The organism is Streptomyces sp. NPDC102462, from assembly GCF_044765425.1.
GTDB lineage: Bacteria > Actinomycetota > Actinomycetes > Streptomycetales > Streptomycetaceae > Streptomyces.
This window is the reverse complement of record NZ_JBIWKB010000016.1, coordinates 55774-109916: the sequence shown is the minus strand read 5'-3', so window position 1 is coordinate 109916 and position 54143 is coordinate 55774. Positions and strand designations below refer to the sequence as shown.

General features: G+C 73.1%; 56 protein-coding genes and 2 pseudogenes (2 of these 58 only partly in view). 21 read left to right on the top strand and 37 right to left on the bottom strand.

Annotation, left to right across the window (positions count from 1 at the left end):
• From ACIRFL_RS16515 to ACIRFL_RS16500, 4 genes are all read right to left on the bottom strand, one after another.
• Positions 1-736 carry the 5' portion of a carbohydrate ABC transporter permease gene (locus ACIRFL_RS16515; RefSeq protein ID WP_404028912.1) on the bottom strand. It extends 203 nt beyond the left edge of the window, so only the first 736 of its 939 coding nucleotides appear in the window; the start codon lies at positions 734-736; the stop codon falls past the left edge of the window.
• A gap of 1 nt (position 737) precedes the next feature.
• A complete protein-coding gene (locus tag ACIRFL_RS16510) occupies positions 738-1643 on the bottom strand; it encodes a carbohydrate ABC transporter permease (RefSeq protein ID WP_404028910.1) in 906 nt (301 codons plus the stop codon).
• 33 nt (positions 1644-1676) lie between these two features.
• A complete protein-coding gene (locus tag ACIRFL_RS16505; protein WP_404028909.1) occupies positions 1677-3020 on the bottom strand; it encodes an ABC transporter substrate-binding protein in 1344 nt (447 codons plus the stop codon).
• 137 nt (positions 3021-3157) lie between these two features.
• Positions 3158-4981 carry a glycoside hydrolase family 2 protein gene (locus ACIRFL_RS16500; RefSeq protein ID WP_404028907.1) on the bottom strand — a complete coding sequence of 608 codons (1824 nt, stop codon included), beginning with the start codon at positions 4979-4981 and terminating at the stop codon, positions 3158-3160.
• Positions 4982-5129: 148 nt separating this feature from the next.
• On the opposite strand from ACIRFL_RS16500, the gene ACIRFL_RS16495 reads away from it, so the two are divergent.
• The 3 genes from ACIRFL_RS16495 to ACIRFL_RS16485 all read left to right on the top strand — a co-directional run bounded on the left by ACIRFL_RS16495 (position 5130) and on the right by ACIRFL_RS16485 (position 8027).
• Positions 5130-6143, top strand: a complete 1014-nt coding sequence (locus tag ACIRFL_RS16495; protein ID WP_404028906.1) for a LacI family DNA-binding transcriptional regulator — start codon at positions 5130-5132, stop codon at positions 6141-6143.
• 128 nt (positions 6144-6271) lie between these two features.
• A complete protein-coding gene (locus ACIRFL_RS16490; protein ID WP_404028904.1) occupies positions 6272-6940 on the top strand; it encodes a class I SAM-dependent methyltransferase in 669 nt (222 codons plus the stop codon).
• 238 nt (positions 6941-7178) lie between these two features.
• On the top strand, positions 7179-8027 hold the full coding sequence (locus tag ACIRFL_RS16485; RefSeq protein ID WP_404028902.1) for a hypothetical protein: 849 nt from the start codon (positions 7179-7181) through the stop codon (positions 8025-8027).
• 10 nt (positions 8028-8037) lie between these two features.
• Here the strand turns inward: ACIRFL_RS16485 and ACIRFL_RS16480 are convergent, their stop codons facing one another.
• Entirely contained in the window at positions 8038-8589 is a 552-nt protein-coding gene (locus ACIRFL_RS16480) for a GNAT family N-acetyltransferase (protein ID WP_404028901.1), read from the bottom strand.
• 100 nt (positions 8590-8689) lie between these two features.
• Complete coding sequence (locus ACIRFL_RS16475; protein ID WP_404028899.1) at positions 8690-10828, bottom strand: glycogen debranching N-terminal domain-containing protein; 2139 nt, start codon at positions 10826-10828, stop codon at positions 8690-8692.
• Positions 10829-10960: 132 nt separating this feature from the next.
• Here ACIRFL_RS16475 and ACIRFL_RS16470 point away from each other — a divergent pair, with 132 nt between their 5' ends.
• The 4 genes from ACIRFL_RS16470 to ACIRFL_RS16455 all read left to right on the top strand — a co-directional run bounded on the left by ACIRFL_RS16470 (position 10961) and on the right by ACIRFL_RS16455 (position 15540).
• Positions 10961-12031 carry a LacI family DNA-binding transcriptional regulator gene (locus ACIRFL_RS16470; RefSeq protein WP_404028898.1) on the top strand — a complete coding sequence of 357 codons (1071 nt, stop codon included), beginning with the start codon at positions 10961-10963 and terminating at the stop codon, positions 12029-12031.
• Positions 12032-12184: 153 nt separating this feature from the next.
• Positions 12185-13429: an extracellular solute-binding protein gene (locus ACIRFL_RS16465; protein ID WP_404028896.1), complete on the top strand. Its 1245-nt coding sequence runs from the start codon at positions 12185-12187 to the stop codon at positions 13427-13429.
• A gap of 228 nt (positions 13430-13657) precedes the next feature.
• Entirely contained in the window at positions 13658-14644 is a 987-nt protein-coding gene (locus ACIRFL_RS16460) for a carbohydrate ABC transporter permease (RefSeq protein ID WP_404028986.1), read from the top strand.
• The gene (locus ACIRFL_RS16455) at positions 14641-15540 is read left to right on the top strand and encodes a carbohydrate ABC transporter permease (RefSeq protein ID WP_404028894.1); all 900 of its coding nucleotides are present in this window, start codon (positions 14641-14643) and stop codon (positions 15538-15540) included. The genes ACIRFL_RS16460 and ACIRFL_RS16455 overlap by 4 nt, the downstream gene beginning before the upstream one ends.
• Positions 15541-15808: 268 nt before the next feature.
• Here the strand turns inward: ACIRFL_RS16455 and ACIRFL_RS16450 are convergent, their stop codons facing one another.
• Positions 15809-16156: a DUF1330 domain-containing protein gene (locus ACIRFL_RS16450; protein WP_404028892.1), complete on the bottom strand. Its 348-nt coding sequence runs from the start codon at positions 16154-16156 to the stop codon at positions 15809-15811.
• Positions 16157-16293: 137 nt separating this feature from the next.
• Positions 16294-16809, bottom strand: a complete 516-nt coding sequence (locus ACIRFL_RS16445) for a DUF4232 domain-containing protein (protein ID WP_404028891.1) — start codon at positions 16807-16809, stop codon at positions 16294-16296.
• Positions 16810-17112: 303 nt separating this feature from the next.
• Between ACIRFL_RS16445 and ACIRFL_RS16440 the strand changes: the two genes are divergently transcribed.
• Positions 17113-18309 carry a PP2C family protein-serine/threonine phosphatase gene (locus ACIRFL_RS16440; protein WP_404028889.1) on the top strand — a complete coding sequence of 399 codons (1197 nt, stop codon included), beginning with the start codon at positions 17113-17115 and terminating at the stop codon, positions 18307-18309.
• Between the two features lie 178 nt (positions 18310-18487).
• Here the strand turns inward: ACIRFL_RS16440 and ACIRFL_RS16435 are convergent, their stop codons facing one another.
• Together ACIRFL_RS16435 and ACIRFL_RS16430 are read right to left on the bottom strand one after the other, a co-directional pair.
• A complete protein-coding gene (locus tag ACIRFL_RS16435) occupies positions 18488-19369 on the bottom strand; it encodes a YegS/Rv2252/BmrU family lipid kinase (protein ID WP_404028887.1) in 882 nt (293 codons plus the stop codon).
• 63 nt (positions 19370-19432) lie between these two features.
• A pseudogene (locus ACIRFL_RS16430) lies at positions 19433-19969 on the bottom strand (FAD-linked oxidase C-terminal domain-containing protein); the annotation flags it as partial.
• Here ACIRFL_RS16430 and ACIRFL_RS16425 point away from each other — a divergent pair.
• Positions 19926-20306 (top strand): FAD-dependent oxidoreductase, encoded by a 381-nt coding sequence (locus tag ACIRFL_RS16425; protein ID WP_404028885.1) that lies wholly within the window; start codon positions 19926-19928, stop codon positions 20304-20306. The pseudogene ACIRFL_RS16430 and the gene ACIRFL_RS16425 overlap by 44 nt on opposite strands.
• 21 nt (positions 20307-20327) lie before the next feature.
• Here ACIRFL_RS16425 and ACIRFL_RS16420 read toward each other — a convergent pair whose 3' ends face one another.
• Positions 20328-20585, bottom strand: coding sequence for a hypothetical protein (locus tag ACIRFL_RS16420; RefSeq protein WP_404028883.1), 258 nt, complete (start codon positions 20583-20585; stop codon positions 20328-20330).
• Positions 20572-20868 carry a DUF6400 family protein gene (locus ACIRFL_RS16415; RefSeq protein WP_404028881.1) on the bottom strand — a complete coding sequence of 99 codons (297 nt, stop codon included), beginning with the start codon at positions 20866-20868 and terminating at the stop codon, positions 20572-20574. The genes ACIRFL_RS16420 and ACIRFL_RS16415 overlap by 14 nt, the downstream gene beginning before the upstream one ends.
• Before the next feature lie 166 nt (positions 20869-21034).
• Here ACIRFL_RS16415 and ACIRFL_RS16410 point away from each other — a divergent pair, with 166 nt between their 5' ends.
• A complete protein-coding gene (locus tag ACIRFL_RS16410; RefSeq protein ID WP_404028879.1) occupies positions 21035-21535 on the top strand; it encodes a carboxymuconolactone decarboxylase family protein in 501 nt (166 codons plus the stop codon).
• A 49-nt stretch (positions 21536-21584) separates the two neighbouring features.
• On the opposite strand, the gene pgm is transcribed toward ACIRFL_RS16410, so the two are convergent.
• The 5 genes and pseudogenes from pgm to ACIRFL_RS16385 form a co-directional block, all read right to left on the bottom strand.
• Positions 21585-23225, bottom strand: a complete 1641-nt coding sequence (pgm, locus tag ACIRFL_RS16405) for a phosphoglucomutase (alpha-D-glucose-1,6-bisphosphate-dependent) (RefSeq protein WP_404028878.1) — start codon at positions 23223-23225, stop codon at positions 21585-21587.
• Positions 23226-23329: 104 nt separating this feature from the next.
• Positions 23330-24382, bottom strand: coding sequence for an MASE1 domain-containing protein (locus ACIRFL_RS16400; RefSeq protein WP_404028876.1), 1053 nt, complete (start codon positions 24380-24382; stop codon positions 23330-23332).
• Positions 24383-24775: 393 nt separating this feature from the next.
• Positions 24776-25624: a PP2C family protein-serine/threonine phosphatase gene (locus tag ACIRFL_RS16395; protein WP_404028874.1), complete on the bottom strand. Its 849-nt coding sequence runs from the start codon at positions 25622-25624 to the stop codon at positions 24776-24778.
• Between the two features lie 117 nt (positions 25625-25741).
• Positions 25742-26511, bottom strand: a pseudogene (locus tag ACIRFL_RS16390) (class I SAM-dependent methyltransferase).
• 170 nt (positions 26512-26681) lie between these two features.
• Positions 26682-27227 (bottom strand): kinase, encoded by a 546-nt coding sequence (locus tag ACIRFL_RS16385; protein WP_404028985.1) that lies wholly within the window; start codon positions 27225-27227, stop codon positions 26682-26684.
• 185 nt (positions 27228-27412) lie between these two features.
• Here ACIRFL_RS16385 and ACIRFL_RS16380 point away from each other — a divergent pair, with 185 nt between their 5' ends.
• Entirely contained in the window at positions 27413-28105 is a 693-nt protein-coding gene (locus tag ACIRFL_RS16380; RefSeq protein ID WP_404028872.1) for an alpha/beta fold hydrolase, read from the top strand.
• Positions 28106-28337: 232 nt separating this feature from the next.
• Positions 28338-29255, top strand: a complete 918-nt coding sequence (locus ACIRFL_RS16375) for a PfkB family carbohydrate kinase (protein WP_404028870.1) — start codon at positions 28338-28340, stop codon at positions 29253-29255.
• Between the two features lie 73 nt (positions 29256-29328).
• Here ACIRFL_RS16375 and ACIRFL_RS16370 read toward each other — a convergent pair whose 3' ends face one another.
• The 5 genes from ACIRFL_RS16370 to ACIRFL_RS16350 all read right to left on the bottom strand — a co-directional run bounded on the left by ACIRFL_RS16370 (position 29329) and on the right by ACIRFL_RS16350 (position 33657).
• On the bottom strand, positions 29329-30567 hold the full coding sequence (locus ACIRFL_RS16370) for a cytochrome P450 (RefSeq protein WP_404028868.1): 1239 nt from the start codon (positions 30565-30567) through the stop codon (positions 29329-29331).
• A gap of 43 nt (positions 30568-30610) precedes the next feature.
• Complete coding sequence (locus tag ACIRFL_RS16365; RefSeq protein WP_404028865.1) at positions 30611-32002, bottom strand: NAD(P)/FAD-dependent oxidoreductase; 1392 nt, start codon at positions 32000-32002, stop codon at positions 30611-30613.
• The gene (locus ACIRFL_RS16360) at positions 31992-32237 is read right to left on the bottom strand and encodes a ferredoxin (protein WP_404028862.1); all 246 of its coding nucleotides are present in this window, start codon (positions 32235-32237) and stop codon (positions 31992-31994) included. Before ACIRFL_RS16360 ends, ACIRFL_RS16365 begins: the two co-directional genes overlap by 11 nt.
• A gap of 161 nt (positions 32238-32398) precedes the next feature.
• Positions 32399-33076 carry a hypothetical protein gene (locus ACIRFL_RS16355; protein WP_404028860.1) on the bottom strand — a complete coding sequence of 226 codons (678 nt, stop codon included), beginning with the start codon at positions 33074-33076 and terminating at the stop codon, positions 32399-32401.
• Positions 33077-33255: 179 nt separating this feature from the next.
• On the bottom strand, positions 33256-33657 hold the full coding sequence (locus ACIRFL_RS16350; RefSeq protein WP_404028857.1) for a cold-shock protein: 402 nt from the start codon (positions 33655-33657) through the stop codon (positions 33256-33258).
• Between the two features lie 209 nt (positions 33658-33866).
• On the opposite strand from ACIRFL_RS16350, the gene ACIRFL_RS16345 reads away from it, so the two are divergent.
• Complete coding sequence (locus ACIRFL_RS16345) at positions 33867-34088, top strand: twin-arginine translocase TatA/TatE family subunit (protein ID WP_404028854.1); 222 nt, start codon at positions 33867-33869, stop codon at positions 34086-34088.
• 31 nt (positions 34089-34119) lie between these two features.
• On the opposite strand, the gene ACIRFL_RS16340 is transcribed toward ACIRFL_RS16345, so the two are convergent.
• The 4 genes from ACIRFL_RS16340 to ACIRFL_RS16325 form a co-directional block, all read right to left on the bottom strand.
• Positions 34120-34797: a lytic transglycosylase domain-containing protein gene (locus ACIRFL_RS16340; protein ID WP_404028850.1), complete on the bottom strand. Its 678-nt coding sequence runs from the start codon at positions 34795-34797 to the stop codon at positions 34120-34122.
• Positions 34798-34959: 162 nt separating this feature from the next.
• Complete coding sequence (locus tag ACIRFL_RS16335; protein ID WP_404028847.1) at positions 34960-36120, bottom strand: TerD family protein; 1161 nt, start codon at positions 36118-36120, stop codon at positions 34960-34962.
• Between the two features lie 123 nt (positions 36121-36243).
• Positions 36244-36828 (bottom strand): TerD family protein, encoded by a 585-nt coding sequence (locus ACIRFL_RS16330; protein ID WP_404028983.1) that lies wholly within the window; start codon positions 36826-36828, stop codon positions 36244-36246.
• Between the two features lie 766 nt (positions 36829-37594).
• Positions 37595-38170 (bottom strand): TerD family protein, encoded by a 576-nt coding sequence (locus tag ACIRFL_RS16325; RefSeq protein ID WP_404028844.1) that lies wholly within the window; start codon positions 38168-38170, stop codon positions 37595-37597.
• A gap of 279 nt (positions 38171-38449) precedes the next feature.
• Here ACIRFL_RS16325 and ACIRFL_RS16320 point away from each other — a divergent pair, with 279 nt between their 5' ends.
• The gene (locus tag ACIRFL_RS16320; RefSeq protein WP_404028841.1) at positions 38450-38833 is read left to right on the top strand and encodes a BlaI/MecI/CopY family transcriptional regulator; all 384 of its coding nucleotides are present in this window, start codon (positions 38450-38452) and stop codon (positions 38831-38833) included.
• A gap of 6 nt (positions 38834-38839) precedes the next feature.
• Entirely contained in the window at positions 38840-39772 is a 933-nt protein-coding gene (locus tag ACIRFL_RS16315) for a M56 family metallopeptidase (protein WP_404028838.1), read from the top strand.
• 72 nt (positions 39773-39844) lie between these two features.
• Here ACIRFL_RS16315 and ACIRFL_RS16310 read toward each other — a convergent pair whose 3' ends face one another.
• The 4 genes from ACIRFL_RS16310 to ACIRFL_RS16295 form a co-directional block, all read right to left on the bottom strand.
• A complete protein-coding gene (locus ACIRFL_RS16310) occupies positions 39845-40300 on the bottom strand; it encodes a tellurite resistance TerB family protein (protein WP_404028835.1) in 456 nt (151 codons plus the stop codon).
• A gap of 206 nt (positions 40301-40506) precedes the next feature.
• Positions 40507-41127: a hypothetical protein gene (locus ACIRFL_RS16305; RefSeq protein WP_404028832.1), complete on the bottom strand. Its 621-nt coding sequence runs from the start codon at positions 41125-41127 to the stop codon at positions 40507-40509.
• A gap of 306 nt (positions 41128-41433) precedes the next feature.
• A complete protein-coding gene (locus ACIRFL_RS16300) occupies positions 41434-43680 on the bottom strand; it encodes a heavy metal translocating P-type ATPase (RefSeq protein ID WP_404028829.1) in 2247 nt (748 codons plus the stop codon).
• A gap of 178 nt (positions 43681-43858) precedes the next feature.
• Positions 43859-44131 (bottom strand): heavy-metal-associated domain-containing protein, encoded by a 273-nt coding sequence (locus tag ACIRFL_RS16295; RefSeq protein WP_404028826.1) that lies wholly within the window; start codon positions 44129-44131, stop codon positions 43859-43861.
• Between the two features lie 187 nt (positions 44132-44318).
• On the opposite strand from ACIRFL_RS16295, the gene ACIRFL_RS16290 reads away from it, so the two are divergent.
• Together ACIRFL_RS16290 and ACIRFL_RS16285 are read left to right on the top strand one after the other, a co-directional pair.
• Positions 44319-45278, top strand: a complete 960-nt coding sequence (locus ACIRFL_RS16290; protein WP_404028823.1) for a hypothetical protein — start codon at positions 44319-44321, stop codon at positions 45276-45278.
• Positions 45279-45349: 71 nt separating this feature from the next.
• Entirely contained in the window at positions 45350-46555 is a 1206-nt protein-coding gene (locus tag ACIRFL_RS16285) for a PP2C family protein-serine/threonine phosphatase (protein WP_404028820.1), read from the top strand.
• Positions 46556-46592: 37 nt separating this feature from the next.
• Here ACIRFL_RS16285 and ACIRFL_RS16280 read toward each other — a convergent pair whose 3' ends face one another.
• The 3 genes from ACIRFL_RS16280 to ACIRFL_RS16270 form a co-directional block, all read right to left on the bottom strand.
• The gene (locus ACIRFL_RS16280; protein ID WP_404028817.1) at positions 46593-47408 is read right to left on the bottom strand and encodes an SAM-dependent methyltransferase; all 816 of its coding nucleotides are present in this window, start codon (positions 47406-47408) and stop codon (positions 46593-46595) included.
• Positions 47409-47488: 80 nt separating this feature from the next.
• Positions 47489-47701, bottom strand: a complete 213-nt coding sequence (locus ACIRFL_RS16275; RefSeq protein WP_404028982.1) for a DUF397 domain-containing protein — start codon at positions 47699-47701, stop codon at positions 47489-47491.
• Positions 47702-47726: 25 nt separating this feature from the next.
• Positions 47727-48602: a helix-turn-helix domain-containing protein gene (locus ACIRFL_RS16270; protein WP_404028815.1), complete on the bottom strand. Its 876-nt coding sequence runs from the start codon at positions 48600-48602 to the stop codon at positions 47727-47729.
• 325 nt (positions 48603-48927) lie between these two features.
• Here ACIRFL_RS16270 and ACIRFL_RS16265 point away from each other — a divergent pair, with 325 nt between their 5' ends.
• A complete protein-coding gene (locus ACIRFL_RS16265) occupies positions 48928-49656 on the top strand; it encodes an ATP-binding protein (protein WP_404028813.1) in 729 nt (242 codons plus the stop codon).
• A 177-nt stretch (positions 49657-49833) separates the two neighbouring features.
• On the opposite strand, the gene ACIRFL_RS16260 is transcribed toward ACIRFL_RS16265, so the two are convergent.
• Positions 49834-50823, bottom strand: coding sequence for an alpha/beta fold hydrolase (locus ACIRFL_RS16260; RefSeq protein ID WP_404028810.1), 990 nt, complete (start codon positions 50821-50823; stop codon positions 49834-49836).
• A gap of 208 nt (positions 50824-51031) precedes the next feature.
• Between ACIRFL_RS16260 and ACIRFL_RS16255 the strand changes: the two genes are divergently transcribed.
• From ACIRFL_RS16255 to tgmB, 3 genes are all read left to right on the top strand, one after another.
• Positions 51032-51898, top strand: coding sequence for a fructosamine kinase family protein (locus ACIRFL_RS16255; protein ID WP_404028807.1), 867 nt, complete (start codon positions 51032-51034; stop codon positions 51896-51898).
• 191 nt (positions 51899-52089) lie between these two features.
• Positions 52090-52281, top strand: a complete 192-nt coding sequence (gene tgmA / locus ACIRFL_RS16250; RefSeq protein ID WP_383094378.1) for a putative ATP-grasp-modified RiPP — start codon at positions 52090-52092, stop codon at positions 52279-52281.
• Between the two features lie 15 nt (positions 52282-52296).
• Positions 52297-53277: an ATP-grasp ribosomal peptide maturase gene (gene tgmB / locus ACIRFL_RS16245; RefSeq protein ID WP_404028804.1), complete on the top strand. Its 981-nt coding sequence runs from the start codon at positions 52297-52299 to the stop codon at positions 53275-53277.
• 75 nt (positions 53278-53352) lie between these two features.
• Here tgmB and ACIRFL_RS16240 read toward each other — a convergent pair whose 3' ends face one another.
• The 3 genes from ACIRFL_RS16240 to ACIRFL_RS16230 all read right to left on the bottom strand — a co-directional run.
• The gene (locus ACIRFL_RS16240; RefSeq protein ID WP_404028803.1) at positions 53353-53562 is read right to left on the bottom strand and encodes a hypothetical protein; all 210 of its coding nucleotides are present in this window, start codon (positions 53560-53562) and stop codon (positions 53353-53355) included.
• A gap of 156 nt (positions 53563-53718) precedes the next feature.
• A complete protein-coding gene (locus tag ACIRFL_RS16235) occupies positions 53719-53955 on the bottom strand; it encodes a DUF5133 domain-containing protein (RefSeq protein WP_404028801.1) in 237 nt (78 codons plus the stop codon).
• A 123-nt stretch (positions 53956-54078) separates the two neighbouring features.
• On the bottom strand, positions 54079-54143 hold the end of the coding sequence (locus tag ACIRFL_RS16230) for an ABC transporter ATP-binding protein (RefSeq protein WP_404028798.1). Its footprint extends 1705 nt past the window's final position; the window shows 65 of its 1770 coding nt (coding positions 1706-1770); its start codon lies beyond the right edge, outside the window; it ends in the stop codon at positions 54079-54081.

Sequence of the window (54143 nt, the reverse complement as noted above, 5' to 3'; positions counted from 1 at the left end):
GGAAGTTGTTCCAGGCGCCGATGAAGACGAAGATCGCCACGGCCGCGAGCATCGGGCGGGACAGCGGTATCAGGACCGACCAGAAGATCCGCCAGTGGCCGGCTCCGTCGAGCCGGGCCGCCTCCTCCAGTTCCCGCGGCAGCGAGTCGAAGTGCTTCTTCAGGATGAACACCATCACCGGGGCGACGGTCTGCGGCAGGATCACCGCGGCGTAGGTGTCGACCAGGTGCAGGGTGAGCATCTGCCGGAACCACGGCACGATCAGCACCTGGGGCGGCACCAGGATCGCGGCCACCGAGAGGGCGAACAGCCAGCGGCGGCCGGCGAAACGGGTGCGGGAGAAGGCGTACCCGGCCATCGCGGAGACCAGCACGGTGATGGCCGTGACGGCCGCCGAGATGAACAGGCTGTTCAGCATCCACAGCGGCAGGTCGCCGCGCTCCCACACGGTGCGGAACCCCTGGAGGGTGAAGCCGTGCCGGGGCCAGAACCAGTGGGCGGGGTCGCTGGCGTCCCCCTCCGACTTGAACGCGGTCAGCAGCGCCCAGGCCATCGGCAGCAGCCAGGCGGCGGCCAGCAGGGTCAGCGCGGTCAGGGCCAGCACCCGGGTGCCGCGGCCGTCGCCGAGGGTGAGGTTGGTGTGGCCGCGGGCCGCACGGCGGGCCGACACCTCCCGCACCGGGCGCGGGGCGCGGGCGGCTGACGGGGTACGGACGGGCAGGTCGGTGGAGGTCATGTCACTTCTCCCGGCGGCGCAGAGCCGCGTACTGGGCGGCGGAGGCGATCAGGACGAGGGCGAAGAAGATGTAGCTGATCGCCGAGGCGTAACCGAGCCGGTAGCCGGTGAAGCCGACGTCGTAGACGTACTCGACGACGGGGCGCGTGGAGCCGTTGGGACCGCCCTTGGTGAGCAGGTACACCTGGTCGAAGACCTTCAGGGACGCCAGGATCTGGAGCACCGTGATCACCACGGTGATCCGGCTCAGCTGGGGCAGCGTGATCGACCACAGCCGTCGCCAGGCGCCGGCGCCGTCGAGGGCCGCCGCCTCGTAGAGCTGGTCCGGGACGGACTGCAACGCGGCCAGGTAGAGCAGGAAGTTGAAGCCGGCCGTCCACCACAGGGTGGTCAGGACGACGGCCCACATCGCCACCGACTCGTCGCTGAGCCAGGCCAGTTGGCCGAGTCCGAGGGTTTCGAGGAGGTGGTTGATCAGGCCGAGATCGGGTTGGTAGAGCCAGATCCACAGCAGGCTCACCACGCCGACCGGGAGCAGGTACGGGGCGAAGAAGGCCAGCCGCCACACCCATTGGCCGGGCAGCCCGGTGTGGACGAGCAGCGCGAGACCGAGCGCGACGACGACGAGCGGGACGGTCGACAGGACGGTGAACCAGGCCGTGTTGCCGAGTGAGCGCCACATGTCCGCGTCCCGCAGCGCCTCGGTGAAGTTGTCGAGGCCGACGAAGCCGGGGGTGTGGGCGGACAGCGAGGTGTCCGTCAGGCTCATCCACAGGCCCTGGGCGAGCGGCCACAGCAGGAAGAGGGCGAACAGGATCAGGAAGGGGAGCGCGAAGAGGAGGCCGGGCGCGAACAGCCGGCGGGCCATGGCGGCCGCGGGGCGCGGCGAGGCTTGGGGAGAGGACATCGTTGTGCCTCCTGCGGGTGGTTCGCAGCCGGTTCAGGCCGGGCTGGGCTTGGCGAGGAAGGTGTTCAGGCGCCGCACCATGGCGCGCGCCGCGCGGTCGGGGGCGAGGCCGTCGAGGAGGGCCTGCTGCAGGACCTGGGACATGGCGTTCTGGAAGTCGGAGCCGGCGCCGGCGAACCACACGGAGGGGTCCAGGACCACGTGGTCCTGTGCCTCGGCGTAGTGGGCCTGGGGTTGCAGCCGCCGGTAGGCGGCGGTGCGGGTGACCGGCCCGTACGCGGGGATGTGGCCGGCGGTGGCCCAGATCTGTCCCGCCTTCAGCAGGGCCGCGACGGCGCGGTGGGCGCGACGCCGGCGCGCGGGGTCGGGGTCGGGGTGGTGGGGCAGGACGAACGAGTGCGAGTCGGCGTACACGGCGGGGGTCCCGAAGACCGTCGGGAAGGGTGCCGCGCCCACCTTGGCGTCGGCCGCGCGGAAGGTGCCCAGCTCCCACTCGCCGGACAGGATCATCCCGGTCTGCCGGTTGGCGAACGCGGCGATGGCGGCGGAGTAGTCGAGGTGTTCGGGGTTGGTGCGCCCGTCGACGATCTTCGCCATGAAGGCGATGACCTCGGCCATCCGGTCCACGTCGACCTCGGCAGGTCCGCCGTCGGGCAGCCGGAAGGCGCCGCCGGTCTGCCGGTACAGGCCGTAGAACAACCGCCAGCCCTGGGCGGTGTCGGTGACGTAACCGAACGCGATGCCCTGTTTGCCGGACGCCTTCGCCAACTCCCGCCCTGCGGCGAGGAACCGGTCCGGGGAGGAGAAGGCTTCGGCGTCCAGGGTGCCGTCCGCGGTGAGCAGGCCGGCGTCGGCCGCGATGTCGGGGTGGTAGAAGACGATGAACGGGTGGGTGTCCAGGGGGATGGCGTAGGTCTGTCCCCGGTACTGGGTGCGGGCCCAGACCGCGTCGGCGAAGTCGTCGCGGCCGACGCCGTGTTCGGCGAGCTGGTCCAGGTCCCACGCGTCGAGGAGCCCGGTGGGTGCGTAGCCGGCCAGGCGGGACATGTGGGCGATGGCGACGTCGGGGCCTCGGCCGCCGGCCGAGGCCATGGCGAGCTTGGTGTAGTACGGGGTTCCCCATTCCAGGACGGTGCGTTCGATGCGGCTGCCCGGCATGTCCGGGCGCGCGGCGCGCACCATGTCGTTGAGGAGGCCCCCGTCTGCCCCGCTGAACAGGTCCCACAGGCGCACGGTCGAGGCGTCGGCGGCCTGCGCGGATCCGCAGCCGCTGAGCGCACCGGCGCCCAGGACCGCGGCCCCGGAGGCCAGGACGGTGGCGAGCGCGCGGCGCCGGGTGGGTCCGGGGGGACCGACGGGTGCGGGTATGCCGGTCATATGGCTCCCTTCTCATGGGTGGCGGGGGCGGGATCCGGACGCGGGTGCGTCCGGATCCCGGCTCGCCGCCCCTCAGATGTACATCGTTGTAAATCCTGGGTGAGAGCAGCCCCCGGTTCCGCCGGGGAGCGAGGTGGCTAGGCGTCGTGCTCGTAGGCCGCCGGGCGGGTCTGGGCCGCCCGCAGCAGGGCGGTGTCGACCTTCTCGGAGCGGTCGAAGCGGTAGACGCCGTTGCGTTCCTGGAAGACGTCGGTGAGCTGGGTGTAGCAGTAGCCGAACATGTCCCGGTCGTCCAGCAGTACGGCCGTCAGGCCGGTGAAGCGGGCGATGAACTCCTCCTGGGAGCGCGGCCGTTCGCCATAGCCCCAGGACGTGTCGCGTTCGTCGCCGGCCGCCCCGGCGGCTTCGGGGTCCCACCAGATGCCGCCGAACTCACTGCAGAAGTAGGGCTGTCCGCCGTACGGCAGCGACCAGGTGCGCCCCTCGGGGCCGGTGTTGACGTACGGGCGGTCCTGCGCGAGGCCGGACATCACCTTGGCGAAGACGGCCGGGTCCTGCTCGTAGCAGTGGGAGTCGTAGACGTCGCTCTCCGGGACCCGGTGGGCGTATCCCGAGGCGTCGAGCACCGGGCGGGTGGCGTCCGCCTGCTTGGTGGCGAGGAACATGCCGCGGGTGACGTCGTCGAGCCGGGTGATGCGGTCGTGCAGCGGCTGGTACGTCTCGTTCAGCGGGCACCAGCCGACGATCGACGGGTGCGAGTAGTCCCGTTCCAGCGCCTCCAGCCACTGGGTGACGTACGAGGCGTCGGGGCGCTGGTTGTCGTCGCGCACGCCGACCTCGCAGCCCCAGTCGCCGAACTCGCCCCACACCAGGTAGCCGAGCCGGTCGGCGTGGTAGAGGTAGCGCTCCTCGAAGACCTTCTGGTGCAGCCGGGCGCCGTTGAAGCCGGCGTGCAGGCCGAGTTCGATGTCGCGGACCAGGTCCCGGTCGGTGGGCGCGGTCATCAGACCGTCCGGGTAGTAGCCCTGGTCGAGCACGAGGCGCTGGAAGACGGGTTCGCCGTTCAGCAGCAGTTGCTTGCCGTGCACGGAGACCGAGCGCAGGCCCGCGTAGGAGCGTGCCGCATCGACGACATCGCCGTCGGCGTCGAGGAGTTCGAGGGTCAGGTCGTACAGGTGCGGGTCCGCCGGGGACCAGGTGCGGCGCCGGGCCTCGGGGACGGGCAGCACCAGGCGGGGCGCGAGGTCGAGGTCGGCGCGGCTGTGGGCCACGGCCACCTCGCCGGCCTCGTCCCGGAGCGTGGCGCGCACCCGGTGACCGGGCAGGTTGGCGGTGAGCGGCAGTTCCAGGAAGAAGGAACCGGAGGCCAGGTCGGGGGTGATGCGGGGGCGTTTGAGGGCGGCGGCGCGCGGGACCGGCTCCAGCCACACCGTCTGCCAGATGCCCGTCGTACGGGTGTAGTGGGCGTGCGAGTTGGCGAACCAGGTGGCCTGCTTGCCGCGGGCCTGGGGGCCGTGGCGGCTGTCCCGGGCGCGCACGACGATCGTCACCGGCTCGCCGGCCGCGGCGACCTGGCCGAGGTCGGCGGTGAAGGGCGTGAAGCCGCCGCGGTGGCGGGCGACCTCGACACCGTTCGCCCACACCGTGGTGTCGTGGTCCACCGCGCCGAAGTGCAGCAGCACCCGGGCGTCGGCCCATGCCGCGGGGACGGTGACCGTGCGCCGGTACCAGACGGCCTCCAGGAAGTCCGTCTCGCCGACACCGGAGAGCGTCGACTCTGGGCAGAACGGGACGACGATACGGCCGGTCAGCTCGCGCTCGCGCAGGCCGCGCTCAAGACCCGTGTCGGACCGGTCGATCTCGAACTCCCACTCGCCGTTGAGATTGAGCCAGGACTCGCGGACGAACTGCGGCCTGGGGTATTCGGGGCGGGGCGGGTCCGAGGGGTGCGGAACGGACATGGTCCTCCTTGCGTCGGGAGTGCCGGTCGGTGCGGGGCACATGGCATCATGAGATTTACATCGATGTAAATACGTCGGCACACAGCGGACCGGCCCGAAACCGATTCGTGATGGTCGGTACGATCACGACCGACGGAAGGACGGACAGGTGGCGGCCAGACCGAGGATCAAGGACGTGGCGGAGTACGCGGGCGTCTCCGCCAAGACCGTCTCCAACGTGATCAACAACTTCGAGCACGTGTCGGAGCGGACCCGCACCGCCGTCCAGGAGGCCATCGACGCCCTCGGTTACCGGGTCAACATCGCCGGCCGTCAACTGCGGCAGGGGCGCACCGGAGTGATCACGCTGGCGGTGCCGGAGCTGGACGTGGCGTACTTCGCCGAACTGGCCAAACACGTCATGGCCGAGGCCGGGCGGCGGGGGCGCACCGTGCTCATCCACCAGACCGGGGCCGTCCGGGAGAGCGAACTGGCCGCCCTGCACGGCTTTGACGCCCAGTTCTGCGACGGCGTCCTGCTGAGCCCGCTCTCCCTGCTCCCCCACGACCTCGCCACCCGCGACCGCCGCCTGCCGGTGGTGCTGCTCGGCGAACGCGCCCCCGGAGCCGGCACCGACCACGTCGGCATCGACAACGTACGGGCCGCGCGGGAGGCCACCGAGCATCTGCTGGCCCGCGGACGGCGGCGCATCGCCGTCGTCGGCGGGGCCGCGCACGGCCCCCAGGGCACCGACCGGCTGCGCACGGACGGCTACCGCGAGGCCGTCGAGGCGGCCGGGCTGCCGTTCGCCGCGGACCTCGTGGTGCCGGTGGACGCCTACCACTGGCGGGACGGGGCACGGGCGACCGCGCGCCTGCTGGAGTGCGAGCCCGCCGTGGACGCCCTGCTCTGCCTCAACGACCATCTCGCGCTCGGCGCCCTGCGCGCGCTGCACGAACAGGGCCGGTCCGTGCCGGGCGACATCGACGTGGTGGGGTTCGACGACATCGAGGCGTCCTGCTTCAGCGTGCCCACGCTGAGCACCGTGGCCCCCGACAAGCAGGAGATCGCCCGCGCGGCCGTGTCGCTGCTGCTGCGCCGCATCGACGAACCGGACGCGGGCGCTCCGCGGGACCATGTGGCCGGGTATCGGCTGGTGATCCGGGAAAGCACCGGCGGCTGACACCACCCGGCCCCGGACACCGCCCGCCTGATCCGGGCGTTCTTCTGGGCGCTGCGTCCCAGCAGTTCCGGCGTGGGCGCCACGACGGCCCGGGGCTCCATGTCAGTGCCTGAGGCTAGATTCGCCGCGTGAGCGAGCCTTCCTACCTTGCCGCGGTCCGGGAGTCGTACGACACCGTCGCCGCCGACTACACCGCCCTCGTCAAGAACCCGTCCGAGCTGGACCCCACCTCGCGCGCGATGCTGGCCGCGTTCGCGGAACTGGTACGGGCATCCGACCTGGGACCGGTCGCGGACCTCGGCTGCGGCCCCGGCAGGGTGACGGCACACCTGGCCGGCCTCGGGGTGCCGGCGTTCGGCGTCGACGTATCGCCCAAGATGGTCGAACTGGCTCGTCACGCCTATCCGGACCTGCGGTTCTGCGTGGGCACCATGACAGCGCTGGAGGTCGGGGACGACGCGCTCGGCGGCATCCTGGCCTACTACTCGACCCATCACACACCTCCGGAGCTTCTGCCGGTGGTGTTCGCCGAGTTCCACCGCACCCTGGCGCCCGGGGGACATCTCCTGCTCGCCGGCCACGTGGGCGCCGGTGAACGCCGCCGTCCGGTCCGCGCCTATGGGGGCCACCCCGTGTCCTACGAGTCCTATCGGCTGCCGGCAGACCGGCTCGCGGAACTGCTGAACCAGGCCGGACTCGTCGTCAGCTCTCAACTGGTGCAGGAACGCGATGAAGAGCTGAAGTGGAAGTACGCCAGTTTCCTGGCGCGCAAGCCGGCCACCGCGATGCCGGCTTGACCTCTCAAGCGCCCTGAGACGGTACCGAAGGGGCTCAGGGCAGAGATCGACGCCCGCTCCGCCGGGCGTCGGTCGTCCGCGGCACCGTCGTGGCCGGGCGCGCAGTTCCCCGCGCCCCTTCGGGGCGCCGCCGATCGCCGGGCCCGCTCAGGCCGATTCCTCCCGGGCCAGCGTGTCGATGATCGCGTCCAGGAACCCGGGGACCGCCGTGTGAAGGTCGTCCCGCCGCAGCCCGCGGATGCTGAACGGCCTGGGCATCGGCGCGATCGTCGGCGGCGGCGCCGCGCTGCTGGACGTGCGCCCGAACGACACGGCGCGGACCGGGACACTGACCGCCATCGTGTTCAACCTCGGCATCGCCGTCGCGGCGCTCGGCAGTGCGGCCCTCGCCCAGACGGACGTCCACCCGCTGCTCGTCCCCTACCTCGCCGACGGCTTCATCGCGCTCGTCCTGCTGGTGCTCATGGTGCGGATGCGCGAGCCGCACCCCGGTGCAGGCGCCGCCTGGGCCGTGCTCGGGGTGTGCTTCTCCCTGGAGCCGTCGATCGCCTCCCACGCCTCGCACATCGACGGACCGCTGTTCGGCGGCATCATCATCGCCGCCTTGACGGTGACGGCCGCGATCGCCCAGATCGTCGGCGGCCGCTATCCGGCCCGGAGGGTCGCCCTCGTCGGAGACACGGCGCTCGCGCTGCTCATGCTCGCCGGGACGGCCGCGTTCATGACGGGCCACGCCGTGCCCATCGCGCTCCAAGGCGGTGCCTACGGACTCGCGTTCGGCGGATCGCTGCGTCATCTGACCGCGCAGATCCCCGCCGAGCGCCGCGGCGCCGTCATGTCGGCGTTCTACCTCATCGCCTGCACCGCTCTCATCGTGCCCAGCCTCCTCGTGGGCATCGGCGCGACGGTGTGGTCCGACGCCTCGGTCTTCCCGGTCTTCTCCGTGCCGGCGGCGCTGCTGTGCGTCTGCGCCGTGCTCGCCGAACGGTTCCTCGGCCGCCGTGACCGGCGTGCCGCCCAGGTCCGCCCGGTGGGCCGACCGGAGCGGGCGACGACGTCGAACAGCGAAGTCGCCGCCCGGACTTGAGGGCCGAAGGTCAGCTCTCGGGCACCCGCCCGGCCGGCTTCCAGTCCTCGGCGAGGAGGCCGAGCAGCACCTCGTCCACGAACTCGCCCATCACCCAGGCCGCGGAGCGCAGCACGCCCTCGCGGACAAAGCCGTTGCGTTCGGCGGAGCGCAGCATCGCGGCGTTGTCCGACAGCGTCTCGATCTGCAGCCGGCGCAGGCCGCGCACGACGAAACCGTAGTGGCACAGCACCGCGACCACATCGGTGCCGTAGCCCTTGCCGCGGGAGGACGGCAGCAGTCCAAGACCGATGTGCGCGGACCGGTTGTGGAGGTCGATGCCCCACAGCACCGCGCTGCCGATCAGCGTGCCGCCGTCCAACTCGACCACGGAGAACGGGACGTGCCCCTGTTCCTTGTCGTCCACCACGAACTGCGAGTTCTTCGAACCGGGCGTGATCGGCCGCCACGGTTGGTCGTCGGACCGCGAGAAGTTGACCACGTCGTCGTGCAGTTCTGTGTGCAGGATCGGGATGTCGTCCTCGTGCCGGGCCCTGAGCCCGACCTTGCCGCCTCTCAACATGCGAGCTTCCTATCCGACCTGGCTCTCGGCGGCAAGCCGATAAACGGCGCCGGGGCGCCCGGGGTCGGCCGGGCGCCCCGGCGTGCTCTGCCGGCCGGGTTCAGCCGGTGAGCACGGTCAGTCCCTCCGGTGCCCGGGTGCTCACCGTGCCGTCCGCGGCCAGCGTGATGTCGAGCCGTTCTCCGCCGGCCTCAAGACCGGTGACCGTGAGCGGTCCGAAGGAGCGGGCGAATCCGGGGGCCACGGTGATCGTGCCGCCGGGTATGTCCGCGTCCAGGCCCAGCGCGGCCCGCAGCACATGCACCGACGACGCCGCCGCCCAGGCCTGCGGGCGGCAGGACGCGGGGTAGGGGGCGGGCCGCGCCGCGGCCTGGTCTCCATGGCCGGCGAAGAGCTCGGGCAGCCGGGCGTCGAAGGCCGTCGACGCGGTCAGCAGGCCCGCCGCAAGGGGCGCCGCCGCATCCGCGAAACCGGCCCTGACCAGGCCGTGCACGGCGATCGCCGTGTCGTGCGGCCAGATGGAACCGATGTGGTAGCCGTACGGGTTGAAGCCCGTCGCCGCGCTGCTGAGGGTGCGCAGACCATGGCCGGAGTCGAGGTCGGGGCGGGTCAGACGGGCGGCCAGCAGCGCGCTCTCCTCCTGGTTCAGCAGTCCCGTGCCGAGGAGGTGCCCGAATCCGGAGGTGATCGCGTCGACGGGCCTGCCGTCGCGGTCGAGCGCGAGCGCCGGGTAGGGGCCGTCGGCGTCCTCGACCCAGAAGCGCTCGCGGAAGCGGGTGGCGAGCCGTTCGGCCCACTCCTCCCAGGTGTCCGCGCCGGGCCGGCCGAACGCCCGCAGCAGGGCCGCGCCGCCGCGCGCGGCCTCGTACGCGTACGCCTGGACCTCGCACAGCGCGATGGGCGGCTCGGCGAGGCGGCCGTCCTGGTGCCGGACCGCGTCGCCCGAGTCCTTCCAGCCCTGGTTGGCGAGGCCGCGGCCGGTCAGGTCGACGTACTTCAGGAAGCCGTCGCCGCCCGCGTCGCCGTGGTCGCGCATCCAGGCGAGCGCCGACTCGGCGTGCGGCAGGAGCCGTTCGACCTGCTCCGGGGCGAGGCCCCAGCGCCAGGCGTCGTGCAGCAGCGTGATCCACAGCGGGGTCGCGTCCACCGTGCCGTAGTACACCGGCGGCAGCGCGAAGGTGTCCGCGAACTCCTGGCTGCCGCGCCGCACTTCGTGCAGGATCTTGCCCGGCTGCTCCTCGGTGGCCGGGTCGACGACGGCGCCCTGGCGGCGGGCGAGGGTGCGCAGGGTGCCGGCCGCGAGTTCGGTGCCGAGCGGGAGCAGCATCCGCGCCGCCCACAGCGAGTCGCGGCCGAAGAGGGTGAGGAACCAGGGGGCGCCGGCGGCGAGGAACTGGTCCACCCGGCCGTCACGCGCCGTGCCGTCCTCGTCGGACCGCGGGTCGGTCAGGCGCAGCCGGTCCAGGTCGGCCACCGACTGCCGCAGCCAGTGGTCGAACCGGTGGTCCGCGGAGCGCAGCGCGGGGGTGCGCCACGGTACGGCGTCGGCCGGGGGCGCCGGGAACTGGTCGCCGTCCGCGTGGGCGGCCGTGCAGTGCAGCGTCGCCGTCCACCGGGCGCCGGGGCCCAGTTCGATGTCGTAGGACAGGCTCCCGGTGCCGGGGTCGAGCCGGTCGGCGGCCGGCTCGGCGGCCAGTCGCACGGTGAGGCCGTCGCGTGACCAGTCCAGCGTGGCGCCGTCCGCGGCCCGTGCCGGGACGAGGGCCGGGCGGTCGCCCGACTTGACGCGCTCCATGGGGGCCAGGTCGGTTGCGGCGGTGACGGTGAGCCGGAGGGTGATGTGGCGCCGTCCGGCGTTGACGACCGTGAACTCCTCCGTCAGCCGGCCGGCCGTGACGGTGCGCCCGCGGTGCAGTTCCACGGCCGGGTCCGCGGTGCTCTCGCCGAGCCCGCGCAGGATCGCCCGGAAACCGGCCCGGTCGGCGCCGCCGAAGCCGCCCGTGACGGGCACGAGCGGGATGCCGTCGGCCGCGACGGTCAGCCGGGACAGGGCTCTGACGTCGCCGTGGAAGAAGCCGTCGACGCCGTGCTCGATCTGCCCGTCGGGGCGGGAGAGCGCGAAGCTCGGCGCGCAGAGTGTGACGACCGCGTCGTGCAGGAACGGCTGCAGTCCCTCGGGGGTGTCCGCGGCCTCCGATTCCGGGTCGCCTGTGTCCTGGGGCTTGACAGTGGTGTCCAAAAGAGAAGAACCTCTCAGCGTTAGATCGTTCCAAAGACAGTAATCTCCTCGTCAGAGCGATGACAATGCCTTTGGAACGCTCAAATCGATCCACCCAGGGCTCTACACGGCCCTTTCTCGTCGGAGACCCGTATGCCCCGCACCCCGCGTTCCCCGGCCGCTCCTGGCCCGGTCACCCTCGCCATGGTCGCCCGCCGGGCCGGTGTCTCCCCGCAGACGGTGTCCAACGCGCTCAACTCGCCGCAACTGCTGCGCCCCGAGACCCTGGAGCGGGTGCGGCAGGCCGTCGACGAGATGGGATACCGGCCGAGCCGCGCCGCGCAGACGCTGCGCACCCGTTCCAGCAAGCTGATCGGCTACGGCATCCAGCCCTCCCCGGCCGGCACCACGACCCCGATCATGGACCGTTTCCTGCACGCCCTGTCCCAGGCCGCGGACGAGGCCGGATACCGGATCCTGCTGTTCGCGGGCTCGCCGGGCGAGCCCACCCTTGAGGGATACGAGGAACTGCTCGGACAGCACGAGGTCGACGGGTTCGTGCTCAGCGGGACCGCGCGCCGCGACCCCCGTCAGACGTGGCTCGCGGGGCGGGGCGTGCCGTTCGTCGGCTTCGGACGGATGTGGTCGGGGCGGCCCGTCGGCGACTGGGTCGACGTGGACGGCGCCTCGGGCACGGATGCCGCGGTGGAGCACCTGGTCGCCCTCGGGCACCGGCGGATCGCCTTCCTCGGCTGGCCGCGCGGCTCCGACGTCGGTGACGACCGGGCCGCGGGCTGGCAGCGGGCGATGCGCCGGCACGGGCTGTCCACACGGGCGCGGCGCGCCCAGAGCGTGGACGACATCGAGGCCGCCCACGACGCGGTCAAACCGCTCCTGGACGCCGGCGCGACGGCCGTGGTCGCGGCCAGCGACACACTGGCCCTCGGCTGCTACCACGCGCTGCGCGAGCGCGGTGCCGCCCCGGGCCGGGACGTCGCGGTGATCGGCTTCGACGACTCACCGACCGCCGCGCTCGTGTCGCCCGCGCTGTCCTCGATCGAGCAGCCGCTGGAGGCGGTCGGCCGGGAGTGCCTGCGTCTGCTGCTGGCGCGGATGGCCGACGCCGGCGCGCCCCCGGAACGGGTCCTGCTGGCGCCGTCGCTGGTCGTGCGCGACAGCGTGCCCGGCGCGCAGGCGGGAGCCGACGGACCGGCGGCCCGTTAGCCGTCGCCCGCAAGGGCGCCGACGGCGAGACCTCGTACACCGGCCCGCACGGGCCCCGAACCTCACCCCTTTCTCCTCCCCCACCCCGGGTCGCGGTCCGCCGCAGCACCCGGGCGGAGCCGCACGTCCCACCCCGAGTACACGGAGGAAGCAATGACCACCCGCACGGCCGCCGCGGCCCTCGCCACCTGCGCGGCTCTGATGGCCGCCACCGGCTGTTCGTCGAGTTTCGGCGACGGCAAGGAGACCGAGCAGGACAGCGGCGCCAAGCAGCATCTGACGGTGCTCATCGCCACGTCGGGCGACGCCGAGACCAAGGCCGTCAAGGACGCGGCTGCCGCGTACCAGAAGGAGTCCGGCAACATGGTGACCGTTCAGGTCGCCAAGGACATGAACCAGCAGCTGGCGCAGTCCTTCGCCGGGCACAAGCCGCCGGACGTCTTCTACGTCAACTCCGACCAGTTCGCCAACTACGCGAAGGCGGGCTCGCTGTACGCGTACGGCGAGCAGATAAAGGACGCGGACGACTTCTCGGCGCAGCTGCGCTCCTCCTTCACCTACGACGGGCAGCTGGTGTGCCTGCCCAAGGACACCTCCACGCTGGGCCTGGCCATCAACACCGAGCTGTGGCAGAAGGCCGGGCTGACCGACCGGGACTACCCGACCACCTGGGCCGAGCTGAAGCAGGTCGCGGGCAAGCTCACCCGGGACGGGGTGACCGGACTCGTCACCTCCAACGAGTATCAGCGGCTCGGCGTCTTCATGAAGGAGGCGGGCGGCTGGGTCACCGACGCACGGCAGACGAAGATGACCGCCGCCGGCGCCAAGAACGCGCAGGGCCTCGCCTTCGCGCAGTCCCTGCTGAAGGCGGGCTCGTTGAAGTACGCCACGGACGTCGACACCAGCTGGGGCGGCGAGGCGCTCGGCAAGGGCAAGGCCGCGATGACGATCGAGGGCAACTGGCTGGCCGGAGCCATGAAGGCCGACTACCCGGACGTCAAGTACAAGGTCGTGGAGCTGCCCGCGGGACCGGCCGGCAAGGGCACGCTCGCCTTCAGCAACTGCTGGGGCGTGGCGGCCGAGAGCGCGCACCAGAAGGCCGCCGTGGATCTGGTGAAGTACCTCAGCTCCGGTGAGCAGCAGCTGAAGTTCGCGGACGCCTTCGGTGTCATGCCCTCCCGCACCAGCTCGCTGGCCACGTACGCGCAGCAGGTGCCGGAGGCCAAGGCATGGGTGGACGGCGCGGCTTACGCGCAGGGCCCGGTGACCATCGCCGGGTTCGACAAGGTGCTCGGCCAGTTCAACACCGATCTGCAGGCGCTGCGCACCGCCGACCCGAAGAAGATCCTCGCCGACCTGCAGAGCAACGGCGAGCAGGCGATGGCGAAGGGCGACTGAGCCGTCATGTCCCCCCGCACCACCCGCGCCGCGGACCAGCCCCGCGGCGACGGTTCCTCCGACTCCGGACGGCCGCTTGCGGCGGCACGTTCCCGGTCGACCGGTACGCCGGGCGCACCTGACGCGCCCGGCGGGGCCGGTCCCACCGCGGCGCCCCGCGCCATCCACGCCCCGCGCGCGGGGCGCCGCCGCGGTGAGGGCCCATGGGGCTGGCTGTTCGTCAGCCCCATGGTGCTCGTCCTCGGTCTGTTCCTGATGCTGCCGATCCTGATGGCGCTGTGGGTGAGCCTGCTGCACTGGGACGGGCAGTCCAATCCGTTCAGCGGCGAGGCCAAGTTCGTGGGCCTGGACAACTACCGGGCGCTGCTGACCGAGAACGGTCTCGACCGCACCCTGTTCGCGACCTCGCTGCGCAACAACGCCTACTACGTGCTGCTGACCGTGCCGTTGCAGACGGCTCTGGCCCTGGTGCTGGCGCTCATCGTCAACCAGCGGCTGCTGCGTGCCCGCGGCGCCCTGCGCACCGCGTTCTTCTTCCCGTCGGTGACCAGCTCGATCGCGGTGTCCACCGTGTTCCTGTTCCTCTTCCAGGGCAGCGGGGCCGTGAACTCGTTGCTGTCCTGGATCGGGGTGAAGGGCCCGAACTGGTTCGCCGACCCGCGCGGGGTGCTCTCGCTGCTGCTCGGGTCCCTCGGCATCGTGGATCCCGACCATCCCTCGGGCGCGCTGGCCGAGCACTCCTTCCTCGGTCTGTCCTGGTTCCAGTGGCTGTCCGGGCCGTCCGTCGCGATGTGCACGATCATCCTGCTCGCCGTGTGGACCACCTCCGGCACCTTCATGCTGATCTTCCTCGCGGCCCTCCAGGACATCCCGCGGGAGCTGGAGGAGTCGGCCGCCCTGGAGGGCGTCAACCGGTTCCAGATGCTGCGCCACATCACGCTGCCCGCGCTGCGGCCGGTGCTGTTCCTCGTGCTCACCCTGGGTCTCATCTCCACCTGGCAGGTCTTCGACCAGGTGTATGTGATGGGCCAGGGCGCTCCGGGCAACACGACGCTGACCCCGGCGTTCCTGTCGTACTCGTCCGCGTTCGACGACGCCGACTTCGGGCAGGGCGCGGCCATCGCGTTCATCATGCTCGCCCTGATCCTGTGCCTGACCGCGTTGCAGCGCTGGGCGTTCAGGGATCGCGACGCCCGTCCCGGGAGGAACCGATGACGTCGACGACACGGACTGTGCGCCGACAGCACCGTCCGGTGCTCGGCCGGTATCCGCTGCCGCTGCGGATCGTGGGCTACGTGCTGGTGGCCGGGCTCGGGCTGCTGTACGTCCTGCCGTTCGTCCTGCAGTTGGTGACCGGTTTCAAGACCGATCCCGACGCCGCGTCGCATCCGCTGTCGCTGGTGCCGGTCACCCCGACGACCGCCGCGTACCAGCGGCTGCTGGGGCTGAGCGAGGCCGGCGACGGGGTGCCGTTCCTGCGCTGGCTCGGCAACTCCGCGGTGGTCGCCGTCGTGGTCACCGCCGGGCGGGTGCTGTTCGACTCGATGGCCGGGTACGCGCTGGCCCGGCTGCGGTTCCCCGGGCGGGGCCTGCTGTTCGGGTTCGTGCTCGCGGTGATGGCGGTGCCCGGGGTGGCCCTGCTGATCCCGAAGTTCCTGGTCCTGAACACGTTCGGGCTGTTCGACACGTACACCGGCATGATCCTGCCGCTGATGGTGGACGCGGCGGGCATCTTCATCATGAAGCAGTTCTTCGAGTCGGTTCCCCGGGAGGTGGAGGAGGCGGCCCGGGTGGACGGCGCCGGTGTCTTCCGCACCTTCTGGTCGGTGGTGCTGCCGATGGCGAGGCCCGCGCTGCTGACCCTGACCATCCTGTCGTTCCAGAGTTCGTGGAACGAGTTCACGCACTTCCTTGTGGCCACGCAGTCCGCCCAGTACGAGACGCTCACGACGGGGCTCGCCCGGTTCGTCTCGGGTGGTCTGGGCGGCGGCACCCAGTACCCGCTGAAACTCGCCGCGGCCCTGCTGTCGACCCTGCCGGTGGCGGCGCTCTTCTTCTGCTTCCAGCGGTACTTCGTGCAGGGCGCGAACGCGGGCGCGGTCAAGGAGTGACACCAGCACGGCAGCGGGCCTGAAGGTGTGTCGGCGGGATGGGCATCGCACCGTAGCGACTGCCGGGACGGCGCGGTCATGGCCGGGCGGCCGACCCGATCCCGGCATCGCCGCCCGCCATCGCGCAGGCGCGGCGACGCCCAGGAAAGCACCCCGACCAACCACAACTCACCACAACCGACCGACGGAAGACCACCGCGGCGGCCGTGCGGGGGCGGGGGTGTCGGTGTCTGCGGGCATGTGGGGGAACGGTGAGCCCGGGGCGGGGTTACGCGGTGGGCAGGGTGGTGCGGAGTGTTTGGGCGGTGTCGGTCGGGTCGTAGTCGTCCGGGACGCCCTCGACCAGGATGATGTCGCCCTCGATGTGCCGGGCCCGCAGGGGCGCGATCTCCCGGTAGGCGGGCGAGTCCCACCAGGCCCGTGCCTCGGCGATCCCGGGGAAGGCGATCACCACGACGTGGCCGGGCCAGCCGCCCTCCAGCACCTCGTGCCGCATGCCGTGCACGAGGAACCGTCCGCCGTAGGGCTCGAAGGTGGCCGTGATGCGCTCGATGTACTCGGCGATCTCGGGATGCGGTGCGGCTTCTTGCAGGTGGGCGATGGCGTAGGCGGGCATGACGGCTCCTTGCCGGTCGGTCCGTTCCCGGTACGCCCCGATCCTCGCGCGCGCCGGCGGGGGGGGGGGGGGGGGGGGGGGGGGGGGGGGGGGGGCCCCCCCCCCCCCCGGCCGCAGGTGACGCGTCGCACCGGGCGCTACCGGGTGACCGGGGCGACCCGGAAGGTGCCGGAGCACACCTTCCAGTCGGCCGGCACCAGGACCGCGGTGCGGGAGGCCGGCGGATAGACCCGCAGATAGGTTCCGGTGGCCCGACAGGGCCCGCCGACGGGACCGTTGGTGGTGCGGATGACCGCGGACGCCGAGTGGGCGGGGGCGAGCGTCACGGTCGGGACGGCCTGTCCGGTCCGGGTGGCGGCAGCGCCCACCTGGTGATGGGCGGCGTCGAGGACGCTGACGCCCGGGTAGCCGCGCAGGGCGCAGCCGGTGGTGCCGGTGTTGGTGAACCGGATCGGCCAGTACAGCGAGCCCGCGGCGCCCTCCTTGCGTCCCATGGACACATACAGGTCGCTCACCGTGCAGGTACGCGGGCCGGCCGGGGCAGCCGCCGCGGTCGTGGCCCAGGCGGCACCGGCCGCCGCGCCGCCCGTGAGAAGGACGGTCGCCGAAGCGATCGCGACGCGTCGGGAGAGATGGCGTGAGTGAAGAAACATGCCATACCACCCCTATCGGGTGAATGGGTGGATGTGTGTCACTCTCTTGGATGCACGCGACCGACGAAAAGTTCTGCCGCCCGCCGGTTCCCGACCCGCGGGCGGTGCCGGAAGGGACATGCCGTGGACCGGAGCAATGAGCGGGGTGCCACGGGCGGGCGCACCAGGCTGGCCCTCTTGTCGCCATCGCCGGGAGTTCAGTGTGTCCAGGCTGCCTGAGCCGAGCCGTCGGGCGTGTGCTGCGCCCGTCCGCCCCGCCCCCGCGTACCGCGCCCGCCGGGCGCCTGCGCGGCTGGGCGAGCGGTGAGGCTTCGCGGTCGTACCGCCCGGGCGGGCCGCGGCGAGGAGCGGGCGGATGACAGCACCCGGACCCGGCCGCCGGCGCCGCCGGCCTGGCTGCGCTGGCTTCCGGTCGGGTATGTCGCCCTGGTCCTGGTGCTGGAGCCGCTGACCCCGGTGGAGTGGCCGGTGAGCTTCGCGCTCATCGCGCTGCCGCTGGTGGCGGCCTTCGCGTACGGCCCGGTCGTGGTCGCGTGCGGCGCCGTGTTCGCCGTCCTGTCCGAGTGGATCCTGGCCGGCACCCCGTGCTGCGCGGGCCGGCACCTCGGCTACGAGTGGGACCCGCACTATGTGGCCGCCTACGTCTGCACGGCCCTGGTGGGTTTCCTCGGCACGGTCCTCGCCCTGCACAGGACGCGCCGCGAACGTACGCTCGCCGATGTGCGCTTCGTGGCGGACATCGCACAACAGGTCCTGCTCAGACCGGTTCCGCACCGGATCGGCGACCTCCGTCTGGAGAGCTTCTACCACTCCGCCTTCGCCGAGGCGCGCATCGGCGGCGACCTGTACGAGGCCGTGCCCACCGCGCACGGCGTACGGCTGCTCATCGGCGACGTCCGGGGCAAGGGGCTGCCCGCGGTGGAGACCGCGGCTACCCTGCTCGGCTCGTTCCGCGAGGCGGCGCACGACGAGCCCGACCTGCCCGCGCTGGCGGGCCGGGTGGAGACCAGCGTGGCCCGCCGGGCGGATCAGCTGTCCGGGAGCGATGTGGCCGAACGGTTCGTCACGGCGGTGATCGCGGAGATCCGCACCGACGAGCACACGGTGCGGGTCGTCAACTGCGGGCATCCGCCGCCGCTGCTCCTGCGGCCCGGCGAGGTGCGCGAACTGCACACGGGACGGTCGGCTCCGCCGCTGAACCTGGGGATGCTCGTCGGCGAGCCGTACCCCGTGGACGTCTATCCCTTCCTGCCCGGCGACCAGTTGTTGCTGTACACGGACGGCATCACGGAGACCCGCGACCGGGCCGGCGCCTTCTACCCGCTGCTGGAACGGCTGCGCTCCTGGGGGCCGCTGCCACCGCGGGAGCTGCTGGACCGGCTCCATCACGATCTGCTGGAGTACAGCGACGACCGGCTGCGGGACGACATCGCCGCACTGACGGTCGTGCTCCTCCCGCGCAAGGGGGCGGCCGCCGCGTCCGCGCGGCGCGGCACATGACGTGCCTGGTGTACGGAGCCCGGCCCGGATCCGGTACCGGGACCTGACCCGCTGAGCGCAGTGACGCGCCGCGCGCGGCGGGTCTGCCGTCGACGCCCGGGCGCGGAACGGCCGGTGGCGGCCCGGGGGCGCCTTGAACCCGGCCGCCGGAGCCGAGGGTCGGGCTGTGGCTGTGGGTTCAGCACAGCACCGTGAGGTCGCCGGGCCGCACCCTGGCCGTGACGGGCAGGGTGGCCTCGACCTCTCCGTCGGCGCCGTAGGGTACGGGCCGGTCGGCCTCGATGCGGATCTCCCGGCCGCGCAGCACCCGCACCTCGGGCCGGTCCACGTGGGCTCCGGTCGCCAGCTCGTTCATGAGGGCGAAGAACAGCCGGCGCGGTGCCTCGCGGATCATCACGATGTCCAGCAGTCCGTCGTCCACCCGGGCGTCGGGTGCGATGGCCCGGCCGGAGCCGTAGTAGGCGGAGTTGGCGGCCACCACGGTGTAACCGCGGTGGGCGTGCTCCCGTCCGTCCACGGTGACCCGGTAGGTGGCCGGGCGCCAGGTGGCCACCGCGCGCAGTCCGCCGGCGTAGTAGGAGGCGGCGCCGCGCAGCAGCCGCGCGCTGTTGGCGTGGCGGTTGGCGAGCGCGTCGACCCCCGCGTACACGCTGCCCAGCACCACGGTGCCCCGGTGCACGGCCGACTCCACCTCGATGGTGTCGACGGGCCGCGGGGTGTTGCCCAGCAGGATCCGGGCCAGCGCCGCGGGGTCGGCGGGCAGGCCGAGGGCGCGCGCGAAGTCGTTGCCGCGGCCCGCCGGGACCAGGCCGAGCACGGTGCCGGTGCCGCTGAGGGCGCCGCCGATGCCCCCGGCGATGCCGTCGCCGCCCACCGCGAGCACCACCCGGCCGCGCTCGCCGGCCCGGCGGGCCAGGTCCTGGGCGTGGGCCAGGCTGCGGCTGTACTCGGTCTCCAGGTGCGCCCCGGCCTCCCGCAGCAGCCGGCCCACGTGCAGCAGCGCCGCCGCCCCGGTGGAGCCGCCCGCGGTGGGGTTGACGACGGCCGTGAACTGTCGCATCGGTGAGCCTCCGGACGGTGCGGGATGGTGCGGGGCGGCAAGGCCGGGCGGTGCGCCGCCCGGTCAGTCGACGGGCAGCAGTATCCCGGGGTTCAGCAGCCCCTCGGGGTCCAGTCGGCGCTTGACCGCCCGGAGGGCCGCGACGCCGAGCGGGCCCGCCTCCCTGACGTACCAGTCGCGGTGGTCGGTGCCCACGCCGTGGTGGTGGCTGATCGTCCCGCCGGCCGCGAGCACGGCCTCGTTGGCGGCGCGCTTGGCCGGTGCCCAGTGCGCGACGGGGTCGGCGCCCTGGGCGCTGACCACCGTGAAGTAGAGGGAGGCGCCGTTCTCGTACACGTGCGAGATGTGGCACATCACCAGCGGTGGCGTGCCCGCCTCGGTGAGGGTGTCGGTGAGCGCCCCGCGGACCGCCGCGTACAGCCGCGGGAGGCGGGACCAGAAGGCGGCGGTCTCCAGCGTCTCGGCGAACGCGCCCGCGTCCAGCAGGGAGTCCCGCAGATACGGGGCCGCGTAGCGGCCTGCGGCCCAGCGTTCGCCTGGACCCGCGCCCAGATGGGTGCCGCCGCACGCGCTCAGCACGGCCGCCGCCCCGGCCCGCCGGTTGCTGGACGTCGGGCTCGGCGCGACCGGGGCCGGCGCGGCTCTGGACGCCGCGGCCCGCGGGCTGGACGTCGTCGCCGTCGACGCCCACGACCTCGCCTTCGGCACCACCGTGCACGCGCTCGCCGCGCACGATCCGCGGCTGGCCGAACCCGTGCTGCCGGGACAGCCCGTCACCCACGCCGATCTGCTGTGGGCGGCACGGTACGAGGGGGCGCTCGACGAGGCGGACCTGTTGGACCGGCGCACCCGGATCGGGCTCGTGCCCGAGGACCGGGCCGCCGCGCTCAAGGCGGCACGCGCAGCACTCGACCGGGCGGCGGCCGCGCCCGCCTGACGCGCCGGGCGGGCCCCGGGATCAGGAGCGGGGCAGGTCGTCGATGGTGCGCCGCCGGGCGGGGCGGGTGGCTCCGAAGCCGGTCTCGTGGTCCCAGACGTGGCCGCACGAGGGGCACTGCAGATGCAGCACGCTGCCGCTGTTGGCGAGCAGATAACGCCAGTGCTCGGCGCAGGTGCGCCGCTTCGCGCACCTCGCGCAGCCGTCGCTGTCGGCGCAGCGCGGGCAGGCCACCCAGGCCCGGCGGCCGATGTCGGCCTGCGGATCAAGCGGCAGCACGGCCACCCCCGCGCGGCGGCAGCACCCCGGCCGCGACCAGGTCGTCGTACACGCGCTGCTGCTCCTCGTCGAGGCCGGAGTACAGCAGGTCGTACGCCGCCTCCTCGCCGTGCAGCGCCTCCACCGGGTCCCAGTGCGGGCCGATGGCCTCAAGGACCTGGGCCCGCCGGTGCGCCTCGTGCGCGGTGAGGTCTACGGCGAAGTCGACCGGGGCGGAGCCGTCCGGCCGCCCGGCGGCCGGATCGCCGGGATCAGTGGGATGCGTGGGGTCATGGGCGGACATGTGGTCGAACTTAGGTTTGCCTTCCTCGCCAGGGCAAGAGTGCGTGGGCGACGTCACAGCCCGCCGGAACCCTCACGGGGTAGTTCCGACTTCAACATTCATACGGGTGATGATAGGAGGGCAGCGGACGATCACCCGCGCAGCGGCACGGGACGAAGGAGCACAGGTGACACAGACGGCAGCGGCGACGGACGGCGAACGGCGCGTCTACGTCGACAAGCAGAGCCCGGGCGCGTACCGCGCGCTGACCGCAACGGCCGAGGCGGTACGCGCCGTGGCGGACGAGGCGGGCCTCGACCGCGCCCTGGTCGAACTCCTCAACGTCCGGGTGTCCCAGCTCAACGCCTGCGCCTACTGCCTCAGCCTGCACACCCGGGCGGCCCTGCGGGCCGGCGAGACGACGCAGCGCCTCGGCGTCCTGCCCGCCTGGCGCGACACGGAGCTGTTCTCCCCGCGGGAGCGGGCGGCGCTCGCCCTGGCCGAGGCCACCACGCACCCCGCGGACGCCGACGCCCAGACGACCGCCTACGCGCAGGCGCGGGCGGTGCTGTCGGACGCCGAGACATCCGCGGTGATCTGGGTGGCGATCACCATGAACGCCTTCAACCGGGTCTCGGTCATGAGCAAGCACCCGGTGCGCGCCGCGGCCCCGCTCGGCACGGCGTGACCGCCGCCGCCCCCGTCGCCCGGGCGGCGCGGGGGCGGGGGTGGGCCGGTCAGGCGCCGAGCGCCGCGAGGACCACCGTCTGGGCCTCCTCCTGGACCTGGCGGAGGTGGTCGGGACCGCGGAAGGACTCGGCGTAGATCTTGTAGACGTCCTCGGTGCCGGAGGGACGGGCCGCGAACCAGGCGTGCTCGGTGGTCACCTTGATGCCGCCGACGGCGGCGCCGTTGCCCGGGGCCTCGGTGAGCACGCCGGTGACGGGTTCCCCGGCCAGCGTCTCGGCGGTCACCTGGGCCGGGGAGAGCCGCGCGAGGAGGGCCTTCTCCTGCCTGGAGGCGGGCGCGTCGACGCGGGCGTACGCGGGCTCGCCGAAGCGCTCGGTGAGCCGGGCGTAGTGCTCCGAGGGGGTCCGGCCGGTGACGGCCGTGATCTCGGAGGCGAGGAGGGCGAGAAGGATGCCGTCCTTGTCCGTCGTCCACACCGAACCGTCCCGGCGCAGGAAGGACGCGCCGGCCGACTCCTCGCCGCCGAAGCCGAGCGTCCCGCCCAGCAGTCCGTCCACGAACCACTTGAACCCGACCGGGACCTCGACCAGCCGGCGGCCGAGGTCGGCGGCGACCCGGTCGATCATCGAGGACGACACCAGCGTCTTGCCGATCCCCGTGTCCGCGGGCCACGCGTCACGGTGGCCGTAGAGGTAGGAGATGGCGACGGCGAGGTAGTGGTTGGGGTTCATCAGACCCGCGTCCGGCGTGACGATGCCGTGCCGGTCGGCGTCGGCGTCGTTGCCGGTGGCGATGGCGAAGCGGTCCCGCCGCTCGATGAGCGAGGCCATCGCGTACGGCGACGAGCAGTCCATCCGGATCTGGCCGTCCCAGTCCAGCGTCATGAACCGCCAGGTGGGGTCGGTGTGCGGGTTGACCACCGTCAGGTCGATCCGGTGTTCCTCGGCGATGCGGCCCCAGTAGGCGACGGACGCCCCGCCCAGCGGGTCGGCGCCGATGCGCACCCCGGCCGCCCGGATCGCGTCCAGGTCCAGCACGCTCGGCAGATCGGCGACGTAACGGCCGAGGAAGTCGTACCGACCGGTGCCGGCCGCGGCGAGCGCCCGGGCGTAGGGGATGCGCCGTACGTCCTTGAGGCCGCCGGTGATGATCTCGTTGGCGCGGTCCTGGATCCAGGAGGTCGCGTCCGAGGCCGCGGGGCCGCCGCTCGGCGGGTTGTACTTGAAGCCGCCGTCGGCGGGCGGGTTGTGCGACGGGGTGACCACCACCCCGTCCGCGAGGCCGTCGGCGCGGCCCCGGTTGTGGGTGAGGATCGCGTGCGAGACGGCCGGCGTCGGGGTGTACCCGTCCGCGCCGTCGATCAGCACCGTGACGTCGTTGGCGGCGAACACCTCCAGCGCGGTGACCTTCGCGGGCTCCGACAGCGCATGGGTGTCGGCGCCGAGGAACAGGGGGCCGGTGACGCCCTGACCGGCCCGGTACTCGCAGATCGCCTGGCTGGTGGCGGCGATGTGGTCCTCGTTGAACGCGCCCGCCAGGGACGACCCGCGATGTCCCGAGGTGCCGAACGCCACCCGCTGCGCCGGCTCGGCCGGGTCGGGGTGCAGCGTGTAGTACGCCGTGACCAGCCGGGCCACGTCGACCAGGTCCTCGGGGCGGGCCGGGGTGCCCGCTCGTTCGTGCGGCATGGGTCCGTTCCTCCGCGTCGTAGATCCATCGCTCGGCGTCCCATCTTTCCCCGCCGCGGCCCCGCTTCGCGAGGGGGCCCGGCGGCGGCCGGCCGGCCGGCGGCTCACCCGCCGTCCTGGGCCGGCGGGGAGCGCTCGGCGCCGGGTCCTGCCGACGGTCCTGCCGACGTCCGGCCTGCGTTCCGGGCGGAGGACGTGAAGCGGCGGCCGACGGCATCGCCCATGGTGAGGTTTTCCAGCACCTCGACCAGTTCCTGGCATGCCTGTTCCACGGACCTGCGGGTGTTGCGCTGCTCGGTGATGACCGCCGACAGCAGCAGCGCGGTCAGGGCCACCGTCCCGTTGAACGCGTGCAGCTTCAGCAGCACCTCGACCGGCGTGAGCCCCTTGAACGAGCCGACGTAGTCCGTCGCCGCGACGGTGACCAGGACGGACATGAACAGCGCGCACAGCGTGCTGCCCGCGACCCGGAAGCGCAGCGCCGACCAGATCAGCAGCGGGTAGACCAGGAAGAGCAGGCCGATGGCGCTGTACACGGCGAGCGGTACGACACAGCAGACGGCGAGCGCCAGAGCCAGGGCCTCCCTCCAGCGGCCGAGTCGCGGCGGCCATCGCGCCTGGTACGGCAGCAGCAGCACCGGCGTGACCAGCAGGACGCCCATCGCGTCGCCCACCCACCACGCCAGACACACCCGCCAGTAGCCCGGCGCGGCGAGCCTGTCGGTCAGAAGGAGCATCGAGGAGCCGACGACCGCGCTGACGAGCATGGCGAGCAGCGCCGCCAGGAACACCAGCGCGAGGCCGTCGCGCAACCGGCTCAGGTCGGTCCGGAAGCCGACGCGGCGCAGCATGAGAAGGGCGCACACCGGCGCGATCGTGTTGCCCGCGACGGTGCCGATCAGGTCGGGGCCCGGCGCGTTGACGGCCAGGACGGCCAGCAGGGCGCCGACCGTGATGCCGGGCCAGCAGCGCAGCCCGCACACCAGCAGGGCGGCCATGGCGACGCCGGTCGGCGGCCAGATCGGCATGACCACGACATTCTCGACGACGACCTGGCGCAGCAGTCCGAGCCGGGCGCCGGCGTAGTAGCAGACGGCGACCGCCAGCGCCGGGAGGACCTGGGGACGCAGCTCCTGGGTACCCACCACAGCAGCCATGAGACACCGAGCCCGCCCGCTCGGCGAGGCGAGCCACATCCCTGCGGGGCCTTTGCCGGTCCTCGTCTGCGGCGCCGTCGTGGTGCGGCTCCCCTGCGGGGCCTTTGCCGGTCCTTGTCTGCGGCGCCGTCGTGGTGCGGCTCCCCCCTGTGGGGTAACTGCCGGTCCTCGTCTGCGGCGCCGTCGTGGCTGAGCGCGCAGTTCCCCGCGCCCCCTTCGGGGCACCCGGCGGTTCTCCTCTGCAGCGCCGTCGTGGCTGAGCGCGCAGTTCCCCGCGCCCCCTTCGGGGCACCCGGCGGTTCTCCTCTGCAGCGCCGTCGTGGTTGGGCGCGTAGTTGCCCGCGCGCCTTTCAGGGGGACCCGGCGGCGGGTGTCGGTGATGGGTGGGGCGTGTCAGGGGGGTCGGGGTGGCTGCCGGGATGCCGGCGGTGCGTCGTGGGCTACGACGAGGACGGCCGCGTCGTCCTCGTGTCCGACCCGTTCGGCGCCCTTGAGCACCGCACCGGCGAGCGCGTCGGCCCCCAGCCCCGCGACGACGGCCGTACCGGCGAGACGGACGACCTGGTCGAGCCCTTCCTCCACGGTCATGGCGGGCCCTTCCACCACCCCGTCCGTGAGCAGCACGAACACCCCGCCCTCGGTGAGCCGGTTCCGGGCCACCGGATACTCCGCCCCGGCACCGATGCCGAGCGGCGGTCCGCCCTCGTCCTCGGCCAGCCCCGACCGCCCGTCCGCCGTGGCCCAGACGAAGGGGAGGTGTCCGGCCCGGGCGCTCTCCAGGACGCCGGTGGACGGGTCGAGCCGCAGGAAGGTGCACGTGGCGAACAGCTCGCTGCCCAGCGACAGCAGCAGGTCGTTCGTCCGGCCGAGCAGTTCCCCCGGGTCGCCGGTGACGGTGGCGAGCGCCCGCAGCCCCGCCCGTACCTGCCCCATGAAGGCCGCCGCCTCGATGTTGTGGCCCTGGACGTCGCCGATGGACAGTCCGATCCGGCCGTCGGGCAGCACGAAGGCGTCGTACCAGTCGCCGCCCACGTTGAGGCCGTGAGGGGCGGGCATGTAGCGCACGGCCAGCCGGATGCCGGGGGCGGTGGGCAGGTCCCGTGGGAGCATGCCGCGCTGCAGGGCGATGGCCAGTTCGACGTGGGAGCGCTGCGACTCCGCGCGCTCGCGCGCCTGAGCGGTGAGCGAGCGGAGTCTGGCCAACAACTCGTCGCCGTCGTCCGTTACGGGCTTGCGGGGCATCGATCACTCCGGCCAGGCCGTCCTTACCGGGACGAATTCCCCAATTTTAGCCCGATCGGATCACCGTCACCCCGGACGAGGTCCGCTCACCGGCCGGGGGTACGGCCCGTGCGCCGCTCAGGTGCCGTCGGCGTGCGTGACCCGGATCTTGGACTGGCCGTGCGGCAGCCGCTCCCAGTCCTCCATGAAGCGCGCCCGCAGACCGTGCCGCCCGGCCAGTGCCACGAGGGTTTCGGTGCGGTAGTAGAAGTCCTCCCGCAGCACATGGTGTTCCGCGCCCTCCGTGCGGTCGAAGAGCCGCCCGGCGCGAGCACCCGGCCGACATGGCTCAGGCACTCCTCGATGACCGGCAGCGGCGAGTGCGAGAACACGCTGTGCGCGTGGACGACGTCGAAGTGCGCGTCGGGCAGGAAGCGCAGCGTCAGGTCGCGCACCGGGGTCAGTGTGGGCAGCCGCTCGCGCAGTCCCCTCTCCACGACGGTGTCCTGCGCGGCGAGGAGGATGTCCGGCGAGATGTCGATGCCGTAGTAGTGCCCCGGCTCCAGGTGGCGGATGAACCGCCAGCCGCCGCGCAGGTTGCCGCAGCCGATCTCCAGCATGCGGTGCTCGGGGCGCAGCCCGTGCCCGAGCAGATAGTCGAACTGCAGCGCGCCCAGCGCCAGCCACCGCTCGCGGTTGCGGCTGCCGACCGCCGCGTCCGGGTCGGCCCGGGTACCGGACCGCATCACGGCCCGGTAGTAGGAGATGTGGTCCGGGTGGCGGTGGCGCAGCCACATGTCCCGGGTGGCGCGGACCAGATGGCGGGGCACCCGGTCCGGGTGGCGCAGCGCGTAGCCGATGCGGTGGCCGAGGGCGGCGCGGTCGACGGCCGGGTTCTTGGCGGGCATGAGGTCTCCTTGCCTTCCGCGGGAGGGGCCGGCCGGTGCGGTCCCGGTGCCAGCCTCGGGGCCGTGGCGGTGCGTCCGGCTCGGCCGACGGGCTGCCGTCCGCGGGAGGTCCGGCCGACCCGCGGGTCAGCCGATCGGCCGATGCGGGGCGTGCGGCGCCGGGCCCGCCGTCAGCGGTCCCGGGCCGCAAGGCCCGTCAGGCCGGTGTCCTTCATGATGCGGTCGACGGTCGCGGCGAGGCCGCTGTCGGCGCCGACGACGGTCTCGACGGCGCCGGGCAGCAGATCCAGCGGCCGGTACCACTCGCGCAACTGGTCCTCGCCGACCTCGTCGGCGATCGGCTTGGTGGCGTGCCGGACCAGGGTCTCGGCGAACGGCACATGGAGGTAGTAGCCGTGGGTCGGGCCGCGGTGGTCGGCGCGCAGCCGGGCGAGCATGTCGCCGTAGCGGTCCGCGTGGAGGATGCCCTCCACCACCACGTGGTATCCGGCGTCCAGGGCGTAGCGCGCGGTGAGGTCGATCAGGCCGATGTTCGCCGCGCCCGGCAGGTCGCGCTCGCGCAGCACGACGCGGCGCAGATTGTCCTGTGCGACCAGGGCGAGACCGCGGCCGAACCGGTCCCGCAGACCGGCCGCGACGGAGGACTTGCCCGAGGCGCTGTTGCCGCGCAGCACGATCAGCCGGGTTTCCGCGGTGCCCACTTTCACGCGGGGCAGGCTACCGCCGCGCGGACGGCGCACGGCCCGGCGAGCAGGAGCAGAGGCGGGGCGTGGGCGGTGGACCTGGGCGCCGGCACCGTGCTCGATCGCGGTCCGAAGTGCGCGGCCACCGGCCGGTCGCCGACGCGGCGCACGGAGGGCATAAAGGGATCGACGGACACCGGAGCGGAAGGGGCATGCCGATGAAGTTGCACACCCGTCAGTGGGGCGACGGCGACCGGGTCGCCGTACTCGTCCACGGGATCATGGCGGACCACAGGACGTGGCGTCGCGTCGGACCGGCGCTGGCCGACCGGGGCTACCGGGTGGTCGCGGTGGACCTGCGGGGGCACGGCGCGAGCGGGCGGGGGGAGTACAGCGCCGACAACTGGGCCGGCGATCTCGTCGACACCCTCCCGGCCGCCCCGGAGCTGGCGATCGGTCACTCGCTGGGTGCGATGGCGCTGGCCTGCGCCGTCGACCGGCTTGCCCCGGCCCGGGCCGTGTACTGCGACCCGGCCTGGGAGATGAGGCCGGAGGCCGGCGCGGGGGCGGCACGGTTCGCGGCCTTCAAGGACGCCACCCGGGACATGATCGCCGGCCTCAATCCGCGCTGGGAGCAGGCCGACGTGGACGTGGAACTGGCCACGCTCGCGGCCTGGGACCCGAGGACCGCGCGCGCGATCGCCGACGTGTACGCGGTCAGCCGTACGCCGCTCCGCGCGGTGGTGCCCTCGCTGGTGCTGGCGGCCGATCCGAGCACGCTCGTGTCCACCGAACTGCGAGGGCGCCTGACGCGGAGCGGCTTCGAGGTACGCACCGTCGGCGGGGCCGGCCACACCCTGCACCGCGACGACTTCGACGGTTTCATGAGCGCGCTGACCGGTTGGATCTGAACGACACCGCTGCCACACACGCCTGTCGTGCGTGACGCCCCGGTCTCGGCATCCCCCGCGCGTACGACGGCACGCCGTACGACTCCCACCCCACCGGGACCGGGGCCGGGCGGACCGCCCGCGGCGGCTGCGCGGTCCGCGGCCGGCTCTTCAGCCGGCGGGCGCGGGTCGTCGTGGGCCGCGGCGGTTCGTACACTGATCGCGGTTCCCGGGCGGGAGGAGGTGCCCACGGATGGGACACGGCACACGGCGGCAGCCGGTCGGCCTGTTCGTCGGCCTGTGCACCCTGGACGTCGTCCAGCTGGTGGACCATGTGCCCGGGCCCGACGAGAAGCTGACGGCCCATGACCAGACGGTGGCCGCAGGGGGTCCCGCCGCCAACGCCGCCGCCGTCTTCGCCCATCTGGGCGGCCGGGCACGGCTCCTCACCGGACTCGGCGGCCATCCGCTGGCCCGGACCGCTGCGGCCGACCTCGCGGCGCTGGGCGTGGCCGTCGACGACCTGGCTGCCGACACGGCCGGGCCGCCCGCCGTCTCGTCGGTCCTGGTGACCGCCGCGAGCGGGCGGCGGGCCGTCGCCTCCACGAACGCCGGCCGGCACCGGCTCGCCGCGCCGGACGGCCTCGACGCCCTGGTGGCCGACTGCGACATCGTGGAACTCGACGGTCACCACATGGAGTTGGCGATCGCCACGGCCCGTGCGGCACGGGCCGCGGGGCGTCCCACCGTGCTGGACGGCGGCAGTTGGAAGGAGGGCACACAGGCCCTGCTGTCCTCGGTCGACGTGGCCGTCTGCTCGGCCGACTTCCGTCCGCCGGGCATCCGGACACCCGCCCAGACGCTCGCGTACCTGCACGCGCGGGGGGTGACCTGGGCGGCGGTCAGCGGGGGCGCGGACCCCGTCGTCTGGTCGGGCCCCGACGGGGAGGGCGTGGTGGAGGTGCCGCCGACCACGGTGGCGGACACCCTCGGCGCGGGGGACTTCCTGCACGGCGCGTTCGCCTATCACTGGGCGTCCGCCCGTGGCACCGCCGCCGCGGGCGGACAGGACCGTGCCGATCGCTTCGCCGTGGCCCTCGCCCGGGCGGCGGAGGTGGCGTCGCGGTCGTGCGCGTCGTTCGGCACCCGCTCCTGGATGCTCGGAAGGTGACGGCACCGACGAAGAGCACAGGTGAGCCCGTCAGGTCCTTGGAGCGGGAGCGCCCACGGCGGGGAGCGCCGGATCAGGGCAGCAGGGTGTCGAAGGCGACGTCCAGATGGCGTGGGCCGCGCAGCAGCGCGTTCTGCCGGTAGGGCGGCGGGTCCTCGACGAGGCGGGGGTTGTCCAGGCGGCGGGCCAGCTCGGACAGCGCGATCTGGGTCTCCAGGCGGGCCAGCGGCGCGCCGAAGCAGATGTGGACGCCGCTGCCGAAGCCGAGGTGCTGGATGTCTTCGCGGTCCGGGTCGAACCGGTCGGGCTCGGGGAAGCGCTCCGGGTCGCGGTTGCCGGCGGCGAGGACGAGCCAGATGCGCGAGCCCTTCGGAATGGTCACGCCGCGCACGTCGATGTCCGCGATGCAGGTGCGCTGCGTCACCAGTTGCACGGGAGGCTCGTAGCGCAGCAGCTCCTCCACGATCCTGACGGACAGGTCCGCATCGGCGCGCAGCCGGTGCAGGTACTCGGGGTGCCGCAGCAGGGTGAGCATGCCGTTGGTGATCAGGTTCACCGTCGTCTCGTGGCCCGCGATGAGCAGCAGCACCGAGGTGCTGAGCACTTCCATCATCGTCATCGCGCCGTCCGGGCCATGACGGGTCACCAGGTCGGACAGCATGTCGTCGCGGGGTTCCCTGGCGCGCTGCTCGACCAGCCCCGCCAGATACATGCCGAGCTGCATGCGCGCCTCCTGGGCGACGCGCCGCTCGTCGTCGCTCTCGTGCGAGCGGACGGCCGGGTCCAGGGCGGCCACGATCGGGTCGACCCAGGCGCGAAAGCGCGGTTCGTCCTCGCGCGGTACGCCGAGCAGCCGGCAGATCACGGTCACCGGGAACGGGTAGGCGAACTGGTCGACCAGGTCGATCTGCCGGGCGTCGCCGAAGCCGTCGATCAGGCCGGTGACGATCCGGACGAGTTCGCCGCGCAGCAGGTCCAGCCGGCGCGGCCGGTGCGGCGGCCCGAAGGAGCTGTTGGCGATCCGCCGCAGCCGGTCGTGCTCGGGCGGGTCGAGCCGGATGAAGCTCGGCGGCAGTCCCGTCGCCTCCGGGCCGCCGGGTTCGTCGTCGCCGATCGCCGCGAGGTTGGTGGCGTCGGAGCTGACGCGCGGGTCGTGCAGCAGGCTTTCGATGTCCCAGTAGGAGCTGATGACGTAGGGGCCGCCCTCCTCCTCGTGCAGGACCGGGGTCCTGCGCAGTTCCTCGTACAGCGGGTAGGGGTCGGCGCGGTGGGCGTGATCGGTGATCCGGCGCAGGAGCGAGGCGTGCGTCATGGCGGGTCCTTGGGGGGTGGCGAGGGCGGCGGCCGGGTGTCCGTCAGTGGCGGCTCGGCGTGAAGACCAGGCGGCGGTCCGCCGGTGAGTAGCCGGTGAGGGTGACGGACGGGCCGTGGGTCGGCAGCGACGGGTCGGGGAAGTCGGCCGGGAGGGGTCTGCGGCCCTCGGGGCGGCGGTCGACGGTCGGGAAATCCAGCGGGAACGGCGCGCCCGTCTCGATCATCCGCTGGTAGAACCCCAGCCAGCGGGTGTTGTCGAAGCTGACGGCGGCGATCACCCGGCCCTGGTGGCCGTAGACGCCGACGAACCGGCGTTCGGCGAGCGAACCCTGCGCGATCATGATCTCGTCGCCCATCGGCGGCACGCCGACCGACTTGATGTTCACGCCGAACTGCGCGGACCAGAAGGCCGGCACCCACAGGTGCGGCCGCCGGTCCGCGCCGTGGCTGATCATGTTGTGGGCGGCGACCTCGGCCTGGGCGACGGCGTTGCCCCAGTGTTCCAGGGAGAGGAACTGGTAGCCGAACAGGGCGTGCGGGGAGCGGGCGACATCGCCCGCGACGTAGACGTCGTCGGTGACGATGCCCCGGAAGTCGAAGGCGCGGCAGCCCGCGTCGCAGGCGATGCCCCGCGGGCCCGCGCCGAGCCCCGATCCGGTGAGCCATTCGGTGTTGCGGACCGCGCCGAGCGAGACGATCACGACGTCCGTCTCGACGAGGCTCCCGTCGGACAGGTGGGCGGCCCGCACCCGGCCCGCCGAGTCGCCCTCGAGGGCGGTGACCATGACGCCGGTGCGCAGGTCGACGCCGTTGTCCCGGTGCAGGTCGGCGGCGACCGCGCCGATCACCCCGCCGAGCGCGCCCACCAGGGGCCCGTCGGCCCGTTCCGCCACGGTGACCGCGATGCCCGCCTCCCGGCAGGCGGAGGCGACCTCGGATCCGGAGAAGCCGGCGCCGATCACGAGGACCCGGCGCGGCCCGGCCTTCAGCCGCCGGTACAGGGCGGCGGCGTCGTCCCGGGTGCGCAGCAGGAAGACGCCGTCCAGCCGGGCCTCGTCCTCCTTGGGCCAGGGCCGGGCGCGTACGCCGGTGGCGATCAGCAGCCGGTCGTACTCGACCTCGTCCCCGTCCGCCAGCCGTACCCGTCTGCCCGCCAGGTCGAGTCCGGTCGCCGGTACGCCGAGCCGCCACGTCGCGTCGATGTCCCTGCGCTGCGGCAGTCCGGTGTGGTGCGCGGACGCCTTGCCGAGCAGCACCGCCTTCGACAGCGGCGGCCGGTCGTAGGGCTCGTACGGCTCGTCACCGATCATGGTGAGCGATCCGGCGAAGCCCTCGGCGCGCAGCGTCTCGGCGGCCCGCAGTCCCGCGAGCGAGGCGCCGACGACGACGATCCGGCCCTCGCCGCGCAGCCAGGCGATGTAGTCAGCGGGCATCGCTCGCCTCCGGGGCGCCCGCGGCGGGCCGGCCGGCGGGGCCGTCGAGTCCTTCGGCGGTGATCGCCTGGACGGGGCAGGCAGCGACGGCGCGGGCGAGCCGTTCACGCTGGTCCGCCTCGGCCCGCGGGTTGTAGACGAGCGATTCCTCGCCGTGCATGGTGAAGACGTCCGGCGCGAGGAACGCGCACTGGGCGTATCCCTGGCACTTGTTGAGGTCGACCACAAGCCTCATGGCGCTCCGCCCTTCCGGTGGCCGGGTCCGTCGTGCGCCGCCCGCGGCGGACGGCGGTCGTCCCCCTGGGCCAGCATGGGAGCGGCGGTGCGGGCGCCGCGCGCCGGGGCCGACCGATCGAGTGACGGACCGCGGTCACGGCACCGGTGCGCGGGTCGGGTTCAGGTCGCCGCGGCCATGGAGGGCAGGGGGCGGTTGGTGACGACGAGGATGTAGCCGCTGAGGACCAGCGACCAGGCCGGGAAGGCCAGTTCGGCCCAGGGCACGTTGGACGAGACGAAGAGCAGGACCAGGGTGGTGAGCAGGCCCAGCAGGATCAGCCAGCGCGGCAGCACGCCGCGCCGGTAGCCGAGCACCGACAGCGAGCAGGTGAAGACGGCGGCCATGCGCATCGCGTATCCGGTCATCAGGGTGTACGCGAAGTGGCTGCCGAAGGCCCAGGTCGGCAGTGCCGGTTCCGGACCGGCGGTCTGTGCGATGTCGAGTACGGCGGCGGCGGCCGCTGCCGCCCCGAACAGGGTGGCGACGAAGAGCAGGCCGCTGCCGATGAAGACGGTGGCGAGGAACCGGTCCTCGGCCTCGCCCAGGTGGCTGCGGACGACACCGGTGAACCAGAGGAAGAAGATGCCGGCGAACGGCACGAGCGCGAGCGCCGTGTGCACCGCGTTGTGCCCCGCCGAGTCCGCGAAGTCGGCGGCGCTGATCTCGTCGGCGCCTTCGGGGATGCCGATCCGGATGAGGACGATCGCCGCGGCGAGCAGCAGTGCAAAGACGACCCCGGCGAGCCCGGCGGCCCGTGGGGTCTGCAGTGCCCGCTCTCCCGACGCCGTTGTCTGCATGCGCGGCTCGCTTCCTGTGCGGCGGCTGATGCCACCAGCAAGCCGTGTTGTGCCGCTCGCCGCCACCGGAACACGCCCGAACGGCACACCCGGCGGTCCGCGCGGGGCATCCGCCGGCACGCCGGGCTCTCACGGGGCCGAGGCGGGCGGCGCCCCGGCGTGCGTCGTGGGAGTGGGGGTCAGTCCTCGGTCCAGCCGTGCTTCTTGGCGAACTGCAGGAACTCGCGCCGGATCTGCACGATCTGCTGGCCCGTCAGGGTCGGCGCCGTCTGCAGCAGGAGTTCCGTGATCTCGTTGGTGAACTCGACCGTCTGCAGCACGTCGCACAGCGAATCGTCACCGACGGACCCCGACGCGGACCCGGCACGTGCCGTCGCGCCCGGTGCCAGCCGGATCGACGACGCCTTGGGGCCCCGCTCCCCGTCCTCGATCTCGAACTCGACCTCGAGTCCGGTACGCACCATGGACTCGGGGATCAAAAGGTCGTTCACATGCAGAAAGACATCCTCGTCCCCGTGTTCCGGGGCGATGAACCCATATCCGCGAACGCTGTCGAACCTCACCACACGGCCTGCTGCCACACCAACCCCCAGACAACCCGGGCCACCTGCCCGAACGAATCAGCGGGCGATTCTAGCAGCTTGCCCCGCGCCCCTTCACCCGGGCGGCGGACGGGGCGGGCGGGCTTGTCGCACGATCTGTCCGCGGGAGAGACTTCTACAACAGTGTAGATTGCGGATGTCGCCGGTACGCCGTGCCGGCCGGCTCCGCCACCGGGAGGGCATTTCTGATGTTCGGCTTGAGTGAACTGGCCATGATCCTCATCGTCGTCATCGTGGTCCTGGGCATCAAGAAGCTGCCCGAACTGACGCGTTCGGCGGGCAAGGCGGCCCGGATCTTCAAGAGCGAGGCCAAGGCACTGGGGGGACAGGACACGCCGAGCGGCCCGCCCGCGGCCCAGGACGTGGTCAGCGGCACCGTGGTCAACCGGGACGGCTCGCCCCGCACATGACGGCACGGACACCCGGCCGCCCGGCGGCGCGTCAGACGCCGACGGCCCGGCCCGCCTTGGCCCAGTTGGTGTGGAGCTTGTCGAGGTAGGCCCGGGCCTGGCTGCCGGGCGGTGTGCCCCGGGCGAAGGCCAGCATGTTGCCGGCGCCCGTGTTGTAGCCGAGGGCCAGCAGTTCGTCCCGGTCGTAGGCGGCGGGCCACTGGGCGGGGAGCCGGGCGCCCAGGTCGTGCAGGTACCAGGCCTCGGCCTGAATGGCGAGGTCCCGGTCGTCGGGCAGCTCCTCCCATCGGCGGCCGGCGAAGTCCCGGCCCTTCTTGACCTCGTCGAAGGCGGCGCGGTGCATGTTCGCGATGCCGAAGGAGGCGTCGGGCTTGTACTTCTGCCAGGCCCGCTCCAGGCCGGGATCGTGCGGCTTGTACGCCTCGTTGTAGAGGATCGCCATCAGCAGCTGGGCGCTGACGCCGGTGCGCCGGGCCCAGTCGCGGACCTGGCGGGCGTAGTCGGCGGGGTCGTAGGAGGACATGGCCGCCGCGGACGCGGTGGCCGAGGGCCTTCCGGTCGGTGCGGGCGAGGGGGAGGCGGACGACCCCGCGGGCGGCGGGCCGTCGCCCTGCGGGGTGTTGGCGGCGCGCACGATGACGTACACGGCGAGGGCGAAGACCAGCACGGGCAGCCAGCGCCAGCGTCTCGACGCCCTGGAATCGGACATGTCCGGTCCTCTCTCGCATCCCTCCCTCGACCAGAATCCTTCTACCCCACCGGGACTAAGACCCCTGTGAGGCCGCGCCCGCCCACCGGGCCGAGACCCCTGTGAGGCCGCGCCGCGCCGGTCAGGTCCCGGTGCGGCGCGGTGCCCGCGGCGGGCGGACGGTCACTCCTCCTCGTAGTAGTTGTTGACCACGACGTCGGGTTCGTCGTCGGACAGGGCCTCGTTCAGCAGGGCGCCGCCGACCAGGCCCGCCGCGCCCGCGCCGATGAGCGCGCCGGTGCCGAAGCGGCGTCCGCCCTGCTGCTGCGGGTCGCCGTGCGGCGCCGGGTAGCCCTGCTGCGGATACCCCGGCTGCGGGTAGCCCTGCTGCACGTGGCCGGGCTGCGGGTAGCCCTGCTGCATCGGCTGCGGATACCCCGGCTGCGGCGGCGCGTAGAACGGCGGCGCCGTGGTCTGCACCCGCTGCGCGCAGCCGCCGCACGCCTGCACCGGGCGCGCCACACCCCACTGCGGCGACCAGGTCACCATCGTCGCGCCGGGGCCGTGGTCGGGGTCGAAGAAGCAGGTCACGGGGGAACTCCCTGGGGGTTGGGGTGAACCGGGGTACGTGGGGGCGGGCGTGGAGACAAGGGTCGGTGTCGGCTCCACGGGTACCGGTGCCGCCACGGGTGCCGGTTTCGCTGCGGCGACGGGCGGCGGCAGGTGCGTGCCCGTGCTCGCCGGCGGCGGGGTGAGGGGTTGCGGGCCCGGGTCCGGCGCGCGCAGGACGTCCACGCCGTAGTCGGCGGCGATGCCCGCGAGCCCGGAGGCGTACCCCTGCCCGACCGCGCGGAACTTCCACTCCGCGCCGTGCCGGTACAGCTCGCCGAAGACCAGCGCGGTCTCGTCCGACAGGCCGCCGGCGGCGAGGTCGTAGCGGGTCAGTTCGGCGCCGCCGTGCCGGTCGAGCACCCGGATGTGCGCCCGGTGGACCTGCCCGAAGGACTGGCCGCGGGCCGCGCCCTCGTAGAGGGAGACCGGGAAGACGATCTTCGACACGTCCGCCGGCACCCGGTCGAGGTCGACGTGGATCTGCTGGTCGTCCGGTCCGACCGGACCGCCGCCTCCGGAGTGCCGGACCGAACCGTCCGGGCTGCTCAGGTTGTTGAAGAAGACGAAGTGCTCGTCGGAGGGCACCTTGCCGGACCCGTCGCACAGCAGCGCGCTGGCGTCCAGGTCGTAGCCCGTGTTCGCCTGCCAGCCCAGGCCGACCGTCACCGCGGTCAGGCCCGGGGCCTGCCGGCCCAGCGCCACATTGCCGCCCTTGGTCAGGGGCACGCTCATGCACGTCCTCCGCTGCTGCTTCCGCGTCCCGTGTTCTTCTTGATCAACGGGAGCCCGGGTCTTACGGTTCCCTGATTGCGCAAGAGATGAAGTGATTGCACGCTGTGATCGTATGGGTCCGGCTCAGAGATGGCCGACGATGGTGGGCAGCAGGTCCTGGAAGGTCCGGCCGGCCGCGGGCTCCCCGATGGCCTTCAACTGCCAGCCGCCCGTCCCGCGGTGCAGCTTGGCCATGATCTGGGCGGTGTACGTGCCGCCGCCGCTCAGGGTGTAACGGGCCATTTCCTGCCCGGTGTTCTCGTCGACGAGGCGGCAGAACGCGTTCTGCACCTCGGCGAAGGTCTGTCCGGTGAACGAGTTGACGGTGAAGACGATCTGGTCGACGTGCGCGGGGACACGGCCGAGGTCGACGAGGATGACCTCGTCGTCGCCGCCGGCGCCGCTGCCGCCGGTGAGGTTGTCGCCCAGGTGCCGCACGGATCCGTCGTCGCTGGTCAGATGCTGGAAGAAGGCGACGTCGGCGAGCTGTCCGCCGGCGAAGAGCAGCGCCGAGGCGTCCAGATCGATGTCGCGGGGGCCGGTGAGCTTGGCCAAAAAGCCCTTGCGCTGGGCCGCCTGCCAGCCGAGCCCCATCCGGACGGCGTTCAGTGCCGTGCCGTCGGACTTGCTCAGACTGATCTGCTGGCCCTTGCTCAGATTGACCGACATGTGTCGTCTCGCTTTCTGTCGCGGGGGTGGTTGAAGGCCCTGGGGGGCGAGGGACGCGGGCAGCCGACGGCGCAGATGGGGCAGGACGCCGCGCTCCAGGAGTGCCCGCTGCCACCGCCGCCGGGCCTGTTCGACGTCGTCGGCACTCACCGGGGTCACCGGCCCGCGCGTCCCGGCGTCCCGGCCCGGAACCGCCCGGGGCTGCGTCGCCACCCCGAGGGCCGCGGCGGCCACCGCCACCACGGCGAGCACCCAGCCCGCCGAGCGGACCGAGCCGGCGAACCGGACCGCCGCGCCGGCGAGGAGCAGCCCGTGCCCGATGAGCAGGAGCACGGCCGCGGAGACGGCGGAGATCAAGGGCAGCAGCACGGCCGGCGGCAGCCCGGTGCGTCCGGCGAGCCGGGGGCGTTCGGCCGGGGACGTGCGGCGGCCCGCCGCCCCGCGGGCGGCCGCATAGGCGCGGTACTCGTCCTGGGCGGCGGCCGCGATCTCGGCTTGTGCGGCCAGCGCCCCGGCATACAGCCGCCGCGCCGCCCGGCCGGTGGCATCGGCGCTCAGGGCCGCGCGGATCTCCGGGCTGTCCAGGGCCGATCGGAGTACCCGCGCGAAGTCCGCCCGGTCCGCCGGACGCAGGCCCGGCATGCCGCTCACGCTCTTTCCCCGGCCGGTACGCGGGCCCGTGAGAGGGGGGCCCGCGGGCCGGGACGCGGGCGTGTGAGGGCCGGGGGCGCGGCCCTCACACGGGTCTTCGGCGCGCTTCGCCTGCTCAGACATCGACTCCGAAGTCGGCGGCGATGCCCGCGAGGCCCGAGGCGTACCCCTGGCCGACCGCGCGGAACTTCCACTCGGCGCCGTTGCGGTACAACTCGCCGAAGATCATGGCCGTCTCGGTCGACGCGTCCTCGGACAGGTCGTAGCGGGCGATCTCGGCGCCGCCCGTCTGGTTCACCACGCGGATGAAGGCGTTGCGGACCTGCCCGAAGCTCTGGCCGCGCGACTCGGCGTCGTGGATCGACACCGGGAAGACGATCCGCTCCACCTCGGCGGGCACGGCGGCCAGGTCGACCTTGACCGACTCGTCGTCGCCCTCCCCCTCACCGGTGAGGTTGTCGCCGGTGTGCTCCACCGAGCCGTCGGGGCTCTTGAGGTTGTTGTAGAAGACGAAGTGCTGGTTCGAGGGGACCTTGCCCGCGGAGGTCAGCAGCAGCGCCGATGCGTCCAGGTCGAAGTCCGCCCCGGTGGTGGTCCGTACGTCCCAGCCAAGACCCACCAGCACGGCGCTCAGCCCCGGCGCCTCCTTGTTCAGCGAGACGTTGCCGCCCTTGGCCAGGGAAACACCCATGCTCCATACCTCCACACACGCGGTCGACTCGGGTCCGTGCCACGGCCCGAGCTAGAATCTACAACACTGTAGAAGTAATCGCGCAGAGGGCGCGTACGGAGGCGAGGCGAATGCGCCACACCGCCGCACGGCGCGGCGAGGCCGCGATGTGACGCGGCGTCAACGGCCGCTTATGGCCATGGACGGCCGTCCCCGAACGGGTGGCCGACCTTGGCTCTATACGATGTGACGCCCCCAGGCGACAGGCCGGGCGGGGCGCAGCAGAAGGGAGACAAGCGCGTGACGAACCCGGATCCGCACCGTCCGCGCCGGGCGCAGGGCGCGTTGGAGACGCAGGTGCTCGCGGCGCTCCATGAGGCCGGCGGCCCGGTGACCGCCGGCTGGGTGCAGGACCACCTGGCCGCCGACCTCGCCTACACCACCGTGATGACGGTGCTGGCCAGGCTGCTGGCCAAGGACGCCGTCACCCGCCGGCGCGAAGGCCGCTCGTTCGTGTGGCTGCCCGCCGCGGACGGCGCCGGTCTCGCCGCGCTGAAGATGCACAAGGTCCTGGACGGCGAGCGGGACCGCAGGGCGGTGCTGGCCAGCTTCGTCACCACGCTGCCGGAGGACGACGAGCAACTGCTGCGCGAACTGCTGGACCAGGCCGGCGACGAGGAGTGACACCGCATGGGGATCTTCGTCTTCCTGCCGCTGGTGCTGCCGCTGACCGCCTGGCCGATCGCGCGCCTGGCCGAACAGCGCCTGCACCCCCGGACCGCGACGCTGCTGCTGACCGGCGTCTCGTGTGTCATGGCCCTGTGCAGCACGGTGTGTCTGGTGCTGCTGATGGTGGTCGGCACCGCGCAACTGCCCGGCAATCCGCTGCCGGACGGCTGGTCGGACGCCGAGGTGCGGGAGAGCGTGCCGCGCCATGAGATCGTCGGCAAGGCCGCGATTCCCGCGCTGGTCGCGGTGGTCGGCGCAGGTCTGCGCGCGCTGCTGCACCACCACCGGTTACGGCGCCGCGCCCACCGGGCCCTCGCCGAGCTGCCGCGCACGGAGGTGGCGGTGCTGCCCGACGCCGAGCCGTACGCGTACGCGCTGCCGGGCGGCCCGCGCGACCGCGTCGTGGTCTCGACGGGCATGCTCGCCCGGCTCGCCCCACGGGAGCGCCGGGCCCTGTTCGCGCACGAACGCACCCACCTCGCGGCCGGCCACCATCGCCATCTGCTGCTGGTCCGGCTCGCCGCCTGCGCCAACCCCTTCCTGTGGCCGCTGCGCACGGCCGTGGCCTATACGACCGAGCGCTGGGCGGACGAGGCGGCGGCCCAGGTGGTCGGCAGCCGCCGGGCCGTCGCCCGGGCCATCGGCAAGGCGGCGCTTCTCCCCCAGGGCACGCCCGCGCCCGCCTTCGCCCCGTTCGCGGCTCCGGGTCCGCTCCCCCGCCGGGTCGCGGCCCTGCTCGGACCGGCGCCCGCCGTGCGGACCTGGCCGCCGATCTTCACCGCCGTGGGCCTGGCCCTGTGGACCGCGGCGACCGGGGCCCTGCTGTCGGCGATGTTCTCGGCCAACTCGGCGGTCACGCTGCTGCTGCTCCTGCACGCGGCCACGCCCCTGTGACGCGGACCCGCCCAGGACGGGCGGGTGCCGCGCCCGGCCGCCGCGGTGGCCCCGGGCCGCGACGGCGTCCGCTCACAGGTCGAACTCGTGGGGCGGCAGCCCGAGCGCGAAGCACGCCTCCCGGACCACGGCGCGCTCGGTGGCGTCGAAGTCGCCGTCGGCGCCTCCGATGACGATGCCGATCTGGATCACCGCGCGGGCCTCGGCGGGCTTCTTCTTCGCCTTGGCGATCTCCTGGAGCACGCCGACCTTGCCGAAGTCGAAGTCGGCGGTCAGCTTGTCCAGGTTCTCCTCGAATCGGCGCCGCAGGTCGTCAGCGGGGAAGTTCTGCAGCACCTCGTTGCTGAAGATGAGCTGGGCGACGCGCTGGCGCTCGGCCGGGTCGATCTTTCCGTCGGCCGCGGCCACCAGGGCGCACATCGCCATGCTCGCGTCGCGGAACGCACCGCTCTTCAGGTCGTTCTTCTTCGCCACCAGCTGATTCTGCATCTGCGACGCCGAGTCCTTGATGCGGTCCCACAGGGCCATGTCGACTTCCCTCGCTCCGGGGCCACCGCACCGCAAACAAAGCCGCACCGGCAGCCGCCTTACTTCTACAACCCTGTAGAAGATAGCAGCAAGCGCCCCGAAGGGGCGCGAGGCTGTATCGATTTGCGGCTCCGCCGCGCGGGAGCGGCCAACCACAACGCCGCCGCACACGACCGACGGCCCATAGCGGCGCACCCAGCGGAGCGTCACCGCACGGCACGGTCACCGCGCTCCGCCCCCCGCGCCTCCTCGATGCGGCTGAGCAGAAACGGCATCATTCCCCGCTCCAGCAGGGCGAGTTCCCAGGCGGCGCGCGCCGCGGCCGCCTCGGGGCCGGCGTCGGCCAGGCTGCCTTGTCGCTCGCCGGAGCGGTTGCGGACCGCCGTCACCCACAGCCAGATCGCATCGCCGATCGCCGCCCCGGCGGCCACCGCTGCGGCGAGCAGCCCCGCCGTGATCAGGCCGTCGCCGACGTAGGGCCGGCCGGCCACGGCGCGCAGGCCGTACCCGGACAGCAGGAAGACGGCGGCCACGGCCGAAAGGCCCGGCACCAGCACCGCGAACACGGCCAGCAGCCCGCCCGCCCGGCGCGGCTGCGTGCGGCCGGCGTCCGCCGCTCTGGCGCCGACGTAGTCCTGGTACTCGACGGCCGCGGCGGCCGTGATGGCCCCGCGGGCCGACGACGCCCGGGCGCGCAGCCACTCCCGGTCGAGCGGCGCACCGGGGCGCGCCAGCGCCTCCGTGATCTGCGTGCAGTCCAGGGCCCGAGCGAGGACCCGCTCGAACACGACACCGATCTCCGTGGCCGACGGCGCGGCATCCGACATGTGTCCCCCGTTGCGTGAAGGCCGACGGCACTCGCGACATGCGTGGCCGCCCTGCCGGACGGTGGCTGAGGAGAGGCGAGTCTAACGGTTCCCGATTTGCGCAACCTCTAAAGACTCGTACCTAACAGCACATCGCCCCACCGACCAGCGCCCCAAAGGGGCGCGAGGAACTGCGCGACCAGCCACGACGGCGCCGCAGACATCCGACGGCAGACCCCACCCCGAGGGGGCGCGGGGAACTGCGCGACCAGCCACAACGAAGCCGCACACAACCGACGGCCCATCGCGGCACACCCAGCGGAGCGCCTACGCTCGGAAGCGCCGCAGCCGGAGGCTGTTGCCGACCACGAAGACCGAGGAGAAGGCCATGGCCGCACCGGCGATCATCGGGTTGAGCAGCCCCGCCGCGGCGAGCGGCAGCGCGGCGACGTTGTAGGCGAACGCCCAGAACAGGTTGGACCGGATGGTGCCGAGCGTCCGGCGGGCGAGCCGGATGGCGTCGGCGGCGACCCGCAGGTCCCCGCGCACCAGCGTCAGGTCGCCGGCCTCGATCGCGGCGTCGCTGCCGGTGCCCATGGCAAGGCCCAGGTCCGCCTGGGCCAGTGCCGCCGCGTCATTGACGCCGTCGCCGATCATGGCGACCGAACGGCCCTCGCCCTGAAGCCGCTTGACGACGTCCACCTTGTCCTGCGGCAGCACCTCGGCGATGACGTGCTCGCCCTCGATGCCCACCTCCGCGGCGACCGACTCGGCCACGGCACGGTTGTCCCCGGTGAGCAGGACCGGGGTCAGCCCGAGGCCGCGCAGCCGCCGGACGGCCTCCGCGCTGGTGTCCTTGACGGCGTCGGCGACTTCGAGGACCGCGCGGGCCCGGCCGTCCCAGGCGACCACGACGGCCGTACGCCCCGCGGCCTCGGCCACGGCCTTGACGCGTCGCAGTCCCTCCGGCAGGGACATGGCCCAGTCGGCCAGCAACCGCTCCCTGCCGACCAGGACGGCGTGCCCGTCGACCACGCCCTGCACGCCGCGGCCGGGTACGTCGGCGAAGTCCTCCGGCGTGGGCAGCGGTCCCACCCGGTCCGCGGCGGCGGTCGCGACGGCCCGCGCTACGGGGTGCCCGGAGGCGTGTTCCAGGGCGCCGGCGCGCCGCAGCACGTCCTGCTCGTCGGTGTCGTCGGCCGGGTGCACGGCGAGCAGGGTCATGCTTCCGGTGGTGACGGTGCCGGTCTTGTCGAGCACGACGGTGTCGGCCCTGCGGGTGCTCTCCAGCACCTCGGGTCCCTTGATGAGGATGCCGAGTTGTGCGCCCCGGCCCGTTCCCACCAGCAGCGCGGTCGGGGTCGCGAGCCCGAGTGCGCACGGGCAGGCGATGATGAGGACGGCGACCGCGGCGGTGAAGGCGGCGGTCGGACCGGCGCCGTTGCCCAGCCAGAAGCCGAGCGTGGCCACGGCCAGGACGATCACGACGGGCACGAAGACACCGGAGATCCGGTCGGCGAGCCGCTGTACGACCGCCTTGCCGTTCTGGGCGTCCTCGACGAGCCTGGCCATGCGGGCGAGTTGGGTGTCTGCGCCCACCCTGGTGGCCCGCACGACGAGGCGGCCTCCGGCGTTCAGGGTGGCCCCGGTGACGCCGTCCCCGACGCCCACCTCGATGGGGGCGGACTCGCCGGTGAGCAGGGAGGCGTCCACCGCGGAGGTGCCCTCGACCACGGTGCCGTCGGTGGCGATCTTCTCGCCGGGGCGTACGAGGAAGCGATCGCCGACCTGCAACTCCCCTATGGGAAGCTGGCGTTCGCGGCCGTCGCGGAGCACGGTGACCTCCTTGGCGCCGAGTTCGAGCAGCGCCCTGAGCGCGGCGCCCGCCTTCCGCTTGGACCGCGCCTCGAAGTACCGTCCGGCCAGGATGAAGGCCGTCACACCGGCGGCGGCCTCCAGGTAGATGTTTCCGGTCCCGTCGGTGCGGGCGATGGTCAGCTCGAAGGGGTGTGTCATGCCGGGCGTCCCGGCCGTGCCGAGGAACAGCGCCCACAGCGACCACAGGACGGCCGCCGACACACCGACGGAGATCAGGGTGTCCATGGTGGCGGCGCCGTGCCGCGCGTTGGTCCAGGCGGCGCGGTGGAAGGGCCAGGCCGCGTACGTCACGACGGGGGCCGCCAGGGTGAGGGACAGCCACTGCCAGTACGTGAACTGCAGGGCCGGGACCATCGCCATGGCGATCACCGGCACGGCGAGGACGACGGCGGTGGTCAACCGCCGGCGCAGCGTGCGCAGTTCGTCGTCCGCACGGCCGGGCGGGGCGTCCGGTGCGGCGGGCTCGGGCCGCGGCTGGTGCGCCGTGTAGCCGGTGGCCTCGACGGTGGCGATGAGGTCGGCGACGGCCACGCCCTCGTCGAAGGTGACCTTGGCCTTCTCGGTGGCGTAGTTGACGGTGGCCCGGACACCGTCCATGCGGTTGAGCTTCTTCTCGATCCGCGCCGCGCACGAGGCGCAGGTCATGCCGCCGATGGCGAGTTCGACCTCGGCGGCCCCGGTAGCGAGGGTGGTCATGTGTGGTCCTCCGAGCTGTCGGCTTGGGTGAGGGTCGCGGGGGGGGGGGGGGGCCGCGCCCCCCCCCCCCCGGGGGGGGGGGGGGGGGGGGGGGGGGGGGGGCCGGCCGGGGGGGGGGGGGGGGGGGGGGGGGGGGGGGGGGGGCCCCCCCCCCCCCCCGCGACCGTCGTGGGGCGGGTCAGGCGGGCAGGCGGCGGACGACGTCGTAGCCGGCGGCTTCGACGGTCCGTGTGATCAGTGCGTCCAGGTCCCCGCCGGGCTCGCCCGCGGTGGTGACGGCGACCAGGCCGGTGCCGGCCGCGACGGTCACGGCGGTGATCCCGTCCAGGGCGCCGACGGCGTCGGCGACGACGCCCTCGCAGTGGGCGCTGCCGATGCCGTCGACCTGGTAGACGGTCGTCGTACCGGCCGGGGCGTGGCAGCTTCCGTCGGGGGTGCAGCAGTTCGACATGGGTCCTCCGAGAACGAGTCACTGAATGGCGACCCATACCCCATAGGGGTATGAAGCGTGATCCAATCTATACCCCCACCCGGTATACAACTCAAGGGCGGAAGGGGCTTGACTTCATACCCCCAGGGGGTACCTTCTAGCGCAGTCGGGCCGCCGACCGGGCGGCCGTGAGCCCAGGAGGGCACCCATGCACACGGGACTGCGGATCACCGTCTTCGCCGCCGCGCTCGCCGCGACCTTCGGCACCGCCTACGGCCTGGGCAGCGGCCTCGGCGAGGTCGCCCCCGAGTCCGACCGGGCGCCCCGCGCGCACGAGCGGGGCCACGATCCGGCACAGCAGGGCCACGATCCGGCACAGGGGGGCCATGAGTCGGCGCCGCCCGGCGGGCTGCACGCCTCCGAGGGCGGATACACCCTCGCCCTGCGGACCCCGACGATCGAGGCGGGCCGCGGCGACCGTCTGCGGTTCGCGATCGTCGAGAACACGACCGGCCGCACCGTCACCGCGTACGAGCGGGAGCACAGCAAGGAACTGCACCTGATCGTCGCCTCGCGGGACCTGACCGTCTTCCGGCATCTGCACCCCGTGCGCGCGGCCGACGGCACCTGGTCGGCCCCCGTCGAACTGCCCGAGGCGACGGGATACCGGGTCTTCGCCGACTTCACCCCCCGCGGCGGCGACGGGCTGACCCTCGGAGCCGACCTCACGGCCACCGGACGGGAGCGTCCGGCGCGGACCTGGGCGCCGGGCCGCACCGCCCGGGTGGACGGCTACGAGGTGACGCTGCGCGGCGCTCTGAGCGCGGGCCGGCCGAGCGAGCTGCGGCTGGAAGTCGCCAAGGACGGCAGGCCGGTGCGCGATCTGGAGCCCTATCTGGAGGCGTACGGCCATCTGGTGGCGCTGCGGTCCGGTGACCTCGCCTATCTGCATGTGCATCCGAACGGCGAGCCCGGGGACGGCAGCACCCGGCCGGGACCGGAGATCTCCTTCACGGCGACGGCGCCGAGCGCCGGGACCTACCGGCTCTTCCTCGACTTCCGGCACGCGGGCGTGGTCAGGACCGCGGCGTTCACGGTGACGGCCGGGGCCGAGGCGTCCGGTCCGGGGACGCCTCGGCCCGGTGCGACGGCCAACCACGGGCACTGAGCCGGGCCGGCCGGAGGGACCCGGGCGGGCAAGGATGGCCGACCGGCCCGGGGTGGGGCACGCTGGATGACATGGGTGACGGGCAGGGCGCGACGGGTCTCCGGCAGCCATGGCAGTCGAGTCAGGCGCTGCTGCTGCTTCCGGTCGCGCTGATCGCCGTGATCACCGTGGTGGAGGTGCACTCGCCCCAGGACTTCCACCTGGCCTCCGCGCTGGTCATCGCCCCGGCATTGACCGCGTCGTTCGCCGGCCCGCGGACGACGGCGGCGGTCGGGGCGATGACCGTGGTGGCCCAGAGCCTCATCGGGCTCCTGCACGGCGAACTGGCCACCGCCAACCGCATCGTGCAGCTCATCACCCTCACCGTGCTGTCCGTGCTGGTCGTGATCTACTGCGCGATCCGGGACCGGCGGCACGCGCAGCTGGTCCGGGTCCGTTCGGTGGCCGAGGCCGCCCAGCACGTGCTGATGTGGCCGCTGCCGGAGCAGATGGGGTTCGTACGGATCGCCTCCCTGTACCTGGCGGCCGAGGACGAGGCCCAGATCGGCGGCGACCTGTACGCGGCCACCCGTGCGTTCGGCGGGATACGCGTGCTGATCGGCGACGTGCGCGGCAAGGGGCTGTCCGCGATCGGGGAGGCCGCCACCCTGCTGGGGGCCTTCCGCGAGGCGGCCCACCGGCGTCCCGTGCTGACGGACCTGGCCGAGGCCCTGGAGCAGAGCGTCCAGCGCTACGCGGCCGACTTCGAGCCGCCCGAGGAGGCGGGCGAGCGCTTCGCCACCGCCCTGCTGGTGGAGATCCCCGAGGAGTACCCGGTCGTCAGGATGGCCACCTGCGGTCACCCGCCGCCGCTGCTGCTCTGCCAGGGCCGCAGGATCACCGTGCCGACGCTGCATCCCTCGCCGCCACTGGGGGTCCAGGGCTGCGGGCTGGGACCGGGGGGATGCGGGCCGGCCGCCCGCGAGCTGGACGAGATCCCCTTCGCACCGGGCGACACCCTGCTGCTGTACACCGACGGCGTCATCGAGGCCCGCGACGCCGACGGCCGTTTCTACCCGCTGGCCGAGCGGGTCTCCCGGTGGTGCGACGCCCCGCCGGACGCCCTCGTCCAGCATGTGCGGCGCGATCTGGTCGCGCACACCGGCGGCCGCCTGGACGACGACGCGGCCGTGGTCGTCCTGCACCGCACCTCCGCGGCCCGCGGGCGGCAGCACATGAGGGTCATCGAGACGGGCGGGTTCCGCCCGAGCACCGGTCCCGGGCCCGCCACCCGCTGACCGGGGCCGGAACCCGACGGGTCCCGGCCCCGGCGGGTCACGGCTTGCGGGCCACCGCTCCGTACATCGCGATGTCCTCGTCGCGGATGCCCTTCTCGCCCTCGCCGTCCGGGTGCCACTTGTGGACCTGGACGATGCCCGGCTCGACCAGTTCGAGGCCGTCGAAGAACTCGTGGGCCTCGTCGATGGTGCGCAGCCGCATCGGCATGTTCCGGGCCGCGTACTCGCGGGCGACGCGGCCCACCTCCTCGGGCGCGAACTCGGCGGTGCCGATGGACATCGCCAGATAGCTGCCGGAGGGCAGCGGCTCCAGGAGACGGCGCACGACGCCGACCGCGTCGTCCTCGTCGAGCATGAAGTGGACGATGGCGATCACCGTGAGCGCCACCGGCTTGCCGAGGTCAAGGGTCTCGCGCAGCTCCGGTGCGTCCAGGATGGCGCCCGGGTCACGGAAGTCGGCCTCGATGTACGCCGTCCTGCCCTCGGGGGCGCTGGCCAGCAGCCCCTGGGAGAGGGTGAGGACGATCGGGTCGTTGTCCACGTAGACGACCCGCGACTCCGGGGCCACCGCCTGCGCGATCTCGTGCAGGTTCGGCGAGGTGGGGATGCCGGTGCCGACGTCCAGGAACTGGCGCACGCCCACCTCCTCGGCGAGCCAGCGCACCGCCCGGTTCATCCAGTCCCGGTTGGCGCGCATATGGATGGGCAGGGCGGGCCACTCCTGCGCCATGGCGTCGCCCGCCTCCTTGTCAGCGGGGTAGTAGTCCTTACCGCCCAGGATGTAGTCGTAGATCCGGGCGGAGTGGGCGTTCTCGGTGTCGATGCGGTCGGCCGGCCATCCGTTGTCGGGCAACGCCGTGTCTCCCATTCGAGTCGGGGATGCAGCAGGGGTCGATGGAACAAGCAGCTACAACGCAGCTATAACAAGGCGGTTCACAGGAGGAAGTCGGCGTCACCCGACTTCACACCCGTCAGGAAACTGGTCATTTCGCGGGGGGTGAAAACCAGTGCCGGGCCGTCGGGGTCGGTCGACTGGCGCACCGCGACGCGTCCGTCGGCGAGCTTCTTCACTTCCACGCAGGCGCCGCCGGCGTCGTCGCTCCACGGCTTGCTCCAGCCGCGAGCGCCGAGTTCCCGGGACGGCATGCCGTTGTGTATGGGGTGGTGCACGTTACAGCTCCTTGCGTATCGCACCGAGGACGGCCTCGGTCTTCCTGGCGGGCGCCGCCTGGGCGCCCAACCGGTCCAGGGACTCGCGGTACACCACGACGTCGTCGCTCTTGTCCAGGTAGACGGCGCCGACCAGGCCGTTGAGGTAGACGATGTCGGGGAGTTCGGGTGCCCGGAACCGGAAGAGGTGGTAGGCCCCGGCCCGCATGGCGGGATGCGGGCCGTTGGCGAACGGCATGATCTGCAGGGTCACCTGCGGCAGCCGGTTGACCTCGATGAGATGGTCGATCTGCGCGCGCATCACGTCGGAGCCGCCCACCGGCCAGCGCAGCACCGTCTCGTCCATCACGATCCACACCCGCGGCGGCGCCTTGCGCACAAGGAGTTCCTGGCGGCGCATGCGCAGCGCGACCCGCCGCTCCGTGGCGTCCGCCGACGCGTGCGGATTGCCGGCGCTCAGCAGGGCGCGCGCGTACTCCGGGGTCTGGAGCAGCCCGTGGACGAACTCGTTCTCGTAGGCGCGGATGTGCAGCGCGGCCTGCTCCAGGCTCAGATACGCGGCGAACCAGTCCGGCATGACGTCGCGGTACGTGTGCCACCAGCCGCGCTTGTTGGCCTCGCGCACGGACTGCAGGAAGGTTTCTATCTCCTCCCGGTCCGTCACGCCGTAGGTCTGCAGCAGCTTCTCGGCGTCGGCCAGCCGCAGCCGGGCCACCTTGGCGGCCTCCATCCGGCGGATGGTGGAGTGGCTGACGCCGATGGCCGCGCCCGCCTCCTCGTAGGTCAGACCGGCCCGGTTGCGCAGTTCCTCCAGCTGACGGCCGAGGATCATGCGCAGGACGGAAGGGGCGCCGCCCCAGTCGGTCTCCGCGGTCACGCTTACCCCCTCGTACCAGGTTCCAGGGTCACCGTCTCACGCGGTCGATTCCGGCGCCTCATTCGATCACTTGTTGACGCAAGCAGCATGCACGCCACCACTTGCAAATTTCAACTTGCCGGTTGCGAGCAGATGTTGGCGGATGTCACAGTGGACCCACTGACTCGGCTCACCGAATGAGCAGGCGGAACAGTCCAGTTGGGGGAGACTGGGCTGCAATCGGGCGTCATCCGGCGCGCGTTGTCGCCCGATCGTGCTGTGCGGCCGACCGATCCACGACCGAGAGACCCCCCACTCAGCGAGGCCGGACGAAAGGCGTACGGCGATGACTGCGCCCTCCCTCCCCCAGCCACTGGACCGACCGCCCGACGACCGGTCCGCCGGTGCCGCACCGCCCAGGGGCTGGCGGCCGGCGCCGGGCGGCGACAGGTCCGGGGGCCCGCACGCGGCCCCGTGGCCGCACCGCCCGCCGCAGTCGGCGGGTTCCAGCAGACCACCCGGAGGCGAGCATGCCGGTCGACTCCCTGGGCCCGACGGCCCCGACCCGCTCGCCTCCGGGGCTCAACCGCCCGGCCCCGCGCACGCGTTCGAGCTGCCCGCCACCCCGGCCTCGGTCGGCGCGGCACGCAGGGCCGTGCGAGCGCTGCTGACCAGCTGGGGCACCGACGACGAGGTACGGGACAACGCCGTCCTCGTCACCTCTGAACTGGTCACCAACGCGGTCACGCACTCGGCCAGCGAACGGATCGCCTGCCGGGTGCACAGCGCCGCGGACCGGCTGCGCATCGAGGTCGAGGACCAGAACCGTGCCGCCGCGCTGCCGGCGCCCAGGCGGCCGGACCCGGACGACCAGAGCGGACGCGGACTCCTGCTGGTCGAGGCGCTGAGCCTCGACTGGGGCGTCACCGGCACCCACCGGTCCGCACGCGTCGTCTGGGCCGAGCTTTCGACGACCGCGGGCCCGGCCCCGTCACCGGCCCCCCGACCCGGCAGGCCCGCCCCCCACTCGGCCGAAGGACGCCCGGACCATGGACCGTTGTCCGCCCAGCCCTGACCCGCGCCCACGGCGCTCCGCCCGCCCGGCCGCTCCGCCGTACGGCCGGGCCCGCGGCACGGGTGAGCCCTGCTCGGCCGAGCCGTCCTGGACGCGTACCCGCCCCGGGCCGGGCCCGCGGCACCCGTCCGTCACCTCGTGAACCGGTGACGGCACACTCCCACCGGGGGCGTGCGGTCAGCGGCGCGGGGACACCTGCGCGAGCCATTGGGTCAGCAGGGTGTTGATCCGCTCGGGGCGTTCCTGCTGGATCCAGTGGCCGCAGCCGTCGAGCAGATGCGAGGCGGTCAGGCCGGGCAGGGTGCGCGGGAACGCCTCGATCGCGTCGGAGAGCCAGGTCGTGGAGGCGTCAAGACCGCCGCCGACGAACAGCGACGGCTGGGTGACGGGGGCGCCGTGGAAGTCGGCGAGATCGGCCCAGTCCCGGTCCATGTTGCGGTAGCGGTTCAGTGCGCCGGTCAGTCCGGTGCGCTCGAACTCCGCCGCGTAGACGTCGAGTTCGTCCTCGCCGAGCCAGGCGGGCAGACGGCCGGCGGGGAACCGGTCGCGCAGCCTTCCGCCCGCGGTGACGAAGTGCGGATCCGGCGCCCCGGGCGCGGGCATGGTGTCGGCGGACAGCGCGGCGTAGAAGCCCGCGAGCCAGCCGCGCACATCGGGTTCGATCTCCGACTCCGCGCGGCCCGGCTCCTGGAAGTAGGAGACATAGAACTCCTCGGGGCCGCCCATCGCCGCGAACACCTCGCTGGGCCTCGGGCCGCCGGGCGGGGTGTAGGGCACGCTCAGCAGGCCCACGGCGCTGAAGACGTCGGGACGGACCAGCGCCGAGGTGGCGGCGATGGTGGCGCCCCAGTCGTGTCCGACGATCACGGCGGACCGCTCGCCCAGCGCCTCCACCACGGCGACGTTGTCCGCCACCAGGTCGAGCATCCGGTAGGCGCCGGACTCGGCGGGTTTGGAGGAGCGGCCGTAGCCGCGCACGTCCACGGCGACGGCCCGGTAGCCGGCGGCGGCCAGCGCGGGCAGCTGGCGGCGCCACGAGTACCAGGACTCCGGGAAGCCGTGCACGAGGAGCACCAGCGGCCCGGTTCCCTGTTCCACCAGGTGGGTCCGGCCCGCCGGGGACGGCACCAGGCGATGGACGGCGTGCGAAGCGGTGTTCTGCGGCATGGTTCCTCCCAGACGTTCGGGGACTGCTGGCACGATCATGCGGGAGCCGGTTTCCGCCGCCGAGCGATGTTGCCGGTTCGGCAAATCGCCCACCAGGGCCCGAGCGACCGGCCGGCCCGGCTCCGCGAGACGCCCTTGGCCTTCGCTCGGGCCTGAACACACGTTCTTGACCTGCGGCAAGGCCGGCACCACCACCTACCCTGGCCCCATGGTGCACGGCGACGAGGGACCACGGGCGGCGGCAGCCCGGCTCACCGGGCGAGCGGCGACGCGGGAGCGTTCGCTGTCCGGCACGCTGAGCGAGGTCCGCCTCGACGGCGGGCCGGTCGTGGTCGTCAAACGGGCCGACGCCCCGCGCGCCGTCGCCGCCGAGGCGGCCGGGCTGCGCTGGCTGGCCGCCGCGGACACGGTCCGGCTGCCGGCCGTGCGCGGCCATGACGCACGGTGGCTGGTGCTCGACCGCGTCCCGACCGGGCGGCCCGACCCCGGCGCCGCGGTCCGGTTCGGCCGCGCGCTGGCCGGCCTGCACGCCGCCGGCGCGCCCGCGTTCGGCTGCCCGCCGCCCGGCGGCCCCGAGGAGGCGTACATCGGGCTCGCCCCGATGCGCAACGTCCCCGGTGCCGACTGGCCGTCCTGGTACGCCGAGCACCGGGTGCTGCCCTATGTGCGCCGCGCGGCCGACGCCGGCACCCTCGGCCGGGACGAGGCCGGCGTCATCGACCGCGTCTGCGAGCGGCTGCACCTGCTGGCGGGCCCCGCCGAGCCCCCGGCACGGCTGCACGGCGACCTGTGGCACGGCAATGTGCTGTGGGGCGACGACGGTCACGTCCGGCTCATCGACCCGGCCGCGCACGGCGGGCACCGGGAGACCGACCTCGCGATGCTCCGCCTGTTCGGCTGTCCCCACCTGGAGCGGGTCCTCGACGGCTACCGGGAGACCACGCCCCTGGCGGACGGCTGGCGCGAACGCGTCGGGCTGCACCAGTTGTTCCCGCTGCTGGTCCACGCGGTGCTGTTCGGGCGCGGCTACGCGGAACAGGCCCTCGCGATCGCCCGGCGGTTGCCGGCGGCCTGAGGCCGGTTCGCGCCGGCCCTTACGGCCGGCGTCATGTGCCGAACGGGTGTGCGCTTTCCGTGGCTTTGGCGGAACGGCGCCGCGCCGCTTCCTTAATTCGGCCTTAATTCGGACGGAGATCACACAGAGTAAGGAAACCAACCAGGCGTTCGAATCGTATAAGTGCATGGAAGCTGAAACAGGGAGAGACCATGCAACCGTTCACGCTCAACTACGCCCGACCGGCTGTGCAGTTGGATGTCACCACTCCGTACATGTACGACTCCGGACTGCAGTTGAACGTGCTCCCCGACGGCCGCATCGCCGCGACCGACCACGCGACACTGAGAGCGCTGGGGACCACGACCTCCACGGCCGGCTCCAAAACGCACTTCGACGACTGACCGCGAGCTCTCGCCATGACCGTGCTCATTCTGACCAGTGAAGAGGACGTGACGGCGGACATGGTGGTCCTCCGGCTCCATGAGGCCGGGGTGCCCGTGGTCCGCCTCGATCCAGCGGATCTCACCACCGGTGTCGCCCTGTCCGGCGAGTACGTGCGGGGCGTCTGCCACGGCCATCTGTCCGTCGCCGGCCGGCTGGTGAGCATGAGCGGTCTGCGCTCCGTCTGGGTGCGCAGACCGGGCCTCGCGGCGGCCCGGGCGTCCCAGCCGTCCGCCTGGCTCACCGAGGAGGCGTCCCAGGCCCTGTACGGCATGCTGCGCTGCACCGAGGCACGCTGGATGAACCATCCCGACGCCGCACGGCGGGCCCGTCACAAGCCGTGGCAGCTCGGACTCGCGCAGCGCAGCGGGCTGCCCGTGCCCGCCACCCTGATCACGACGTTCCCCCAGGCCGCCCGGGAGTTCTCGGAGCGCTTCCCGGATCTCGTGGTCAAGCCCGTCTCCGGCGCGCACCCCAAGGAGCCGCCGCGGGCGGTGCCGACCAGCAGGGTCGCGCCGGACACCGACTTCTCGGCCGTCGCGTTCGGTCCGACCCTGCTGCAGCGCAGGGTGCCGAAGCGGGCCGACATCCGGCTGACCGCCGTCGGCGGCCGGCTGTTCGCCGCGCGCAAGGCCATCGAGCCGGACGCCGACCCGGACGACGTGGACGTGCGTTTCGCCCCGTCCCTGTCCCCGTGGAGCGCCGTGGAGGTGCCCCCGCGGGTCGCGACGGCCGTGCACGCCTATCTCAGCGGCGCCGAACTCGCCTACGGGGCGTTCGACTTCGCCGAGGACGCGGACGGCATCTGGTGGTTCCTGGAGTGCAACCAGTCGGGCCAGTTCGGCTTCGTCGAGATGGACACCGGCCAGCCGATCGCCCGCGCCATCGCGCAGTGGCTGGCGTCCGCGCCCGACGACACCTCATCGGCGGGCGCAGGACCGAGGCCGGCGCCGTGAGGGCCCGCCGAGGGTGTGGCGTCGCCCCGCCGCCGTGGCACCGCCGCCCGCCGCCCGCCGCGCGGCCCAGGGGGCTCAGAGACCGGGCAGCGGGTGCACGCGCTGCCACTGCGAGGGCGGGGCCGCGGGCGACGGCAGCGCGGCACTCGGCGCCCGCCGCGACCGCAGCGGCAGCATGACCGCCTCCACTTCCCTGCGCAGGCGGTCGGCCTCTTCGCGTACTCCCGCGGGTACGTCGCCGCGTTCCGCGACGAGCCGGTCGTAGATGGGGGAATCCTGGAACACCCGTCAAAGCGCCTTTCCGAGCACGGCCCATGGACATGGGCACAGCTGACGAGTGTAAGGACCGGCGCCGGTTCTGGTGCGGTCGTGGTGGAGGTTCCCCCGCAGGGCTTGACGCCGCCGCCGCGGGCCGGGCCGTGCGGGCGGCCGGCGCGGACGTCATCCGGCGAGCGGGAGTCCGCTCTCCTCAGCGGTGCCGCGCGCCCGGATCAGCAGGACGTCGGCCCGGGCGATGGCCTCGCGGACGTCCGCGGTGCCCGTCATCGCGCACAGGGCGCGGGTCACCTCCGCCAGGTCCCGCGCCGCCGCCGGTGTCGGCCGTTCGGCCTGGGCGATCCGTAGCGACGCGTAACGGGTCAGCAGCTTTCTGACGACCTTGGGGTCCGGGACCGGCACGTGTATGCCCCTCTCTCGTGTTATGCGCTGCGTATGCCCGGGAAACGGACGTTCATTCCCCCTTCCTTGCCCTTTCCTTCTCCCTTCTGGGCTGCGCGGGGCACGGCGGCGCGCGCAGCGCGGTCAGGCGGCCCCGCGGTGCAGGTCCGCGTAGGCGCCGCCGCGGCGCAGCAGTTCCTCGTGCCGGC

What these genes read in the sequence shown, in the direction of transcription:
- ACIRFL_RS16370 (WP_404028868.1), bottom strand. Translation starts at nt 30,567, where the DNA reads ATGACGCACGCCTCGCTCCTGCGCCGGATCACCGATCACGCCCACCGC.
- ACIRFL_RS16510 (WP_404028910.1), bottom strand. Translation starts at nt 1,643, where the DNA reads ATGTCCTCTCCCCAAGCCTCGCCGCGCCCCGCGGCCGCCATGGCCCGC.
- ACIRFL_RS16255 (WP_404028807.1), top strand. Translation starts at nt 51,032, where the DNA reads ATGGTGCACGGCGACGAGGGACCACGGGCGGCGGCAGCCCGGCTCACC.
- tgmB (WP_404028804.1), top strand. Translation starts at nt 52,297, where the DNA reads ATGACCGTGCTCATTCTGACCAGTGAAGAGGACGTGACGGCGGACATG.
- ACIRFL_RS16435 (WP_404028887.1), bottom strand. Translation starts at nt 19,369, where the DNA reads ATGCGACAGTTCACGGCCGTCGTCAACCCCACCGCGGGCGGCTCCACC.
- ACIRFL_RS16315 (WP_404028838.1), top strand. Translation starts at nt 38,840, where the DNA reads ATGGGGATCTTCGTCTTCCTGCCGCTGGTGCTGCCGCTGACCGCCTGG.
- ACIRFL_RS16465 (WP_404028896.1), top strand. Translation starts at nt 12,185, where the DNA reads ATGACCACCCGCACGGCCGCCGCGGCCCTCGCCACCTGCGCGGCTCTG.
- ACIRFL_RS16400 (WP_404028876.1), bottom strand. Translation starts at nt 24,382, where the DNA reads ATGGCTGCTGTGGTGGGTACCCAGGAGCTGCGTCCCCAGGTCCTCCCG.
- ACIRFL_RS16455 (WP_404028894.1), top strand. Translation starts at nt 14,641, where the DNA reads ATGACGTCGACGACACGGACTGTGCGCCGACAGCACCGTCCGGTGCTC.
- ACIRFL_RS16380 (WP_404028872.1), top strand. Translation starts at nt 27,413, where the DNA reads ATGAAGTTGCACACCCGTCAGTGGGGCGACGGCGACCGGGTCGCCGTA.
- ACIRFL_RS16460 (WP_404028986.1), top strand. Translation starts at nt 13,658, where the DNA reads ATGGTGCTCGTCCTCGGTCTGTTCCTGATGCTGCCGATCCTGATGGCG.
- ACIRFL_RS16340 (WP_404028850.1), bottom strand. Translation starts at nt 34,797, where the DNA reads ATGTCCGATTCCAGGGCGTCGAGACGCTGGCGCTGGCTGCCCGTGCTG.
- ACIRFL_RS16485 (WP_404028902.1), top strand. Translation starts at nt 7,179, where the DNA reads ATGCTGAACGGCCTGGGCATCGGCGCGATCGTCGGCGGCGGCGCCGCG.
- ACIRFL_RS16295 (WP_404028826.1), bottom strand. Translation starts at nt 44,131, where the DNA reads ATGTCGAACTGCTGCACCCCCGACGGAAGCTGCCACGCCCCGGCCGGT.
- ACIRFL_RS16450 (WP_404028892.1), bottom strand. Translation starts at nt 16,156, where the DNA reads ATGCCCGCCTACGCCATCGCCCACCTGCAAGAAGCCGCACCGCATCCC.
- ACIRFL_RS16260 (WP_404028810.1), bottom strand. Translation starts at nt 50,823, where the DNA reads ATGCCGCAGAACACCGCTTCGCACGCCGTCCATCGCCTGGTGCCGTCC.
- ACIRFL_RS16330 (WP_404028983.1), bottom strand. Translation starts at nt 36,828, where the DNA reads ATGTCGGTCAATCTGAGCAAGGGCCAGCAGATCAGTCTGAGCAAGTCC.
- ACIRFL_RS16325 (WP_404028844.1), bottom strand. Translation starts at nt 38,170, where the DNA reads ATGGGTGTTTCCCTGGCCAAGGGCGGCAACGTCTCGCTGAACAAGGAG.
- ACIRFL_RS16310 (WP_404028835.1), bottom strand. Translation starts at nt 40,300, where the DNA reads ATGGCCCTGTGGGACCGCATCAAGGACTCGGCGTCGCAGATGCAGAAT.
- ACIRFL_RS16365 (WP_404028865.1), bottom strand. Translation starts at nt 32,002, where the DNA reads ATGCCCGCTGACTACATCGCCTGGCTGCGCGGCGAGGGCCGGATCGTC.
- ACIRFL_RS16285 (WP_404028820.1), top strand. Translation starts at nt 45,350, where the DNA reads ATGGGTGACGGGCAGGGCGCGACGGGTCTCCGGCAGCCATGGCAGTCG.
- ACIRFL_RS16275 (WP_404028982.1), bottom strand. Translation starts at nt 47,701, where the DNA reads ATGCCGTCCCGGGAACTCGGCGCTCGCGGCTGGAGCAAGCCGTGGAGC.
- ACIRFL_RS16445 (WP_404028891.1), bottom strand. Translation starts at nt 16,809, where the DNA reads ATGTTTCTTCACTCACGCCATCTCTCCCGACGCGTCGCGATCGCTTCG.
- ACIRFL_RS16500 (WP_404028907.1), bottom strand. Translation starts at nt 4,981, where the DNA reads ATGTCCGTTCCGCACCCCTCGGACCCGCCCCGCCCCGAATACCCCAGG.
- ACIRFL_RS16290 (WP_404028823.1), top strand. Translation starts at nt 44,319, where the DNA reads ATGCACACGGGACTGCGGATCACCGTCTTCGCCGCCGCGCTCGCCGCG.
- ACIRFL_RS16505 (WP_404028909.1), bottom strand. Translation starts at nt 3,020, where the DNA reads ATGACCGGCATACCCGCACCCGTCGGTCCCCCCGGACCCACCCGGCGC.
- ACIRFL_RS16355 (WP_404028860.1), bottom strand. Translation starts at nt 33,076, where the DNA reads ATGCAGACAACGGCGTCGGGAGAGCGGGCACTGCAGACCCCACGGGCC.
- pgm (WP_404028878.1), bottom strand. Translation starts at nt 23,225, where the DNA reads ATGCCGCACGAACGAGCGGGCACCCCGGCCCGCCCCGAGGACCTGGTC.
- ACIRFL_RS16335 (WP_404028847.1), bottom strand. Translation starts at nt 36,120, where the DNA reads ATGAGCGTGCCCCTGACCAAGGGCGGCAATGTGGCGCTGGGCCGGCAG.
- ACIRFL_RS16360 (WP_404028862.1), bottom strand. Translation starts at nt 32,237, where the DNA reads ATGAGGCTTGTGGTCGACCTCAACAAGTGCCAGGGATACGCCCAGTGC.
- ACIRFL_RS16470 (WP_404028898.1), top strand. Translation starts at nt 10,961, where the DNA reads ATGCCCCGCACCCCGCGTTCCCCGGCCGCTCCTGGCCCGGTCACCCTC.
- ACIRFL_RS16395 (WP_404028874.1), bottom strand. Translation starts at nt 25,624, where the DNA reads ATGCCCCGCAAGCCCGTAACGGACGACGGCGACGAGTTGTTGGCCAGA.
- ACIRFL_RS16300 (WP_404028829.1), bottom strand. Translation starts at nt 43,680, where the DNA reads ATGACCACCCTCGCTACCGGGGCCGCCGAGGTCGAACTCGCCATCGGC.
- ACIRFL_RS16305 (WP_404028832.1), bottom strand. Translation starts at nt 41,127, where the DNA reads ATGTCGGATGCCGCGCCGTCGGCCACGGAGATCGGTGTCGTGTTCGAG.
- ACIRFL_RS16265 (WP_404028813.1), top strand. Translation starts at nt 48,928, where the DNA reads ATGACTGCGCCCTCCCTCCCCCAGCCACTGGACCGACCGCCCGACGAC.
- ACIRFL_RS16375 (WP_404028870.1), top strand. Translation starts at nt 28,338, where the DNA reads ATGGGACACGGCACACGGCGGCAGCCGGTCGGCCTGTTCGTCGGCCTG.
- ACIRFL_RS16480 (WP_404028901.1), bottom strand. Translation starts at nt 8,589, where the DNA reads ATGTTGAGAGGCGGCAAGGTCGGGCTCAGGGCCCGGCACGAGGACGAC.
- ACIRFL_RS16415 (WP_404028881.1), bottom strand. Translation starts at nt 20,868, where the DNA reads ATGTCCGCCCATGACCCCACGCATCCCACTGATCCCGGCGATCCGGCC.
- ACIRFL_RS16345 (WP_404028854.1), top strand. Translation starts at nt 33,867, where the DNA reads ATGTTCGGCTTGAGTGAACTGGCCATGATCCTCATCGTCGTCATCGTG.
- tgmA (WP_383094378.1), top strand. Translation starts at nt 52,090, where the DNA reads ATGCAACCGTTCACGCTCAACTACGCCCGACCGGCTGTGCAGTTGGAT.